A 57671-nucleotide genomic window follows, 5' to 3' on the forward strand; every position below is an offset into this window, starting at 1 on the left:
TTCACCATTATGGCAAACAGACACATACCCGTTCCATCGGTGTTTCCTACAATGGCAATGGTCTGGCCTGCCTTCACACGATTGCCTACCGCCACCATATTCTGCGCGTTACGCGCATAAACAGTCTCAAGACCATTGTCATGGCGCAAGACAATCACATTGCCGTATGTGGGATGATGGCGTGACATACGCACCACTCCACCGAACATCGCCTTCACGGCATCGCCTTTCGACGTGCTTATCTCCACAAAGTTGTCCTTAACAAGCTTGGCCTTTCCGACAGGAAGGGGAAAGCAGTAGTCACCGTCACGCAAACCGGCAAAGTCAACGGTAAACGCATCCGAATACGAAAACAGCCCCGGTGTCTCGATATTTATCTGTTGCTGTTCATTGAGAGTGAAATCATCCTTTGCATCTGATACCACGGAAACGAACAATGCCGCTCCCGCAAAAACAATCTGTATGAGTTTACTTCTTATAAACATGGATTTTTAATTAAAGCATTTCTTAATATTATTCCTGTGAATATCCTGCCTGAGGCAATACCGAGCCTGCGTGCGGAGAAATAATCATCACAGTTGGAATACGTGCATATTCCTGATACGTGTATGTTAGCCGAGACGACACCGGCGCTTTCAAGCTGCAGCGAATTGCACTTCCATAAATCTATGTGCCACTTGTCATGTCTGTCGCTTATCCGGCTCATGTCAAAGCCTGCACCGGCAAACTCCTCATAAACCTCATCACCGACCTCAAAGTTATCTTTCGAGATGCCCGGTCCTATGCAGCATTTAAGTTCATCCGGGCACGAACCGTAAGACTCCGTCATGGCACGGACAGCACTTACAGCTATCTTCCTCACCGTCCCCCGCCAACCAGCATGAACGACACAGGATGCCCTGTTGCGACTGTCATATATAATAATAGGTATACAGTCGGCCGTGGAAACACCTATACATATCTCCGGCACATCTGTCATCAGGGCATCGACCCCTTCAAGAAAAGACCGGCGTCCGGCAGGCGGTAGAGCGAAGAAGCCGTCTGTTATCCGCCGTATCACCGTACCGTGTGTCTGATGCGGCATCACAAGCCGGCTGTCATCTATGCCGAGCAACGAACAGAGGGCTGTCCTGTTATATGCCACCGCCGAGGCATCGTCACCGCAATACCTGTTGATATTGAACTCTCCGTAAGAGCCGCAGCTCCGACCGCCATGACGGGTGGAACTGAAAGCCGTCGCATCCGGAGCCAAGTCATAATATGTGAGCAGGGGACTATTCATCCTCTGTCTCCTCATATTCAAAGTCGTCAAGCTCGTCTATATCTTCAACCTCTATGTATTCGATATCGTCATCCTCTCCCTCTTCTTCCATCTCTACGGCAAAACGGCTCATGTCCTTGTCGCGGTGAACAAGCGTATCCTCCGAGGTTATGTTCTGAAGTTTGTTGCTCTCGCTGTTCAACTCACTCCACAACACGTCTTTAAGCTCATCAAGCCCCATATTGGCGACAGACGAAATAAACACCACCGGTATATCGTCAGGCAACGTCTCACGGAGCATCTCTATAAGTTCCTCGTCAAGAAGATCAGACTTTGTAACGGCCAGCACCCTGTGCTTGTCAAGCAGTTCGGGATTAAAGTTCCTAAGCTCGTTAAGAAGAATCTCATACTCGCGTTTTATGTCATCCGTATCTCCCGGCACCATGAAAAGCAGCAGAGAATTGCGTTCTATATGACGCAGGAAACGCAAACCAAGCCCCCTGCCCTCGCTTGCCCCCTCTATGATTCCTGGAATATCGGCCATAACGAACGACTGACGGTCACGGTATCCGACAATGCCTAATGACGGCTCAAGGGTGGTAAACGGATAATTGGCTATCTTCGGGCGCGCACTCGAAAGAGCAGAAAGCAATGTTGACTTTCCGGCATTCGGAAAGCCCACGAGACCGACATCGGCCAACAGCTTAAGTTCAAGAATGACAGTCATCTCCTGCATGGGCTCACCGGGCTGGGCATAGCGCGGCGCCTGATTGGTGGCCGAACGGAATTGGAAATTACCAAGTCCGCCACGGCCTCCCTTCAACAGTAATACCGTCTGGCCGTCATAAGACACGTCACATACATATTTTCCTGTCTCGGCATTATAAACAACAGTACCGCAAGGCACATCAATATACACGTCTTTGCCATCGGTGCCATGACACTTGTCACGGCCACCGTTGCCGCCATGCCCTGCAAACACGTGACGCTCATATTTCAAATGGAGCAAAGTCCAGTAATTGTGATTGCCACGAAGGTAAACGCTGCCGCCCTTGCCGCCGTCACCGCCGTCAGGACCTCCGTTAGGGTTATACTTCACATGGCGCAGATGCATAGAGCCGCGCCCGCCCTTACCTGAGCGGCAATAAATCTTCACATAGTCTACAAAGTTGGATTCGGCCATACAATTATATTAAATGTTATGTGTGTTTATCCGGCAATATTGTCTATCACACGACATATATCGGCAAATATCCTGTCGAGTCCTCCATATCCGTCGATATGGTTGTGCACGCCTTCCTTATCATACCAGTCAATAAGTGGGGATGTCTGGTTGCGATATACGTCAAGACGCTTCCTTATTGTTTCGGCATTATCGTCAGAGCGACCGCTCTCCTTACCGCGATTTATAAGACGCGTCATCAATTCGTCTTCAGGAACATCAAGCTCTATCATCGCCGCAATCTTATGTCCGCGCTTGTCAAGCATGGCCTTAAGAGCCTCGGCCTGAAGTATTGTGCGGGGAAAACCGTCGAAGATAACACCTTTATGGTCTTTACCGAAACTGTCGTAGACAGCGGCAAGAATATCCACCATCAATTCGTCAGGAATCAACTGGCCGTTGTCAATAAATCCCTTTGCAATATTTCCCAACTCCGTTCCTTTCCTGATTTCGCTGCGAAGCACATCACCGGTAGAGATGTGCCCAAGTCCGTATTTTCCGATTATCAAATCACTCTGTGTACCCTTTCCTGAACCGGGAGCACCGAAAATAACGATATTCTTCATTTCTTTAATATTTGTTATTTAATCCTGAAACAATTCCATCCGAAATATATTATCAATTACCCGCTTACAGCACCATCCGGTGTCATAAGTCACAAGTAATTTAAGACATCTCACAGCACTGTCAGTCTTCTTTCAAAGTATATATATCTTTCAACTGACGGCCCTGCTGGTCATAGTCAAGACCATATCCTAAAATAAAATCATTGGGGATTCTGAACGCCACATAATCAATATCAAGGTCAACTTTCAGTTTCTCCGGCTTAAGAAGCAACGTGCATATCCTCACATCCGCCGGATTACGTGTTCCGATAGTCTCTATCATGCGTTTCATAGTCAGGCCGCTTTCCACAATATCCTCAACAATTATAACGGAACGGCCGGAAAGGTCTTCATTTATTCCTATAACCTCCTTAATGACTCCCGTAGACTGGGTTCCCTGATAAGAAGCAAGCTTGACAAAGGAAATCTCACACGGTATTGTAATCTCTCTCATAAGGTCGGCGGCAAATATGAAAGAACCGTTAAGCACCGCAAGAAGCAATGGATTCTTGCCGGCCATATCCTTGTTTATCATCCCGGCCACTTCCTTCACACGCTGTTTGATCTCCGCCTCAGGAATTGAGGTTTCAAACCGCTTATCCTTTACTTTGATTATACTCATTTAGACTTATTTTTGTATTTTTGCTACAAAATTACTAAAAATCCGCCAAAGTTTTATATATGTAAGCATTAATTTTGTATTTTTGCATGTATGAAGATTTTCACAAGCGCTCAGATTCGCGAGCTTGACAAATATACTATCGACAATGAACCAGTCAAGTCCATCGACTTGATGGAAAGAGCATCACGCGCCATAACACGCGCCATAACCGAAGAATGGAGCAACGAGACACCTGTCGTGGTATTCGCCGGACCGGGAAACAACGGCGGTGACGCACTTGCCGTGTCAAGAATGCTGGCAGAGGCAGGATATAAAACCACCGTTTATCTTTTCAACATAAGCAGCCACCTCTCGGAAGACTGCGCCACAAACAAGGCACGTCTGATCGAATCCAAGAAAGTAAGGGATTTTACGGAAGTGACTCTTGAGTTCGACCCTCCGAAACTTGAAGCCGGAACATTGGTAGTCGACGGACTTTTCGGAGCCGGTCTTAACAAACCGCTCGCAGGAGGATTCGCGTCGTTAGTGAAATACATCAACGCATCTCCGGCAAAGGTGGTAAGCATCGACATGCCGTCAGGACTTATTCCCGAAGACAACACATATAATGTAAGGGCAAATATCATACGGGCAGACCTCACACTCACACTGCAGAACAAGAAACTGGCTTTCATGTTTCCGGAAAACCAACCGTTCATAGGACGTCTGAAAGTGCTTGACATACGCATCAGCCAAGAAGCCATGGATGCCACGGAGGCACAGTATACGATATTGGAAGAAAACATGATAAGGCCCCTGATAAAAAAGCGGAATCCGTTCGCCCATAAAGGCAACATGGGGCACGCACTGCTTATAGCGGGAAACTACGGTATGGGAGGAGCAGCTATACTTGCAACGAAAGCCTGCTTCAGGGCCGGTGCAGGCAAAGTGACGGTACACACACCGAGATACAACAATGTGATGATGCAGATTTCCGTGCCGGAAGCTGTAGTACAATTAGACAAGGAGGAAACCGCATTCACAGAGCCTGTCGACACGGAAGATTTCGACGCATTGGGAATAGGGCCGGGATTAGGCCAAAGCGAACCGACGAGCATAGCACTCATTGCACAACTGAGACGCGCCAACTGTCCCATTGTCGCAGATGCAGACGCACTGAATATCCTCGGCAACCGGCGAGCATGGATCCAACAGCTGCCCAAGGGTATAATCATGACCCCTCATCCAAAAGAGTTTGACAGGATGAACGGAAACTCGGCCGACAGCTACGAAAGACTTTCAAAAGCAGTATCTACAGCCAAACATCTTCAGGCATACATATTACTGAAAGGACATTATTCCGCACTATGCCTGCCTGACGGACATGTGATATTCAACCCGACAGGAAATGCAGGCATGGCAACTGCAGGAAGCGGTGACGTACTTACAGGAATAATAACCGCACTGCTCGCAAGAGGATACAAACAGGCCGAAGCATGTATACTCGGAATGTATCTGCACGGGCTCGCAGGAGACCTCGCGGCAAAGAAACTGGGCATGGAAAGCCTCATGGCCGGAGATATCATAGAACACATTCCGGCCGCATTCAATTATCTAAGCGAATAATAAACTCATAATATATATCCGACACAGCAATATGAAAAATCTATTATTGGCATGCCTGCTTTTAACAAGCGGAACGGCCGCAGCACAGTCAGAGATAAGCAAATATGAACCCGGAGTCACTCCGGAAGGAGCCATATACTATCTGCCTAAAACAGCATTGCGTATCGCTGTGCAGGTGGAGAAAACGACCTACACGCCCGGAGACTTCGCAAAGTATGCGGAGCGCTACCTCAGGGTCTACGATGTAAGCGAAGAAAAGCAATTCAAATACAAGATAACAAACATCGGATTCAGCACATTCGGAGTGGCTGACACATCAAAATGCTTTGCAGTAAGATTTGATCCGAAAAGCTCAGCAACAAACGTAACACTTGCCGATGACGGCACCTTACTTGCAATAAACTCGGATCCAATAGTGATTCCCGAACCAAAGAACTTCACAGCCGCACCGAAACCGGCAAGTGAAAACCCGCGGAAATACCTCAATGAAGAAATAATCTCTGCAGGAAATACCGCAAAGATGGCTGAACTTACCGCACAGGAGATATACGAAATACGCGAAAGCAAAAACATGCTGAACCGCGGAGAAGCCGACTTCATGCCTAAAGACGGAGAACAGCTCAGAATAATGCTTGCAAACCTCAACCATCAGGACAACATGCTGACAAGTCTCTTTTGCGGAACAATCACCAAGGACACGACAGAACATGTATTCGTGGTATGCCCCGACAAGAATTTCAGCAAAGGCATCCTTTTCCGTTTATCTGAAAAGCTGGGAATTGTGGACCCTGACGACCTATCCGGGACACCTTATTATCTAACCATCGAAGATCTGAAAACCGTCCATGCACAAGAAGCCGATCCAAAAGCCAAAAAGAAAGATAAAATCAGCGGCATCTACGTTAACATACCGGGGAAAATAAAGGCGACAATATATAATGGTGCAAAAGCGACAAACAGCTATGAACTGCATGCAGGACAATTCGGAAATACCGAACTGCTCAGCTCCGAGTTGTTCAACAAACGCTTTACCACAAAACTGACACTTAACCCGACCACAGGCTCTGTGGCAAAACTTGATGCAAGCCAGCTCAAATAATACGGTAAAAAAGAATATAATAAAAACATCCTTTTCGTGTAAAAGGATGTTTTATTTTTTCTCAAAGATATACTTCATCCTATAATATCCGCCTTTAAATGAATTATGGAAACAATCATTTCCATTATATATACAGAAGCTGTATTCAGGTATTTTTCATAGATTTGGTTATCAACAAGATACACATGCAAAAGCTTTTTTTCATCCCCCGTCCTTATTTTTTGCCATAAACATTTGTTATTATAATTATTTTAAGTATCTTTGCAGAGGTTTAACTTATTTAGATTAAAAAGAAATGAAAAAGAATTTGTTACTTTTGCTTTTAGCTGTTATATGCACACTAAAGGTTTCCGCCCAGGAAAACGGGAAAGACTATGAGCCATACCCATACACATTTATCGGGCTTCAAGGCGGTGGTCAGGTTACATTCACCAACAATTCCTTCTCCAATCTTGTAACACCTATAGGCGCTGTGTCCGTAGGTAGATTCTTCACACCTGAAATCGGTGCGCGTATCAATGTACAGGGCTACAAGAATAAGGCCGGATATAAAGTAGGAGGAGAAGACCTTACTTTCGATTTCAAATACATTTCAACAGATATCGACTTCCTGTTTAATCTTTCAAACATATTCTCTCCTAAGAGAGTTCATGCTCTGAACGTAATGCTCGTAGGAGGATTCGGATTCAACTATGCCTGGGACGACAAAGGATACAACAACCTGGCAAACAGCATGCAGCTCACCGAACCTACGACATGGACAGACGAAAGAATCGTACACAACCTGCGCGTAGGCCTGCAGTTTGAAATGAATGTTTCAAAGCATGTAGGTATCAACCTTGAAGTGGCGGCAAACAACACAGACGACCGTTTCAACGTTAAACGAAACAACTCTGACGACTGGCAGGCTACAGCTCTTTTAGGCGTTACCTACAAGTTCGGTTTCCATAAGAAAAGACAAAGCGGAACAGGGAGCGCATTGGCAAACCTCGACTATGACAACGCACGCAACGCATCCTCTGCCGTAGCGACCGCTCCTGTTGTAGAAGGAGAGAAGAAAGCGAAGGAAGAGCCAAAACCTGTTGTAAAGGAAGAGGCTCCAAAAGCAAAAGAAAGCACACGCATCGATATTTTCTTCGAAATCAACAGCTCTGAAGTAAGTGCCAATGAAAAAGGCAAGGTTAAAAAGCTTGCCGAGTGGTTGAAACAGCACCCGACAGCAAAAGTAAACCTCACGGCTTATGCCGACAAAGGAACCGGAACACCGGAAATCAACCGTGCCATATCACAGAAACGCGTTGTAAGTGTAGGTAAAATGCTCGTAAAGGAATACGGCATTGACCCGAAACGCCTCACAAGCGAATACAAAGGCGACACAGAACAACCATTTAAGGAAAATGACAACAACCGTGTAACAATCGGTATTGCCACAGAACAGTAAAAAATAAAAACAAACAACCCGGAACAAGATAATGAGCTGATTCATACAACGAACATCTTGTTCCGGATTTTATTTTCAATAAAGACCTGTGAAGGTCTTCCCGTAACATTACAAATAAACTGCAAGCCGGACGCAGAAGCAAAATTTATTTTGGTTTTGCTGAGGCAAAGTGTTTTATCCAAACATGAAGTTTAAAATAGTATTATATTATGATAAGAATAAAGACAACCTCATTTATAGATCATATTATTGTTACTATTATCACAATGATATTACTGGTTGTACTCGGCTGGCTTTCATTCAACATCAAATTCTTAAGTCCGGTCGCACGTGCAATACAGGGATTCTCCCTGTCTGACATGTATTATGAAATAGACTGGCAGGAAGAAGGTTCTCCGGAAATAAGCAAAGAGATCACTCTAATAGACATAACAGAGCTGACAAACCGTGCGGAAATAGCCGGTGTGATAGAAGATGTGAGAAAGTGTGAACCTTCCGTTATAGGCGTAGACATAATATTCGAGGACCAAAACTATGACATGCACGGTGACATGGTGCTGATGGATGTTGCAGAGAGCTCAAATGCCATCTTCGCAAAAAAACTTACAGATTACAATGTGAAGACAAACTCTTTCCAAAATCAGACCAGGTCATACTTTGCCACCGACCGCATAAAGGAAGGATACGTTAACGCCATAGGCGACATGTCTTCGACATGCCTGCGTAAGTTCAGCATAGAACGCAGTTTACGCGGAGAGCCGCAACGCTCCTTCACATCCTTGATTGCAGAAGCATACAGCGGTAGAAGCATTCCGACAAACAAAACCGATGACCGGTTTATAAACTACAGATTTATCGACTTCCCGGTTGTAAGCTACGACTCCGTACTTGCAAACCGCGATCTGATAAAAGGCAGGGCAGTGCTAATCGGCACCATCAATGAAGAAGCAGACATGCATTTCACACCTCTCGGAAAAATGGCGGGACTGAAAGTGCAGGCATATTCCGTACAAACAATAATAGACCTTAAGGATATAGAGACAATCCCCAAAGACCTCCTCATGGTGCTTTCAATATTAATATGCTATATAACGGTATTGTTACAGTTTCACTGGATCAGGTTCATCAAAGCCTCGGAAAAACCGTTTTGTGTGTTCCTTGCCAATTCAAATCTGTTTCTTCGTTTCATCACGTTCACATGGCTTGCAATACTTGCTTTGATGACATATATAGCATACGAGCGTCTCAGCTTATATATCCCTATGGCACTTATATTGACACCGGTGATACTCGTAGCCGAAGCACGCGGCATCTATAAAGCTATAATCAGTGGGCTGGTGAAAGCAAGGCCCGACAGTATATTCAACAAATCACCCTATTTAAAATTATAAAAATCATTATGCAAAGATTAACACTGACTGTAATTTTTTCTTTTTGCGTTTTATTCTGCAACAACATACTGGCACAGAACTACCATGTATGTGAAGTAAGCAAGGATGTATATATAATTAATAAAAACAAACGCACTAAAACCCCTGTAGAGAGAAAGCAGGTGATAAATAAAAAAGACCGGTTGGAAATACCGGTTCACGGATATATCGTGTTGCTTGACAGTGCAAGCAGAAAGTCATACAGGATTGACAAGCCATGCAACGAAATGCTTGGCGACATTATATTCAAAGGCAAAGCCACTGTGGAACAGCTTACCGTGAAATACTTCACATATATATGGAAGAAAATGTGCGGAGGGCAGGAGCTGGCTATAAATTCAACGAAAGAACAAAGAATAACAGCTGCATACAGAGATATAGATTCCCTTTGTACAGACACTACGGCAAATGATACAATAAAAGCATGTTATTCTTCATGTAAAATGATATCCGGCAAAGAAGACGAATGCCTCAAAGCCCAATGCAAGGATACAGACTGCAAGAAGACACAATGTAAAACAATACAATGCAGAAATGCACAATGCGCACAAACCACTTGCAAGAAAGCGAACGACTGTCCTGAAAACAGTTCCACGGATAAAGAATGCAAGAAGACAGAGTGCGATAAAACCGGGTGCAAGACGACACAATGCACTAATGTAAAGTGCGGAAAAAGCAAATAATATTATCACGGGGAAAATGAAAAAGACTATCATCCTGTTGCTGTGGACATGCCATATTGGCATTTCCACAGCAACTGCGCAAGACATACGGATGTTTGCAAGCATCTGCGAGGCGGCGGACAAGGCGGCAAAGAAACAGGAATGGCAAGAACTCGACAGCCTGACAAAGAAATATTGTGCATTGTGTGATACATCTGAGAATTCATTTTATTATTCCAAAATCCTGTCATACAGAGCATCCTTAGCCTCACGCCGAGGCCAGGAGACACAGGCCATAGAGATCGGGCAACGTGTAATAGACATGAGGAAAAAGCTCCCGGACTGTGAACCGCGGCACATAGCCAATGCCATGAACGATGAAGCCGTATATTATGCTAAAACAGGCAATTACGACAAAGCCGTGGAACTGTGCGGCACAGCCATGGAGATATTCAAGAAATCGGCTTATAAGAAAGACCCTCAGTATGCCGTGGTAATGGCAAACATGGGTGTATTTCTGTCTCAGCGCGGAAACGACGGTGATGACCAACTTGCAGCAAAAGCTTGCGAGGATGCGTTAAACATGATGAAGAAAGGCACACGCGAATATCTCAACGCCCAGAACAACCTTGCCGTATGCTACGCCAAAAACAACAATCTTGCCAAAGCCGATGCCGTAAGTAAGGCCGCGCTAAAATCGGGGAAAAAGATTTATGCCGCAGACCAATATGCATACGCGGTGATGCTCGCCAACCATGCCTCGAGACTGGCCAACATGCGTGCATATTCCCAGGCTATGCAATATGCGGATGAGGCCCTTTCCATTTTCCGCGAAAGACAGCAGACAAACACACTTGCTTTTGCCAAGCTGCTTGTAAACCGTGCCGTGGTGTCAACATCTATGGAACAGTATGACAAAAGCATCGAAATGCTCTTAGAAGCTCTTCCATTGCTCACAAGCATTGTAGGAAAAGAACATGCCGACTATATCAGATGTATAAGCGAACTGTCGCTTGCATACAACAAGAAAGGCGATTCGGAAAAAGCAGAGGAATACAGCACGATGCTCGGCCACAACACAGGAGGCAACCGGACAAACAATATAAAATATGCACGTGTACTGAACAAACAGGCTGACATACAGGCTTCCGCCGGAAACTACAGCCAGGCTCTTCAAACCGTACATACTGCACTCGAGATTTTCCGAAAGGCAGACAATAAAAAGGAATCGGCCACAGCACTGAATAAAATTGCCAACCTCAACATTCATGCCGGCAACTATACCGCAGCGGCCGACAGCGGCATGAGTGCCATAAAGCTGCTGGACGGAGAAAATCAGGGTATATTACTTGCCGACATCAACAACACCGTTGCAATGGCACACTACTATATGGGCGCACCAGACACTGCACGGCAATACGGCATACAGGCAATAAACATATACAAGGAACAAGGAGACACACTAAGCTCAATATACGCCAAGGCCCTGTCGAATCTCGCACTTTACAACTATACATGCGGGAACACAGACGAGGCAATATTGTTGGCGGAGAAGGCGAAGGATATACAGATGGACATACTCGGGAATGACCATCCCGACAATGCGTCCATACTATATAACATGGCAAGATACTACAACGAGACCGACAGCATAAAGACACAGGAAAACTATCACAAGGCCCTTCAACTGCAGATGCGCGTGGTGCGCGACAACTTCTCACACCAGACATCCGCAGAGCGTGAAGTATTCTGGAATATGAAAAGTTATCTTTTCAAGGCTGCTCCCACACTCGCATACATGCACCACAACAATGACTCCATTCTTTCCGATGTATACAATGCACAGCTGTTCACCAAAGGACTGCTGCTGAATTCCGAAATAAACTTCCATAACTTCCTAATGCAGACAGGCGATTCAATACTACTAAAAAAGTATGATCGGCTTGAACTCCTCAGACGAGACATCGACGCGGCATACAGTCTGCCTCCTGCCGACAGGGCAAAACAACTCGAGGAAGCAATAAAAGAGGCTACACAACTGGAAAAACAGCTCGTGCGCGACTGTAAGAAATTCGGAGACTTCATGGCAAACCTGAACAGTACCCATACAGAAGTGGCCGATGCTCTCAAAGATAATGAGATAGCAATAGAACTGATGAACCTCGATGTGAAAGGACTCGGTGACACCTATCTGGCACTTTATCTGAAAAAAGGCTGGAAGACACCACGGTGCAAGATTCTTTTCAGTATGGCCGACCTTGAGGAAATAGATATAAAAACACTAAACTTTTCCGGTGCACCGAGCACACACGGCTATATAAACAAACTATACCGCGACAGCAGGTTCGGACAGCTTGTATGGGGCAAGTTGCTTCCGGAACTTGACAACGTAAAGACAATATACTTCGCTCCGGCGGGAATGTTCTATCAGCTTGGAGCCGAATATCTCGCAATAGATTCGGCCACAACCATGAGCGACAGATTTGTCTGTCACCGTCTTTCCTCCACAAGGCTTATAGCCGGCCGTACGGAAGCAAAGCACAAATACCGCTCAGCAGCGGTGTTCGGTGGCCTTGTATACGATATGGACGAACTCGCTCTCCGCAGGGAACACGACAATTTCAAAAACTACGTGTTCGAACAAGCTACCGACGACTATAGCGACCTGGCTCTGAACACAGACAACACAATGCTTGACTCACTCGCCTTACGCGGAGATGTGGCTTATCTGCCGGGAACATTGATTGAAGTCCAGGCCATAGGAAAACAACTGATGCAACACGACATACCAACCAACATGTTCGAGCAAGAACAAGGAACAGAGGAAGCTTTCAAAAGTCTCGATGGAAAAGGATTAAGCCTGATTCACATAGCAACACACGGATTTGCACTTACAGACGATACGCCACGCAACGAATCGGCCTTTAAGTTCATCCTTCAGGAAGATGCCGGAGGCAGTCCCCTTAGCCGTTCCGGCCTGCTTTTGGCCGGTGCGAACTACGCCCTAAAAGGAGGGAAGTTGCCCGTTGGAATAGAAAACGGCATACTTACCGCCCGCGAAATATCCCTACTCGACCTCAGCGGCACAGATCTTGTCGTTCTCTCGGCATGTCGTACCGGTGCCGGTGAGATAAAGGACGACGGAGTATTCGGGCTTCAACGCGGATTCAAAAAGGCCGGAGCCACGACACTCATCATGAGTCTGTGGAGCGTAAGCGATGCTGCCACAATGCAAATGATGACCGCATTCTATTCTGGACTGATGCGGGGTCTTTCAAAACATGAGGCATTCCATGAGGCACAGATTTCCGTACGTTCAGCCGGCTTTGAAGATCCCTGCTATTGGGCCGCTTTCGTGATGCTTGACGGAGCAAATTAAACTAACGTTTGCGATAAGACGGATGACAAATTGATGTCTCGGACCTGCCAAATATAAGTACTTCTCTAAAGATTCCCTCCGACAAGAGTGCTTTCCGCCTGACACGTGCCAAAGGTACGTCCCTACATGTCGGGTGAAGAGCCATTCCGGATAACCTGGAAAGGAGGAAGGAGCCCCTCCTAACCTCCCCAAAGGGGAGGGAAAGGGATGGAATGTGGAAGCATCGGGTATATATGCCGAACCATGCACCATGTAGGGACATCGCTTCGCGATGTGTCTGATGTAATGCATACTACAACCGAGCTTATTTATTAAGGGATATTTACGTCTGACACATGCCGAAAGCACGTCCATACATTGAGGAAGAAAGGCAAAAAACGGATATTTGCGATAAGACGGATGAGCTATATTAAATTCGCTTGAATCTTGTCAGAACATTGTCATGTCGAGAAAATACGGATGAAATAAAACTGCCAGGAAAGCATCACGAAGACAAATGGGCAGTTCTTTGCTGGCAAACAAGCCATTCTTTTCCAATGAACAGGCCATTCATCGCTGATGAATGGCCTGTTCATTGGAAAAGATACTTACATCTATAGGAAAGTGTAAATGGATTTCGGGAAAGCTTATATTAAAGCCCCATAACCTTTTTTGTACGTATGCTGCCGTCGGAAAGCGTTTCCCTCACGATGCTCACACCTTTTGAAGATGACGCGGAAACGGTTCCGCCAATAGTATATTCTGCACGGGATTCTACACTGTCGGTTCTGACCGCATCCACTGCCGTTGCATCTTCCGTCTCATATTTCGCCTTGTCTATCGTTCCGTCAGCCACACCGTTGAGATAAATTTCGAGATTGGTGTATCCTCCTGCCGTTACAGACACACCGTCTGTTGGATTCTCAGGATTCAGTCCCATTTCGGTTTCATAGGCATCAGGCATGCCGTCACCGTCAGTGTCCTTCATATATTTCTCTCCCTTGCGTAAACCGAGATACGGCCATGCCTTTGCTATTACCTCTGTCTTTGAACCGTCCGCACCTTCATATATGGCAGTGAACGTGTCATGTTCGGACAGCATGACATCCTCTGGAGAGTTTATGATGCCAAGTCCACGGCTATAACTGCCGTTTTGCTCAATACCGGCGAATATTGGGTCTTGCAGACCTGCCGCCTCATCGAGAAGGCGACGGTCCACCTCATCATATCTCGGCAGTGATGCTCCGGCCGTTGTCGTCACCTTTATGTATGCCTCATCTGCTGTTTCGGCCACTATACCACTGGCAGCAGTCTGATTGGAAACAATGTTCTTCTTAATGAAATCAGCAGGTGTGCCAGTAGTGAAGTTTATAGTCCGTCCGGCATTTTTTGTGTCTATGCCATAATAATTGTTTGCAGCCACGAGTTTCAATATATTGTCTGCCCATACGTTTCCTGAAGGCGCGAAGGCCGATGATTCCTCAAACTTGTTGCCTTCGAGAAGCCACTGTCCCATACCCTTGTTTTTGTTTGAAGCCTCCACAAAATAACGGTTTGACTTCACGTAGTTCTGTGTAGTTGGTCCTGGACGGAAATAATTGCCTTTCATATATACACGGTTATAGCTGTCGCCTCCGTTTATCGTCGGGTCGCATTCTCCTCCGTAAACAGAGTTCGGCTTTCCCCAGTTGAATATCACGTTGTTGAAAAATTCCGAATCCACATGCTGGTCGTGATCACCCGGATTGTTGCTGTTGTCACGCACTCCGTTAAAACGCGGTGTACGGTTGTTGCAGTTAGTTATAAGACAGTGGTGCATGGTACTGTGCTCGCCTCCCCACTGAGTGGCGTATGCACGGGCTCCCTTGGTGTTTTTTGAGTTGTAAAGTCCTTCGCCTATTATACAGTACTGCACGGTTGTGGAATCGCAGTCATACATTGTGAGACATTCTTCCATCGACCACGTTAATGAGCAATGGTCTATAATCACGTGGTCTGTGTTTTCCACATCGAGCGACGGCATGCTCTTTGCCGGATAGTCACCGGCACGGAATCTCAGATAGCGCAGTATTACGTTCGGCTTGCATACATATATCTTATATCCAGCTATGCATATACCGCCTCCCTGAGCCGTCTGTCCGGCTATGGTCACATTCGGATGAGAGAACTTCAGCTGACTCGTAAGATATATAGTTCCGCTTGTCTTGAACAGAATGGTACGCGGTGTGTCATCACCGGTGCGCAGTGCCCACCGGAGAGTCCCCTCTACAAGATTATTGTCCGTACAATCATCGTTACGCGTGACATAATATATGTTTCCTCCGCGTCCGCCTGAGGTGTACTTCCCAAAACCTTCCGCCCCGGGAAAGGCAAGTTGCTGCGCAACGGATGCCATGGACGACAGGGCGCAGAAAGTAAGTGTGATAAGTTTCTTCATCTTTTTTAGTTTGTAATATGTTTTCGGTTATAATATATCGTATGTCTTCTGCAATCGACCGAATGTGTCACGACTCATCCATCGTCACTACCCCTTCCTGTCTCATTCCGTCCATCATTATCCTCAACGGATGCCCGAAACGCACATGACGCACATGTTCTGTTTCCTCCACAGCCGGCATTGCATCAAGAACATCCTTGCGGAAAAGTCCGTCGCCATTGAAAGTGTTGATTGTAAAATAGCCCACACCGAATGATGTGAGATTCTGGAAGAAATGTGTTCCCTGACTCGGATCAACACGATAGTTCTTCAATCCCGACTCTACGATGAGGCGGGCCGCACTGATATGCGGCCATTTCACCGGTATGCCGAGCCAATAGTCACTTGAGCCCCACCGTCCCGGCCCCACAAGCACATAGTTGCGTCCGTCGGCAAGGAATTTTCTGTTTATCCGTTCTATCTCACAGGCTATGGCCGGATTGTCTGCGGCGGTAAAGTCGTCACCGGTCTTTACATACAGTACGTCTGTAACGTCTTCCGATATTCCATGGCCGAGGGAGTTATGCGAACGCAGCAGACATTTGTCGTCGGGTATTGCCATAATGTCTTCGTCGAGCATCTGTTTGCTGTCGACAATAGGACGTATCTGAAGAAGATAAAGCGCACCTGTCTTATCTGAATCTATGTTACAGGCAAACTCTATCTCGACGGGACGGCGCATCTCATCTGCTCCGAGACGCTGTATATCCTGCAACAGTTCCGGAAGAGGGAACACCCCGTGACGCAATACGCCACTGAAAGATATCACCTTGCGTCCCCCATCATATATGCCGTCGCGTATCACCTGGTCATAAGGGTCGTATGTCGATGCTATATACTGAAGGGAGCCGTCCTTGTCGGCTTCCTTCACACGCAGGTTGAGGATATTGAATCCGTCGTCCACTTCGAAATTCTCGCCCACGTGTTTCATGTCGAGTGCATAGAATCGTGTCTGTGTATCACGCAGGGCTGTCTCCATCTCGCTTGTCTGAAGCACCTGTGTCGGATGATACGGACTTACGCGCAACGTCTGTCCGCCGTCTACAATATACTTGCCCAGCCCGAGAGCGAGGTTTGCTATGCCCTCACCGGCTTTCTCGTCGCCTATGGGATAATAGTTTATAGAACGCAACACTCCGCTGAAATTGGGGTAAAAGCGCCCGTCGTATTCCTTGCCGACAACTTCCTGAAGTATCACGGCCATCTTCTCCTGATCTATCACGTTGCTCGTGGCTGTCATATATGCCTTCGAGTCTCTGTAATACACCGAGGCATATACTCCCTTTATCGCACATGCCAGCATGCGCAACATCTCATACCTATCCTCAAGATACGGTATCATATATGTGGAATATATCCCTGCAAAAGGCTGGTAATGGCTGTCTTCGAGAAGCGATGACGAACGCACGGCAATCGGAGCTTTCACGGCATCGAAGAATGTAAAGAAGTCTGCAATGAGCGAATCCGGAAGCTGTGCTCTCATGAAATGGTTTAGAATGTCTTGGTCAGACGCATCGCTGAGGGCTATCTGATAAAGATTGTTCTTCTCCATGAACTCATCGAACAGGTCGGTACACAGCACGAGTGTCTTGGGTATTGTCACAACGGCATTGTCGAACCTGTTCAGTTCCGGATGACGCTTTATGATATTGTCGAGAAATGCAAGGCCGCGCCCTTTTCCTCCTAAGGAGCCGTCGCCAATACGCGCAAAATGGCCGTAGGCATCGAACTTTCCGCGGTCAAACACCGCTACGATACCGATGTTCTTCATCCTGCGGTATTGCACGATTGCATCAAAGATTATTTTCCTATGGGCGTCCACATCCTGAAGTTTATGCCAGGTAACGTTTTTCAGAAATGCCGATACGGGAAATATGGCCCTGGCACACAGCCAACGGCTCATGTGGTTGCGCGACACATGATAAAGCATGGAATCGTTCGGTATCTTGAAAATATTGTCCTGCAGCTCCTTAAGAGTGTGTATACGCATTATCTCGTTGTGAGTGGCCGGATCGCGGAAGATAAAGTCACCGAACCCCATGTGCTCTTCCATAAGCTTGCGCAGGTCGATATTCATTTTCTTGGAGTTCTTGTCGACGAAGCGGAAACCTTCAGCCTCAGCCTTATCCCGGTTAAGAGACTCCGAACTCTCCATAATCAGGGGCACATACTCATCTCTGCGGCGTATCTCGCGCAACAGCTTCAGTCCCGCCTCAGCATCTTTCACACCGTCTTTCGGAAAACGTGCGTCGCTTATCACACCGAGAGTGTTGTCGGCATATCTTTCATAAAGTTCCATGGCCTCTTCGTATGTACGGGCAAGCACTACCTTCGGGCGGCCTCGCTTGCGTTGTGCCGCAGCATGTGGATTCAGTGCTTCTGTCGAGAAACTTTTGCTCTGAAGAAGAATATAATTATAAAGGTTCGGAAGGATGGAAGAATAGAACCGTATACTGTCTTCCACAAGCATTATCATCTGAACACCGGCCTCGCTGATATCGTGGTCGATGTTCATCTTGTCTTCAATAAGCTTTATTATCGACAGTATCAGGTTGGTGTTGCCGAGCCAGCAGAATACGTAGTCGAACATCGACAAGTCTTCATCCTGTATCCTTCGGGTAATTCCGTGAGAGAACGGGGTGAGAACAACACAGGGTATGTCGGGGAAATCGGCTTTCACGGCACGGGCTACATCAAAGGCATCGTTGTCCGCATTTCCCGGCATACAGATTACAAGGTCTATGTCCGTTGTCTTGAGTACCTCGTTTGCCTCTTCCGTCGTGCTCACCTGAGTGAACGTTGGAGGATAGCGCAGCCCCAAATCCATATACTCATCGAATATTTTCTCGTCTACACGCCCGTCATCCTCCAACATAAACGCGTCATAAGGATTGGCAACAATAAGGACATTGAATATGCGGCGTGTCATAAGGTTTACGAAAGACACGTCTTTCAGATAGAACTGATTCCATTCCTGCGGAATTTTAGCACTCATCGGTATAAAAAATGAATTAAACTATATCTGATGCAAAATTAATGAAAATAGCATTAACAAAAGAACAAATGCCATGAAAACGCAAGTATGCGGAATAAAAACCATGACAGTGAATGCAATCAAATACCATAATCCAATTAAAACGGCAAAAGGGTTAAACAACATTAAAATCCACATACAAGATTTTGTATACTGGTAATAAGTAATTATCTTTGTGATATCAAAACAATATCATTATTTCTAATCTTTAAAGCTATCACAATTATGGAAAGTAAAGAGTTTAAATTCAACGGTGCTACAGTAAACGGATTTGCAATGCTGTTTCTGAACATTGCGATGAACATTGCCGGTATCGCATCTATTGTCTACGGTGCAATGCTCGAAGGCACAGTCGGTGGAATAGTTCTTATGTGTCTTGGCATAGCAATGCTGATCACCACATTGTTTATATGGGGAGGATTCATAAAGCTCGAACCTGGCGAGGCCCGCGTGATGGTGTTTTTCGGCAAATATCGCGGCACTTTCACCGACACAGGCTACTTTTGGGTAAACCCGTTCATCACTACAAAAAAACTTTCACTCCGGGCACGCAACCTCGATGCCGATCCGATAAAGGTGAACGACAAGACAGGCAATCCGGTGATGATAGGTATGGTGCTCGTATGGAAATTGCACGACACCTACAAGGCCATGTTTGAGATAGACTCCCAGACCATGGCACAGTCATCAGGCTCAACGAATAAAAACGAAGTGTCGATAGGCACATCTGTGACAAGCATGATGAGTGCGTTTGAGAACTTCGTAAGGGTGCAGAGCGATGCGGCATTACGTCAGGTGGCAGGACAATATGCATACGATGACACAGACAGTGACGGAAAGGAGCTTACCCTCCGCAGCGGTGGTGAAGAGATAAACCAGCAGCTTGAGCAGAAGCTTGACGAACGCCTGGCAATGGCCGGCATCGAAATCGTAGAGGCACGTATAAACTACCTGGCATACGCTCCCGAGATTGCTGCGGTAATGTTGCGACGCCAACAGGCCACCGCTATAATATCCGCACGCGAGAAGATTGTGGAAGGTGCGGTGTCGATGGTTAAGATGGCACTCAACAAGCTCTCCGACGAAAACATTGTAGAACTCGACGACGACAAGAAGGCGGCCATGGTAAGTAATCTGCTTGTGGTCCTCTGTGGCGACGAGTCGGCACAACCGGTTGTAAACACAGGTACCCTTAACCACTAACCCATGGCAAAGAAAGAAAACAGTACGAAAAGCTTCATACTGCGCATCGACAGCGAGACAATGGGAGCAATCGAGGCTTGGGCGGCAGACGAGTTCCGCTCGACCAACGGACAGCTCCAAAGGATTATCGCCGAGGCCCTGCGCAAGGCCGGACGGCTGCCGAAGAAGAAAAAAAAGACTGGGGAGGAATGACATGACAACGATAAATCCAAACAACGACAGACGCGACATAAAGGTATACCGGACAACCGAAGGTACGGTTTTCGAACTGATGGGAGCTGTGATTGTCATAATATTATGGGCACTCACACTATGGTTTTACCAAACCTCTCCCGACAAGATTCCGACACATTTCGACATTACAGGCACTCCGGATGCCTATGGTGACAAGTCTTCGCTGATACTTCTGGCTCTGACGGGGACAGCGATTGTTACCGTCACTCTCTGCACCGCCTACTTTCCACGACTGTTCAATACGCCTGTGAAAATAAGCAACGCAGTCCAATATGCCATTGCAATAAGGATGGTGAGGATAATATCGATCCTGTGCGGAGTCATGTTTCTTATGATTACCGTAATGTCGGGATGTGGAAATGAAAGAATGACAGGTTTATGTTCAAAACTGCTGATTGCCGTACTTGTCTTAATCCTTCTTGTCACTATTTATTACACAGAAAAGATGCGCAGAGCAGGAAAGAAACATGATTGACTTGCACGGACGGTGATTTTTTAATACCTTTACAGCCGATTTATAAAACCCTACACAAAATTAAAAGCAATAAAGAAATGAGTAAGAAACTGAAAACGGCATCGCTATGCGTCCATGCCGGCTACAAGCCAAAGAACGGTGAGCCAATAGAACTTCCAATTATTCAGAGTACCACATTCAAATATGACAACAGCGAGGAAATGGCCATGCTGTTCGACCTGAAAAAAGAGGGATACTTCTATACCCGTCTTCAAAACCCGACAAATGATGCCGTGGCAGCAAAGATTGCCGCCCTTGAAGGCGGCATCGGTGCCGTACTCACATCGTCAGGACAGGCGGCCAACTTCTACGCCGTGTTCAATATATGCGAGGCCGGCGACCATATCGTGACGTCAAACGAGATATACGGGGGAACGTTCAACCTGTTTGGAGTGACTCTCAAAAAGCTCGGTATAGAATGCACTTTCATTAATCCTGATGCAAGTGAGGAGGAAATACAACAGGCTTTCAGACCCAACACAAAAGCCATGTTCGGAGAGACGGTTTCCAATCCGGGATGCAGGGTCCTCGACATAGAGAAGTTTGCAAGGATTGCCCATAGGAACGGTGTGCCGCTCATCATAGACAACACGTTTGCCACACCGGTGAACTGCCGCCCCTTTGAATGGGGATGCGACATCATCACACACTCGACGACAAAATACATGGACGGCCACGCCACACAGGTAGGCGGATGTGTGGTGGACAGCGGAAACTTCGACTGGAACGCATACGCAGATAAATTTCCCGGACTGTGCTCTCCTGACGAGTCATATCATGGGCTGACATACACGAAGGCTTTCGGCAAAATGGGATATATTACAAAACTTGTGGCGCAGCTGATGAGAGACCTCGGCTCCATTCCCTCGCCTCATAACTCATTCCTTCTCAACCTCGGACTGGAAACCTTGCATCTGCGCATGCGCCAGCATTGCGGCAATGCACAGAAAGTGGCGGAATTTCTGAGCGGTGACAGTCGTGTGGCATGGGTGAACTATCCTGGCCTGAAAGAATCGCCAAGTCATGCATTGGCAGAAAAGTATCTTCCTGGAGGAAGCTGCGGAGTAATGGCGTTCGGTCTGAAAGGCAACCGCGATACGGCAATAAAGTTTATGGACGCCCTTAAGATGATAAACATCGTGACCCACGTGGCCGACATACGCACATGCGTGCTGCATCCGGCCAGCCATACCCATCGCCAACTCAGCGAGGAACAGCTCCGAGCTGCCGGCATAGCTCCGGACCTAATACGCCTTTCCGTTGGTATAGAGGATGCCGATGATATTATCGATGACATCCGCCAGGCACTCGACAATCTGTAAGACAAACCATAAAATATAAAAGAGTAACGGGTAGTGTTCCAAAATGGAAAGGACATTACCCGTTAACCATATAAAGTTTTTGATGTTAATACTTATCCGAATATGCCAACGTGGGCCGGATAAATATTCTCTGAAATATCCATAGCATGTCTGCAGTTTTACTATGCAATTTTATTCCATAATCCCGATTAAGGCTTAAGAAGCCGGAAAAACGCCAGTCTCCTGGCTCAACAATCATAGGCACGAAGAACGAACAACAAATGTTAAAAGTGTATTTGGGCTAAATACACTCTGTATGCAGGCTGAATACACAGTGTATGTAGGCTAAATACACTGTGTATATAGCCCAAATACACTTTATGAACTGCCGTATGGTCTGTGCCCTTCTGTAGCGCCTTGTTTATCCGATGAACCGACATCTACATCCAACAGGCCGATTGACATAAAATAAGATTAAAGTATTAGGATTCCTCAACAGATAATAATGTAGAATCCCTGCGTACGGTACTGGAGACTATACATCAAATGTCATTACCCGTGGAATCGGCCTCTGCTTTTGGCTGCGTATTTTCCTTTTGCCTGTTGCTGAATGCGGAATCGGCAGATGGCACATGATGTTCCTGAGCGTCAGCATGACGTACATTTCCCGGATGCAAACCGGCCGAGTCGGCTGCCACAGGCGACGGAGTATGTATTCCTGAACCGTCGGCCTGGGTAAGAAACCTGGCATAGCGGCTGCAGAAACGCGGATTATAGGCATTGAATATATTATTTGCAAAGAGAATGTCTGTTATGCCGTTGCCAACGACATATTCTTTCATATTCTTTGTAAAATACCGCGTATCCACCACATGCACTTCCTCGAACGAGAAGAACAGATATCCGGGTATGGCATTGCCGAAACTGTCTTTAAGTATGAGCACACGGCGGCCGTTGTTTGTCGACGTGACAACCTTCGTTATCTTGGCGTCGCTGCCCATGAAGGTGCAGTAGGCTCCGCCGCTGCCGTCCTTAAACTTATAAAAGAACGGGCCTTTATACGGTTTGCCCATTCCTGTCACATGATAACTCTTGTCTATCCGGTAGTCGATATATGTTGTGTTGAATGTCACTCCCGAAGGCACGTAATACACAAAATCCTCCGGAGCGTTCTTTATGGATATATCCTTTGAATAGCCGTACATGCTGCCTACATATCCGTGAACGACCTTGCGGGTATAGCTGTCCAGCTCTCTGAACGGCACTCCGGCCACACGTGCGAATTCCTTTGCCGCATAGAATGCTCCGAGCGGTGACCAGTGGTGATCCGTACGCAGATAGATATCCTCATCGGCATGCTTGCCCAACGATGTATATACATCCACTGCCTTCACATTGCCGTTCAGCCGGGAATGCACGTTGTTTATGGTAGGCCACTGTCTGTTTGTCGCCTTTCTGGCCTGTTCGGGACAATAATACTCTATGGCCGTGGGAATGACCATACAGTATACATTCACTTTGCTTCCGAATGTTTCCTTGTACTTATTTGCCACATCGGCGTATGCGCCTCCTCCGCGAGGGCCTCCTCCGTAAGCCATGAGCGCACGCACCTTGTCGCCCCTGCCTACAATCACTATTCCTGCATTGGCAATCTTTGCGCTTCCGTCGTCCGGGGTGTCGTTGACGTAGCCGTCCACAAGTCCGTCACCTCCGGAATCCGACACCGCCCCTGTATCTTCATCATCTTCTGTCACAACGGCATCCGTTTTCTCCGCGGCATGAAAGGTTATCTGGTCTTCTGAGGCGGACAGACGCATAAAATCCTTGAGATGCAGGCTGACGGCCATCAGTTCGTCACGAAAAGGCTCGCTGTCGCTGAACCACGAAGACACCTCCTTTGTAAAAGCACCGCTTATAAGCCTCTCAACGGTAAAGTCGGGGAACACGGCCAGGTCGCGTTTTTCCAAATGGGAATACGTGCTGCGCGGAAGCGTATCGAACACCGTGACAAAGGCGGCAAACACCAGGCCTATAATGAATATATACAGTTTGTTCATCTCAATGATATTTTTCTGTCTTTCCTATATATTATATCTTTGTAAAAATCACATGCAGTAATATGCGGTCACTGCTGTTCCATCATCATCCTGTAACGCCTGCCTGTAGACGCCATGTTTGCATGTATAAGATTGTTGGCAAACAACACGTCTGTAATTCCGTTGTCCTTGCCGTATGATATCACGTTTCCCGTGAAATATCTGAAATCCACCACATGTATCTCCTCAAAGGAGCCGAACAGATATCCCGGCAGGGCATTGCCGTAGCTGTCTTTGAGTATCATAAGCTTCCGGCCGTTCTTAGCGGATGTCGACACTTTCACCATACGTGTGTCACCGCCCATAAAAGTGCAGTATGCCCCACCGTGGCCGTCGCTGTATGGAATGAAGAAACGTCCGTCCTCAGGTTCGCTCACTCCTATGACATTCTTACGGCTGTCGAATTTGTAATACCTGTATGTAGTGGTATACGATGAATCCTGAGGGACATAATACACAAAATCTTCCGGAGCTTTCTTAACCGCGATATTTCCTGAAAAACGGTACATGCTGCCTACATAGTCTCTTACAGTCCGCACATCATACTCTGTTATATCCCTGAACGGCACACCTGCCTTTCCGGCAAAGGCCTCTGCGGCATAATATGCGCCGAGCGGCGCCCAATGATGGTCTGTGCGGGAATAGATAGGCTCTCCGGCACGGCTCTGCAACACCGGAAAAATATCGACCGGTGCAACCGAATCGGACAACAGGGAATACATATCGCATATCGCCTGATACTCATCGCGTGTTTTCCCGCGCATGCTGTCCGGACAATAAAACGCAACGGCTGTGGGGATGACCATACAATATACATTCACACTGTCGCCCAAAGCCCGCTTATAGCTGTTTACCGCCGCCACGTATTCTTCCGCATACTGTCTGGAACCGTGAAATATCTCAAGCGCACGGGTGTTCATTCCGGTGTCTACGACGAGTATTCCCTCTGACCGGCGCGGCACCGCACGACGCACAGGTCTGCGGGCGGTCTTTCTGCGCACCGTCTTCTTCCTTACCGCAGTTTTTCCTGCCGCAGGTCTCACTGCCATATAGGCAACCGCATATACGCCTGTTCCACCGGCAAAAATCATGGACAGCATTATCAGTGATATTATTATCTTGTTCATAAACAGTATTTTATATGTTACATCATCAGAATCTCGTATATATGAAGGCATTGTTTGTGGCTCCAACGAGAAGTGCCGCACTAATGCCAAGCATTGCCACCGATATGACTACGCGCACTGTGAATATCACAGCCGAATGCACGCATCCGCTCTCTCCTGTAATGCGGCTCACAAGCCTGTAACCATAGCTGCGCAAGGGCATACAGAACGCCACGGCCACTATCCATAGCCAGAAATTATCCATAAGCGAGGCTTCGGCAACAAAGTCGGTAAACTGTTCCGCATTGCCTGTGAAGGCATTGAAAAACAACTGAAGCGAATTGAAGTCATCGAAATAGAATATCCCCCATCCCGCTATCACAAGCAGCATGCTGTATATATGCAGCAACGGTGACGGGATACGGTCTTTTATTCTCAGCAACGTATACTTCTCCAGCATCACTATCACACCGAAATACACGCCCCAGATTATAAAGTTCCAGCTTGCACCGTGCCACATTCCTGTCAAAAACCATACCACCATGATATTGAATGCCTGGTGACTGCGGTTACCTCCCATTGGAATATATACATAGTCGCGGAAAAAGCTTCCGAGAGAAATATGCCATCTGCGCCAGAAATCCGTTATAGTGTCGCAGCAATACGGATGGTTGAAGTTCTCCCTGAAATGGAATCCAAGACACCGGCCTATTCCTATTGCCATGTCGGAATAGCCGGAAAAGTCGAAGTATATCTGAAGCGTATATGCCGAAATGCCAATCCAGGCACCAAGGGTGGTCAGTTCTCCAAGTCCCGTGCCCGAGGAAAGGAAAGCATCCGATATCTCCGACAACTGATTGGCCAGTATCACCTTTTTTCCAAGCCCTATGAGAAAACGGTATGTCCCGGCCGCCACATCACCGGAAGTCACCTTACGACAGGCTATCTCAGCCGCCACCGTACCATAACGCACAATAGGACCGGCGATAAGCTGTGGAAACATGGATATGTAAAGCAGCAGATCCATAAACCGGCGCTGCACGGGCGACTCACGACGGTAGACATCCACCAGATATGATATGGACTGAAATACATAGAAGCTTATACCTATCGGAAGGGCAATTTTCGGCACTCCTACGTTCACGCCCCAATCATTGATCGTCTGGGCAAAGAAGCCTGCATATTTGAAAGTTCCCAATATGCTGAGATTGCATATCACGCCAAAGGCAAGTGCCAGCTTCCTCCTGATGTTTCCACCGCTGATACACAGACCGGTCAGATAGTTAAGCAACACACAAAGAAGCATCAGAAATACATATACCGGTTCGCCCCAGGCATAGAATACAAGCGAGAAAAAGACTAATACAAGATTCTTGGCCTTATTCATATTGACACAGCCGGCCTCATCACGGCTTACAGGAAGACAGCGGTCGACCCATGCACCCATGAGATAGCAGAGCATGAAAGCCGGAAGAAACACAAAAAGAAAAAAAAGATCAGAAAATACCATTTCGTATCTGTTGATGAATCCGTTTATTAAGTAATAACCTCTATTATAGTATGTATATGATAGTTCCGAACATCTTCAAATCAGGAATCAATACACCTCGCGAATCAGAAATGAAGCATCGGAGCTATCATATTGGCGATATAGTATCCGTTACGCCGTGCCCCGTACTCACTGGTATGCACCCCGTCACCGGTGGTTCTCCGGACATTTGTGCCCCGGACACCATATACGGCACCGCCATAATCCTGACGTATGACATTTATACCCATCATCCGACCGCACTCCTCTATCACATCACCCGCCTTTCTTATCATATCGGCCGGCACCTTTGCCGACTGTATCGGAGTAAGCATAACTATCTGTGCATCAGGAAAGGCTTCAATAAGCAATTCGCAGCCATAGCGCACAGATTCGGCAAGAGACAGCACCGACGACACCTTGCGTCCGGTGATGTATCCCGTGGAAACGGCAAACACATCCGCAACAGACTTTCCGAAAACTCCCGGACGTTTGCCATGAAACCACGCGTCGTTGGTGCCGGCCGATATGACAATCAGTTGCGGAACCGGCTGAACACCTTTGCGGCAGGCTTCCACAAGACGGTTTATCTGATTATATATGACATTATTGTCGCCAAGCACACTTATATTCTCTGCCGTGGCATACACCGTGCGGGAAGTATTGCTCCACGTGGCACCACTGCGTGCATAGCTTATACATGAGGCCGGGGCAAACCGCTCCTTAAACCATTTGCTCCACCCCGTGGCGACATTACAGCTGTCACCTCCTATAGATGTATTGGAATCACCAAGAAGCACAACGTTAATACTCCCGTGTGCATCGGCTGCCGGATGTCCGGCAACATTTGCCGGTAAAAATACCGAAAACAATAACCGGACAAAAACGGCAAAAACTTTGTTTCTCATTAAAAACTTAAAGACCTTTTTCCTTAAACTGTTCTGTGAATGAACAATACCTTTATTTTCAAGGATGCAAAAATACAAAAAAACAAGCAAACAAACCCGAAATACAGAGATTTTTCGTAAATTTGCCTGTGATAACAAACTGCGGCAACCGTTTGCCGCCTACAATCCAAGTAACTTAAAAACAAACATCAATAAAAAATGAAGAAAGTATTTTCATTTCTTACCATGCTCATGGTAACCTTTGTCGCCATGGCCCAGACAAAAGAAAAGTACGACTTTGTCGTTGCACAAGACGGCAGCGGAGACTTCAAGACCGTTCAGGAAGCGATCAATGCTGTTCCGGATTACCGCAAGGCCGGTGAGACAAGAATCCTGATACGTAAAGGGGTATACAAAGAGAAAGTCATTGTACCGGAAAGCAAGCAAAACGTGACGCTGATTGGCGAAGACGAATATGAAACTGTACTCACATACGACGACTACGCCTCGAAACCTAACATATTCGGAGAAAATAAAGGCACATCCGGCTCATCGTCATTTTATGTCTACGGTCCGGACTTCCATGCCGAGAACATCACTTTCAGCAATACTGCCGGTCCGGTAGGACAGGCAGTGGCGATGTTTGTAAGCGGCAATAGGGCCATATTCGTAAACTGCCGCTTCAAAGGCTTCCAGGACACACTTTATACCTATGGCAAACGCTCTAAGCAATACTATAAGAACTGCTATATAGAAGGAACGGTTGACTTTATATTCGGTGCGTCCACATGTTTCTTCGACAACTGCGAAATACGAAGTCTCGGGCGAGGGTATCTCACCGCCGCATCCACACTCCAGGACGTAGAATACGGGTATGTGATGTATCAATGCCGTCTCACCGCTGCTGACAAAGTGGAAAAAGTGATGCTCGGACGTCCGTGGCGTCCTTATGCAAAGACTGTATTCATTGACTGTCTCATGGACACCCACATCGCACCCGAGGGATGGCACAATTGGGGCGTTGAAAAAGAAAAAACGGCATTCTACGGCGAGACAGGTTCACACAATTATGCCAACGATCCGATAGACGTAAGCAAACGTGTGACATGGACGCGAAAGATAAATCCGCTTGACTACACTATAGACAAGGTGTTGTCAGACCCGGACAAACCGGACTGGTACTTAAACATATAAATGATTTCCGATACATTCCGCCCATGCGCATACTAATGACAATATCACTGCTTCTGGCTGTCACGGCATCCAAGGCCGACACCTTTGTGAGCGACACGGTGATGAAACATGCAGATAACGTGGCTTCCTATTTCATGACCCGATATCCTGATGTCGGAGCTGACAGCTACGTAGACGGGAAAAAACGTAACAGCCGTATATGGACCCGCAGTGTCTTTTACGAAGGACTGCTCAACATATATAGAGAACAGCCAAAAGAAGAATGGCTGAAGTATGCCGAAGACTGGGGAAGGTTCCACAAATGGATAAGCAGCTCCGACAGCGAGGCACGCAACGCCAACGCCGACTATCAGTGTTGCGGACAGGCATATCTGCAAATGTATATGATGAAGCCGTCTGAGACCGTAAGGATGGAACACATCAAGATGCGCATAGACCAGATGACTGCCACAGGAAAGACTGACTACTGGTCGTGGATAGATGCCATACAGATGAGCATGCCTGTGTTCGCGCTTCTTGGAGACATAACACATGACGGCATCTACTGGCAACGGATGTACGAACTGTACCAATTCACACGCAATCGTCACGGAGGCAGCAAAAAAGGAGGCGGCAAACCGCTGTTCAACACCGCCACCGGCCTCTGGTACCGCGATTATCAGTACGATCCGCCATACCGCGACCTTACCGAACCTGACAAAGACTGCTACTGGAGCCGCGGCAACGGTTGGGTGTACATGGCACTGGTACGCGTGATGCAGTTCACTCCCGAAACGGAACCACACCGTACGGAATATATCAACGACTTCCTGCTAATGAGTAGCGGGTTGCTCGGATGCCAGCGTGCCGACGGCTCATGGAACGTAAGCCTGGCCGCACCGACAAACTATGGACAGCCCGGAAGCGAAGGACCGGAGATGACAGGCACGTCATTGTTTGTAGGAGGAATGGCCTACGGTGTGCGGACAGGATTGCTCGACAGCGCGACATACATGCCTGCAATAAGAAAGGGATGGGAAGCGATGCGCCGTGCAGTGCACGACGACACCGGATTCGTGGGCTATCTACAGGGAACGGGAGCAAAGCCCGAAGACGGAGGTGTCATCACATACAATTCCATTCCAAATTTCGAGGATTTCGGATACGGATGCTGGCTGTGGGGAGCCGCGGAAGTGCATGCCCTGGCCAAAAAACTCGAATCCTCAGCGAGCGGAATAAAGGAAACAAAAGATTCCGGAAACACATACGACGGATATTACTACGACCTCACAGGACGCCGCGTATCATCACCGGTAAAAGGAAACATATACATACACCGCAAGCATGCGGTGATATTCTAAGTAGCGAAAATATAATCCCGGATAATCCGATAACATTTTCTTACGGATTATCCGGGATTCATAAAACTTTTTATGTTTATAATAACTTATATCAGGTGTATACCCTAAAAAAGTATTATCGCAGACTGTCATGGATTCTTATCTGCGGGCCTTGCCACGAAGAATCTCCCTATGCTTCCGATCCTTTTTCTCAGAGACATCACACCCCATCCGGCTTATCAAAAAGATTATGTTATGACTATTGCCCATTAAGACGGCTGAAAAACTCAAGAATATCCTCCCATGTTTTGAATGTTTCCGAGCCCAGTTCTATACGCGTACTCATAAAGTCGGCCGAACCACCGTTACTGCAGGCGTCTATAAGATAGTCACCGTATAAAAGGTCCTTACGGTTGGTAAGTATAAGCTTTCTATATGCAGGCACACCGAGATTGTCGAACGTCCATTCCTGCATTCTTACGGGGTACGAGGAATCATTGTCTGGCAGTGCGGCCACTATATACACGTCATACTTCTCTATCAGATATCTGTAGGTCTTCATCATACTCGGCATCGGTATGCCGTTGCGTTCCATCGTGTCTTCTAGAGAGATGTATATGATGTTACGGCATATTCCATTTTGCCGGTCGTCAACAAGGCGTATAACCGGCATTACGGAATGCATCAGAACGGTGTCGTTCATCCTGTGCTCCCCATGAAAGCGAAGCGCGTTCTTATAGTTTTGGGAAAATATTCCGTATGTGTCAACCACGGGGTCATCGGTACCGAAAAGTCCGAACACGCGGTCTTGCTCATCATCGGTGATACCGCTGAAGCATTGACCACACATTTCCAGATACTGCTCCTGCAGATGTTTGGTCATGATAAAATCCTTTGCCCCGTCCTTTCTCGGGTTGAAGAACGTTATCTTACCGAGCATATTTCTCTTGAGAATGGTTTCCCCTATGCGAAACGCCGGATTGATAAGTATGCGGTCGAAGCCACGGAGCATCTCCGTATACATCCCGCCCATAGATGTGCCTATGATAAGGTCAGGACATTGTTCGTCACACGTGTCACGGAGCAGGGCCATGGCTTCCCGGGGAATTATGGGCAAGTCGGGGGCTATCACCTCAGTTCCTGGCAGCAACTCGCGTATCCTCGTGACCGTTCCGGACTGTCCCGATGAGCCGAAACCGTGTACATACAATATTTTCTTGCCTTTCATCACATCGGGATATTGCTTTATATAAGAATTCGTTGCCATGCTTACAGTAGAAATCTATTAATAATTCTTGCTATCATTTAAAAGTCTTGCAAAGTTAATAAAATAATTGTTCTGCATTGTGACAACAGGGGAAAAAGCCCTAACTTTGCACGCAATTTTAAATATTACATAAGTAATGTCGGAAAATTTATCTGAAAAGTATTCGGTACAGGCGGATATCCTGACCGGCAAAGTGCACAGATGCAGACAGAAAGGACGTATGTTCGTTGCCATGGAACTTGGGGCCTTTACCGGTGCGGTGGCGATGACAGTACTATACACCGTCTATGGATCAACACCATATATAATAACAGCGGTATTGCTGTTAGGCGCATATATTACCATGAGGCAGTTTGATGCTTCAAACAGCAAGAAAGCAGAGCGTCTTGAGGCACTGCACAAAGTATATATAAACGAACTTCGTTATCTTTCCGGTGATTATTCGTGTTTTGACGACGGAACAGTATATATAGATCCATCTCACGCTTACTCATACGATATGGACCTGTTCGGAAAACTGTCGCTTTTCAACAGGATAAACCGTACTGTCACCATCGGAGGCCGCGACCGGTTAGCACATTGTCTCACATCATTATATATGAATAAGGAAGAGATAGACCGGCGTGCGCTTGCCGTGAACAGGATTGCAGAAATGGAACGGGAAAGGGCAGCATTCATGGCCGTCGCTTCAAGAGGACCTATAGACACCCAACTTGTTCTCAACATTATTTCCCGTGTGGAAAAAATGAATTTGCCATTATGGCCGGCCTCAACAGTCGCTTTTGTTGCGGCATCGGTCTCAGTGGCTGTGTTTGCCAGTCTCGTGGCTCTTTCAATCTTTACTGACCTCACCCCGGGAGTTCCGTTCCTGTGGGCTACGCTTCAGTTTGCCACAGTGCTTGTTTTATGTTCTCGGGCATGCCGTAAGATAGGCAGTGCGGCAGACTGTCTGTCGAAACATCTCAAAGGTTATACGGAGCTGATGCGCATCATTGATGAGACCGGCCTTGACAACATGGCTGCTTCAGAACTTAAGTCCGGTGGGATGGCAGGTGCCTTGTCGGCATTCTGCGAACTTGACAAGCTGCTTCGCGGTTTCGACCGCCGTAGCGGAATGCTTGGTCCGTTGGTGTTCGACACACTGGAACTTAAGGGGTACTTCCTCATAAGAGGCTTTCTCGTGTGGCGCAGAAACTACATCAACCGTATGAGCGGATGGATAAACGATGTAAGCATTCTCGATGCACTTGTGTCGATGGCTACTTTCAGATACAATGAGCCGTCAGCCGGACAAGCAGTCATTTCCGATGAAGATAAGGTGGTTTACAACGTGAAAGGCCTGCGCCATCCGTTTTTGGGACAAAAAGCCGTAGGCAACGATTTTACGGCAGCAGACGGGAACTACTATATTATAACAGGAGCCAACATGGCAGGCAAGAGCACGTTTTTGCGGGCACTTGGAATAAACTATATACTGGCAGTAAACGGCATGCCCGTATTTGCCGACAGCATGAATGTGTCTCTGTTCAATCTATTCAGCAGTATGCGCACCAACGATGACCTCGGTCATGGCATAAGCTACTTTAATGCCGAACTGCTGAGACTAAGACAGCTTACGGAAAGTTGCAAGACCGCCCCGCACACATTAATTATATTGGATGAAATTTTAAAGGGCACCAATTCTCTCGACAAACTCAACGGTTCACGCATGTTTCTTGAGGCGGTGTCACGCCTGCCTGTCACGGGAATCATAGCAACACATGACCTGGAACTGTCAAGGATGGCGGATGAGCGTCCGGAGAGGTTTCATAACTGCTGTTTCGAGATTGAGCTGTCCGACAAGATTACATATACATACAGGCTCACAGACGGAGTAGCCAGAAATCAAAATGCCACATACCTTCTTCGAGACATTATATCCGGTATCTGACATAGCATATAACCGGCCATACCGAGTCCGGGCTATGCCATACATATTATCACCAGTCTGTCATAAAACACTACAGCTATGATTTTGTAATCTGTGTTTTACAATTAATGTGAATTTGATGGAAAGAATCAGAATATATAATGATAATCATAGTTTGCAGGCTATAAAAATGTTGATAATTCTTGTATTTGCGGAATTTAAATATTAACTTTGCGCCCGGAAAATCGGAATTTTCTAATTAACAACAAAATATATAAGAATATGGCAAGTTACAAAGATTTAGGCCTCGTGAACACCCGCGAGATGTTTAAGAGAGCTATCAACGGCGGTTATGCCGTACCTGCGTTCAACTTCAACAACATGGAGCAATTGCAGGCAATTATCAAAGCTTCTTCAGAACTTAAGTCTCCGGTTATATTGCAGGTGTCAAAGGGTGCCCGCAACTATGCCAACCAGACTTTGCTGCAGTATATGGCACAGGGTGCCGTAGAATATGCCAAGGAACTCGGTTGCGCACATCCTGAGATTGTACTCCATCTTGATCATGGCGACAGTTTTGAGCTTTGCAAGAGTTGTGTTGACATGGGCTTCTCTTCAGTAATGATTGACGGTTCTTCTCTTCCTTACGATGAGAACGTTGCCCTGACAAAGAAAGTTGTTGAATATGCTCACGCACACGATGTTACAGTAGAGGGTGAGCTCGGTGTTCTTGCCGGTGTAGAGGACGAGGTTGCCTCAGAGGAATCTCATTATACAAAGCCCGAAGAAGTTATAGACTTTGTGACAAAGACAGGAGTTGACTCTCTGGCCATATCAATAGGCACTTCTCACGGTGCTTACAAGTTCAAGCCCGAGCAGTGTACTCTTGATCCAGAGACAGGTCGTCTTGTTCCTCCTCCATTGGCATTCGATATTCTTGATGAGATCATGCAGAAACTTCCTGGTTTCCCGATTGTTCTCCACGGTTCATCTTCTGTACCTCAGGAATATGTAGATATAATCAACCAATATGGCGGCAAGTTGCCTAATGCGGTAGGCATCCCGGAAGAACAGCTTCGCAAAGCCTCAGAGAGTGCTGTTTGCAAGATAAACATAGACTCTGACTCGCGTCTTGCTTTTACGGCTGCCGTTCGCAAGACACTTGCGGAAAAACCTGCAGAGTTTGACCCGCGCAAGTATTGCGGTCCAGCACGTGACCTCATGGAGGAAATGTACAGACATAAGATTACAGAAGTTCTCGGCTCAGACAATAAACTGGCAGAGTAATTCTGAATAGACATATTTCAATTTTCATTCATTTTTCGGGCGATAAGGCAATGTCTTACCGCCCGAATATTTTTATTCAACCATTTCACCTTATATCATATCTCAGGCCTACACTAAGACTGAAACTGAGCGGTTTGTCATTATAGAAAGTGGGAACACTGCTGTGATTGTTTAGATAATAATTAACCCCTGGCTCCACAAAAAGACCTATACGGCGGTAAAGACTAAGCCCTGCTCCCAACGACCCGCCTACAGACAGTTGCAGAGGAGATATCGAAACATTCTCTGTGGAATATGTATCAGGCCGGCCAAATACACTTACACGTGTATGCGTCTTCCCGCTAACCATCTTCTCAACCATTCCGCCTCCGGAAACATACAGGTTAATATACTTGCTGCGCCATATACTGTAGCTAATCTCTAAAGGAATACCTATATAATGAAGTTTCTGATTGGAATATGACGAATGATTGATTCCTTCCATACCTATATCGGAACGGAGAATACTATACACTATACCGCTTTCCAAACTCCAACGGCCAGTAAGACGATAACCAACGCCTATTCCTATACGCACAGGCTGATGATGACGTACTTCTGTAACAGGCTGTCCTACCGGACTGCCATTTGAGTCATGTATACCATTGGAACCCATTCCCCCATAATAATCATTCTCAACAATGTCATTACCTTTCATTTCCGACATCGTCCCACCGGCAACAGAGTTGCCCATATACAACCCAGCCATAAGACGACTATCCTTATATGAATAATCCTTATTCCGAACGACCTTATGCCGGTCTGAACGATAACGGTCATCTTTGGAAAATACGTTATATGAATAAGCATACTCCGTATCTTTATCCTGCACATCCTCCACACCGACAGTATCTACATCTACCGGTTTTACAGCCAATACTTCATGCTCCGATTTGATTTGCTCGGAAGTCTCTACCTTATGCCGAGCATCCCGACCATCAACATCATCAGGCAATGATTCCAACGTTCCGTCCACAGACCTTATCTCATCTCCGACTGCCCTTATATGGGAAAGCAATCCACCGGTTTCATCCGTATTCTTCTCCACGCCAGCCCTTTTCACAACGACAACCTCCCGGCTAATCTCATCATTCATAACCACACCGATACCGATAAGAATCAACAACACAGCAGCCACGGCTGCAATATGCCGGCTCCACACAACGGGCCTGTTTTCAACATCAGGCTTCCGGCTACGCCCGTCAATGTCATGCAATGCGCGTTCCACCTCATGCCATGACACATCAGGCAAGGGTGCCGCATGACTTTCCATCATCCGCCTAATATCATCTTTCCATCGTCCGTTCATGCTCATCGGTGTTTTTTTCTATATTCATTTAACTTTCCGGCAAGTATTATTCTTGCCCTGTGATACTGCGAAGCCGAAGTAGTCTCTTTTATGCCAAGTAATTCTGATATTTCCTTATGACTCCTATTCTCGATGACAAACAGGTTTAGCACCGTGCGATATCCCAACGGCAATTCCCTTATCATCGCATGGACCACATCAGGAGGAATACCGTCCACATCAGGATCATCCCATTCCGGATCTGACACTCCGGAAACACCATAAACAGAGAAACTGGCATCATCGTCCATGGAAACTATCGAACGGTAATCATTCTTCTTTATAAAATCAAGGGACATATTCACGGTAATCCTTACAGACCAGTTTTTCAACGAGCCTTTACCACGGTATTCAAACTTTTCTATACTGCCGAATATTTTTATCAGACAATCCTGAACTATGTCTTTCACATCTTCATCATTACCAATATAACGTGAACAGACAGAAGAAAGGAAGCCTCCATAACGTTTATAGAACTCCCGCATAGCCAAAGGTTCTCCTTTACGAAGACGCCTCACAAGCTCCCTTTCCTCATCATGTCCGACAAAAAGCATCAGTCTGCCGTGTCCTTACGCTGGAAATATGTAAATTCTCTTGTTCTTTCGCCTGTATACGACTTCCACATAAGAATAATCTTAAAGGGTTCCCCTCCTTCGTTGAAATAGTCTGGAAGTCGGAATGCAACAACGCCGTCACCGGCTACTCCCGTATATGTATCACCGTCTGCCTTATGGCTGAACTGTAATATAGGACCATCATGATTTATATCATCACGAAGCACAAGGTTCACAGCATGTTTACTGCCTGGATTCCAACGCGTACGAAAACGTATTGTCAGATAACCGTCTTCCGTTCCCATCTCCCAGGAATCCAATATTTCCACGGGATCCGTAGCAAAATCCGGATTATCCCTGAAATCCCTTATGGAATAAGTCGGCTTGGTAAGGATGCTGTCTATCCAGTTTATCCTTACATTCATGTCTGACATGCCGGTAGAAAGCCTTGTATAGTTTACAAATGCCCTCACCTCCTTATTACCGAAAGGCGATGACTTCATATTCTGGGGAACAAGAATCTTATTGTCCGTCAGCTGCAGTACAAACGATGTATTATCGCTATTAGGCTTAACCGTGACTATGGCATTAGGAACAGATGATATATACACCATATCATCATCGTTGTCACACGAAGACAAAACAAACGACAACACCGGAATAAGCATAACTAATAAAAAGAATCTGAATCTGTTCATAACATTTTATGGTTTAATTGTTAATAACTGCCTGTTGCATGATTACTACACAATACAGGCTTATACGTAAAAAATAATGAGCCGACTGTTGCAACCGCTCATATATAAAACAGAATTAAACATAAACCTCGCACCGCAAAACGTTAAACAGAGTTAAAGAAGTCCTTCTTCCCTATATGAATAATATTTCCCATCGGTAATTATAATATGATCAAGAAAATATATTCTCATCGCAGCACATGCAGCCTTAACCATTTCTGTCAGCCGTGTGTCCTCTGCGCTCGGCCTTGCATTATTGCTGGGATGATTATGACACAGTGCCACCACCGTTGCATTACACAGCAATGCATCGCGCATTATCACACGCACGTCGACAGCAGTCTCACTGAGCCCGCCATGCGACAGTCTCTCTTTCTTTATAAGCTTCAGACTCCGATTCATAAACAACACCCAAGCCTCCTCAACATCAAGATCCTGCATGACCGGATGCATGATATTGTATATGGCTGTGGCAGAACTCAAGTCAGGCCTATCCTCCGCCTGCTCCAACTGTCTGCGCTTACCGAGCTCACATGCGGCAAGTATGGATATAGCCTTTGCCGGGCCTACCCCTTTATATTTTGTCAGATCGCTTATAGACTTCTTGCCGAGTGTGTTCAGATTGTTATTGCAATCACTCATAACACGCTTCATAAGTTCCACCGCACTTTCCTTAGGCGAGCCGGAACCAATGAGTATGGCCAAAAGCTCTGCGTTCGACAACGCAGGTGCTCCCATTCTTTCCAATTTCTCACGCGGACGGTCTTCCTCCGCCCACATGTTGATGCTCAGTTTGCCCATATATTGCTATTTAATTAACGGCAAAGAATGTTTCCCCGGATATTATTAGCTGTAAAAGTTCTTCTCAAACGCCTGAAACTCATTCCTTCCCATTACACAACGCTTCCACCACGACTCTATGAACCCGAAGCCGTATCCCATAAGTTGCACAAAGGCTGCCGCAATGGATATTAAGCCTATTTTCAGACTATGGTTCTTAAACGACGAGTCAACAAATACTATGAGACTATATAGAAGCAATGGAATCCACGGAGCCGCACACAGCCAATACCATTTGTCTATATCATCGTAGTGCATCATCACACGACCTACGGCAGACACTATCACCAACGCAATCACTCCCAACGTGAACACCATGGGAAGAAGATGCACAAGCTTCAGCGACTCAGGATATTTTTTATAAAGATTTATACGGGCAATACCGCTATTATAAACCTGACGGAAAAACTTACGCAAGTCTGTACGACGCTTATGCCACACCCATGCCTTTGGAAACAGCCTGCAACGACATCCCGCCTTAAATATGCGTATACTGAAATCGATATCTTCTCCGAAACGCATCTTAGAGAAACCTCCAAGACGCATATATACCTCACGGCGTATTCCCATGTTGAAAGAGCGCGGATAAAACTTATCCAGTTTCCTCTTTCCACCGCGTATGCCTCCCGTGGTGAAAAAACTGGTCATGGAGTAGCTGATAGCCTTCTGCGTATCGGTGAACGAACTGTGCGCCCTGTCCGGACCTCCGAAAGCATCAGCCGGTTCTGCCTGGAGCTCATCCTCCACAGCCTGAAGATATCCCTTTGGTAACACCACATCGGAATCCAACACTATTAGATATTCACCGCAGGCGCGTTCCGCACCGTAATTACGGCTCTGTCCAGGACCTGAATTCTGTTTCATATAATAATGTATGTCGAGCCGATCAGAATATCTGTCAGCCTCGGCACGGCAGTTGAGCTGAGAACCGTCTTCAACGATTATCACTTCAAAATCGGTAAACGTCTGGCATGTCAGACTGCCAAGAAGCTCTTCAACCTCATCCGGACGATTGAAAACAGGAACTATTATCGAGTATTTCATTTTCTATTATTTATTAACTGTCACTGTCAGTGGAAAGAAAATAACAACTTAAAAACATGCCTCCTCTAAATTACCGGCAACTTTAGTAAAAATGAGCATGAAACATACCATATTTAATGATAATATCTGCAAATATACAAAATGTTCTACATAAAATCGGTCTATTTACTTATTTATGCATACTTTGCTGTAAAATTTACGGTATAATGTAGGTATAGACACAAAGCATAACTAAAAAATGGGGTATTGAGCATTATCGTCACCATGACGACAAAACTCAATACCCCAACTATATTTAAGGGTTTTAAAATCTTACTCTTTCACACGGTTAAGATAACTTCCGTCACGTGTGTCAACCTGCACGAGGTCACCTTCGTTTACAAACAGAGGAACACGAATCTCAACACCTGTCTCCAAGGTTGCAGGTTTTGTGGCATTAGTGGCAGTATCCCCTTTTACACCCGGCTCACTGTGAGTAACGCGCAAATTTGTCTTAACCGGCATTTCAGCAAAAAGAATTGTCTCGGTATCCGCATCGCTCACAACTTCAACTATATCCTCCGGTTTCATGAAGTCCACACCTGTTATAAGGTCTTTCATTATTATAACATCCTCCCAAGTCTCCTGGTTGAGGAAGTGATAGTCACCACCATCAGCATAGGAATACTGATACGGACGGCGCTCCACGCGAACATCCTCAAGTGCCTCACCAATATTAAAACGCTTCTCCAACACACGACCACTTACAACATCCTTCAATGTTGTACGCATTATAGTGTTACCCTTACCCGGCTTTACGTGCAGGAAGTCAATACAGAAGTACAACTTGCCGTCCATACGGATGCAAGTACCTTTCTTAATGTCTTGTGACTTAATCATATTCTATCTGAAATATTTATTTTAGTTATCTCCAATATTTTGCTGCAAAGGTACTGTAATTAGACTGAATTACAAAATAAATCAGTTGTTTTTTATACTTCACAAGGCTTAAAAGATAACGTAAGTGCCTATCTTACACGAAAAAAGCATAAAAAAGGCGCTATTTTCGCTCAATTTCTTTGTTGTTTAAAAAATTATGAGTACTTTTGCACCCCAAAGCGAAGCATGTCCTGAAACATCACGCGATACAGCATAATAAGTGAGACAGGATATACAAAACAGAACACCAAGAAAATAATAACAATAAAATAACAAAAGCAATGAAAAGAACATTTCAGCCGCACAACAGAAGAAGGGTAAACAAGCACGGCTTCCGTGAAAGAATGTCTACCAAGAACGGCCGCCGCGTATTGGCTTCACGCCGTGGCAAAGGACGCAAGAAGCTAACAGTTTCTGACGAGCATCACGGAAAATAATTTCTGTTTCTAAAGAAAATCATTTACGACAGGCTGCACGATAAGCAACATTATCATGCTGCCTGTTTGTTTTTTGGGAATATTATTAAATCTATCTTTATGATCAAACATATTGAACTATGCCGAGATTATGATGTTCTGACAAATATATGGACAGCATCTGTAATGGCCACACATGATTTCATATCGGAAAACGACATTGAGTTTTACCGTCAGAAAATCCCTCATGACTATATGCCTAATATTGAATTATATGCCGTCAGAAATAGCAATGGGGAATTATGCGCCTTTATAGGATTAAACAAGGATATTATTGAAATGCTGTTTGTTCATCCTGATGACATGGGAAAAGGCTATGGCTCCTTATTGCTGCAATTTGCAAAAGAGAGCAAAGGAATACGGAAAGTAGACGTAAACGAGCAAAACCATCCTGCTGTAAGATTCTACATGAGACATGGGTTCTCCATCATCGGACGTGATGCATTTGACGGGGAGGGAAAACCTTATCCTATATTACATTTAGGATTATAATCCATACATCAAATCAACGTTGCAGGCGGAAGACCATACAATATTGGAAATTCCATGTTCAACGATCAAAACAAGAATACACTCATATAATAACATTTTAAACCTTCTATCACTTGGATGTTTCGTATATAACTGTTATCTTTGCATAAATGGGGAATTACATACGATTTGAATGGGCAATGAAACGCCTCTTACAACAAAGTTAACTTTGGAGTGCTCGAAGGGTTGTTGACAACCCTGCTCAATGAAAAGATTACAATCTGCAAGCTTCTTGAAAGCGAAAGTAATCAGGAGGAAGAGTACGACAAATACAACCGTGTGGACATGCTTGCCGAAAATGACAGCGGTGAACTGTTTCTCATAGAGGTACAGAATAACAATGAATATGCTTATTTCCAAAGCATGCTCTTCGGGACATCAAAACTGGTCACCGAATATATAAATCGCGGTGAAGGATATCGAAAGATATACAGTATAAACATTGTATATTTCTCTCTCGGTTCCGGTACAGACACAGTATACCTCGGAAAAACCGAATTTCGCGGTATACACAACGGTGAGACACTTGAACTTTCACCATTCCAGAAACAAACTTTCAAAGCCGAAACCATAAGCCAACTTTACCCTGAGTACTATATCCTTAAGGTGAACGACTTCAATAAGGTGGCTTAAACACCTTTGGAAGAGTGGATATAATATTTAAATACAGGTGATGTATCTTCTGATGCGACAGCTCCCGGTCTCGACAAAGTCCGCGAACGTCTGAAATTAGACCGCATGACAAAAGACGAACTCTCGGCATACTACCGTCATCTTGACAACATTGTAATCCTTCGAGACAACATATTTACAGAAAGAGCAGAAGGAAGAGCAGAGGGTAAAGCTGAAAGTAGAACAGAGGGTGCAATAAATAAAAGTATAGAAATTGCACGCGATATGAAAAACGATGGATTACCTGTTGAAATGATAACAAAGTATACCGGACTACCTGTTTCTGATATTGAAAAGTTATAAACGATTCTGCATGAATTTTCCAAGTTTTATAGTTTGAAGGTTATTGTTATAATTGACAAATACAGGATAATATACAACCTCCTATAAGATAAATATCCATATTCGAGCTCATATAACAAAAATCCTAACACCAGTATTGAGTATATCATTCATAAAACATTTACAGGCGGGCCAAATGGCCCGCCTGTAAATGTTTTATGAATATAATCCTTATTTCACAAGAACAACAAGATATTTGCTTGTACTCCAAAATAGCTGCGGATTATTTATACGCAATACATATTGCTTGTTTGCATCCCTCTGAAGTGTATAACTGCCCATTGGATGCGACGTAAGCATCTTTGCCGAACGAGAATAAAGCTTTATCTCCTTATCTATACGTATATCGACTTTTGTGAAATAATCCTTGTTAAAGTTTGACTGCAGAACCTTGCCGTCTACATATATATTTTGCGCCTTAAGTTCACTCTTTGTTCCAAAAACAAACCATGCAGTATTCAGTTGTTTATCCTGTGAACTTATTTGCTGCGATTTCTGATTACTTTCCTCTGTTAGATTTGTAACATTAGAGTTCAAATTCGCAATATCCTCATTAAGTTCTGTAATATGAATGTCTTTAGCATCAAGCTCCGCACGCAATGCCTGAAGCTGCCTGTCTTTCTCCTCAAGTTGCTTTGTCAGATTTTCTACAGATTTACGGAACTGGTCGCCACGTACAGAACTCTCCCTAAGCTGTTGCTTCAGTTTATTTATAAGTTCACGGTTCTGCTTCATGGTCTGCTGGATGAATTGGATATTCTCCTTTATCCTCTGAGTTTTGTCAGCCCCTTCACCTTGCTTTGCTATACTTACACGATTCTGAGCCTCATTGATTTCGCGGAATCCCTCCTCTATCTCATTCATCGTGGTCATCATGTCATTAATCTCATTCTCTTTCTGCTCAATCACTTTATTAAGAGAATCACGTTGCTGAACCACCGCAGGGTCAGCCTGAGGCTTTTCCTGCTTGCATCCGGCAAATATAGCCAGACAAAATACTGCAAATAATAACTTCTTCATAGTCTTGTACTTTTCGTTATTTTATTCTTTGTTTACGTCTCCCTCTTCATTTCGGGAATACCGTTCCTTATTACTTATCTTTTTTCTTTTCTGAACAGCTACATCACATCCTGAAACCACAATCACGATTTCTCCACGCGGAGGTATCTCTGTAAAATGTCCTACAAGCTCATCAAATGTACCCCGTACACATTCCTCATGAATCTTCGATATCTCACGGCATACACACGCCTGACGCTCAGAACCGAATACCGCAGAAAACAGCATCAGGGTTTTCAACAGTCTGTGCGGTGACTCGTAGAAAACCATCGTACGTACTTCCTCAGAAAGAGACTCCAGCTTGGTCGCACGTCCTTTCTTTTGCGGAAGAAACCCTTCGAAAGCGAAACGGTCACACGGAAGTCCGCTTGACACCAAAGCCGGAACAAACGCCGTAGCTCCTGGAAGACACTGCACTTCTATCCCCGCTTTTACAGCCTCCCGCACGAGATAAAATCCCGGATCGCTTATGCCTGGAGTACCAGCATCGGAAATAAGGGCTATCACCTGTCCGGCCAACAACCGTCCTACCACTGCAGAAGCCGTACCATGCTCATTAAACTTATGATGAGACATCAGATGGTTATTGATGTCAAAATGCTTTAACAGCATACCCGATGTACGGGTATCTTCAGCCAACACAAGATCAGCCTCCTTGAGAATCCTGACTGCACGATATGTCATGTCCTCCATATTTCCTACCGGAGTAGGTACTATATATAATGTGCCCATATTTAGTACAAATGTATACAAATAATGGGTATCGTCAAAAAAAGCATTGAAATCTTTGCAATTTTTAAAACGTATTTGTACTTTTGCACGCAGATGACAGAGAACCATACAGGGGAGACACACCGCCCCGGCAGAATAGAAGTGGTGTGCGGCTCTATGTTTTCAGGAAAGACGGAGGAGCTGATACGCAGACTTCGCCGTGCCGAGTTTGCAAGACAAAAAGTGGAAATATTCAAACCTGCCATAGATACAAGATACTCAGAAGAGGAAGTTGTGAGCCATGACAGGCATTCAATACCTTCAACACCGATAGACTCATCAGCACAGATTTTGCTACTGTCATCGGAAACAGATGTCATAGGAATTGACGAAGCCCAATTCTTTGATGACGGACTGATAAAAGTATGCAACGAACTTGCCAATCGTGGCGTAAGGGTAATCGTGGCTGGACTCGACATGGACTTTAAGGGAATTCCATTCGGACCAATACCCTCATTATGTGCCATTGCCGATGAAGTAACAAAAGTACATGCAATTTGCGTAAAATGCGGGGCTTTGGCATATGTAAGCCACAGAACTGTAGCTAACGAACGTAGGGTTCTACTCGGTGAAACAACAGAATACGAACCACTATGTAGGGATTGTTACAGGAGAGCCATGGAGAAAGAAACAGGAGGTAAATAATAAAAGGATCTCCACCACTATTCCGTTCCGTATATTGCTGACTACACACAATTATCACTTCAAAAATACTCAATCCAAACAAAACGATGTTAGAAAAAACAATTACATTCGACAAATTTGTCAGACTAATGCTCGGAGGATTACTCACAATATTCATACTATATATACTGAATTATCTGAGCAACGTATTATTGCCGTTCTTCATAGGATGGTTATTGGCATATCTCATTTATCCTGTCGTCCGTTTCATACAATACAGAATGCACGTGAAGGGAAGAGTTCCAAGCATCATCATAGCCATGATTCTCATTACCGGAATAATCGGTATTCTGACATACCTTATCATTCCACCTATGTTTGAACAATTTGAAAGACTCAGCTATCTTATTGCACAGTATCTGCACAGTACCACACATATAGGCAACTTCCAAACCGCCATACATGAATGGCTAAGCAGGAATTATGATAACATACAACAGTTTTTTCAAGATGAAGAAATAAATGAAACCATAAGGAATGCCATGCCTAAAGTTTTCAGCGTGATAGGACGCACTGCAAGTATGGCACTGAGCATAGTCGCATCACTTATCACCTTATTATATACGTTTTTTATTCTTCTTGACTATGAGGTGCTTGCGGAAGGCTTCATCAAGATTTTTCCAAAGAAAAACCGTCCTTTCTGGAGGTCACTTATAAGTGATGCAGAACGTGAGCTGAACAGCTATGTACGCGGACAGAGCCTTGTAGCATTGTGCATCGCAGTTCTTTCATGCATTGGATATACAATAATCGGATTTCCAATGGCTATCGGATTGGGAATTATGATTGGTATAATGAGTCTTATACCGTATGTGCATTCACTGGCATTAATACCTATCGTTTTTCTTTCATTGCTCAAAGCTGCAGACACAAACAGCAATTTCTGGATGATATTATTAGGAGCACTCGCTGTATTTGGAATTGTACAAGTGATAACGGACATGATACTCACACCTAAAATAATGGGAAAGGCTATGGGACTTAATCCTGCAATTCTACTCCTGTCACTATCTGTATGGGGGGCATTATTAGGTTTTATAGGACTTATAATAGCCTTACCGCTTACCACCCTTCTCATTGCTTACTACCAAAGATACATAACAAAAGAGCATAAATTGGAGGATAATCAAGAAAAACTTGCAAAATAATTTGGAGATATCGGGAAAACTCCGTACCTTTGCACTCGCTTTTAAGGGTTATCCCTTATTAAAAACAAAAACATTCAGGTAGATCCGCTAGCTCAGCTGGTAGAGCACAACACTTTTAATGTTGGGGTCTTGGGTTCGAGCCCCAAGCGGATCACTAATCAAACAAGCCAAATTGCTGAATATTAGCAATTTGGCTTATTTCTTTTCTCGGAATTGTCTGCAAAATCAAGGAGCAGACAAAAGTTTGGGGTCATTTTTTGTCGTTGAGACGCTTGCGTTCGGCTTCGAAAACTTCGAGGAAGTGGATCTCTACAAGCGAAAGTTGGCTTTGGGTGCGTTCGCGAAATTTGTCGTACTCTTTGTCGGCTTTCAGTTTAGCGACCTCGGCTGACACGCTTCCGGCATGGGTCAGCAATTCCTTTCCTGACAGTTTGAGAAAATCATCGAGCTTCTGAATCCAGTCTTTCATATACATCGGTACATGGCTCTTGGCTTGTAGCTCGGCGAAATCAAGATAAAGACTGACGATGCGGTTGAGCATATCCACCTCCTCTTCCGATAGGTAGTTCTTTGTAATCTCTGCTTCTTGCTTTGTCGGCATCGCGCTGCGCCATGATGTAAGACCCATAAAATCATTTTCGGCATTGGCACGATTATAGATTACCTCGGCTGCCGTATGTCCGTGTACGGCAAAGTGCATTTTGTTTTGCACCGTCTTGAAGAACCGTTGAGTGGTTTCCGTGCGTGGATCGTAGTCGATACTCAGGGCATAAATCTCCAGCACTTTGCGATAAAACACCTTCTCTGAGCTACGGATATCACGGATTCTCGCAAGCAATTCATCGAAGTAGTTGCCTTGACCAGCATTCTTCAACAGATCATCATTCAGCGCGAATCCCTTTATCATATACTCCTTCAAAACACGGGTAGCCCACTGTCTGAACTGCACACCACGATGTGAATTGACACGATACCCCATACTGATAATCATATCGAGGTTATAGATTGGGATTTTGCGCTCGACCTGTCGCTTGCCTTCAGTTTGAACTTGTGCAAAAAATGCACAAGTTGAATCAGTTGTCAATTCGCCCTCGTCGTAAATCCGCTTGATATGCCGTTGTATAGTTGAGCGGTCGCGTTGAAACAGCTCCGCCATTTGGTCTGCGGTAAGCCACACTGTCTCGTTGGCAAGTCGAACCTCAATCTTCGTCTCGCCACCCTGCGTCTGGAATAATATTATCTGCCCGTTATCCATAACTATTACCTATCAGGCTTACTCATTTTTGTTCCATCAAGGAATTTAAACGTCCAGTCATTATATTGATTCCAAAACTCATCGCTTATTTTACTAATCATTGTCTTACGATCAACCTTACCTGGACAAATAATAATATTGTCAATATCCATGTTGGTCACGAGCAAAGTCCACCCGTTTTTTACGCCTTCATAATATATGGGTTCTAAGTCCTTAATTGGCTCTAATAACTCATTATCACGAGGGGTTAGGATGGAAGGAGAAATATATGCAAGATAAGGAGTACAAGATTTTCCATAAGGGAAGCTTTCCTCAAAGTCCATACATTGAAATTTGCTCTTCTTATTATCAAATGCATGAATATACGAATCTCTTGACTTTCCGAAATTACTATCGACAGTATAAATACCTATTCCAGGATTCACAAGCCGAGCATCTTGAAAAAATAGTTCATTGTAACAATTGCTATATGCATGCACAGATACAGCGTTACTGTTTGGAACAGCATCCGGATATCTTAAACTATCAATCAGTCTTTTTGGAACAAGAGGGTATAAGTTAGAAATGATATCATACTCTTTGAAGGTGTCATTCTCAACTGCTGGGACAAGATATCTTGAATATTCCCAAAAATCCTCTGTTTCGGGAATAGGATTCTCTGAATTTCTAGTTATTTTTATAGTAGTATTATTGATGGCCTCTATGTTTTCTGCGCTTATGAATAGAGCACATACAAGCATTTTGCTCAAATAGTCTAACTGAGCGTGATTATATTGGTATAGCAATATCTCATTTAGTGATAGTAATTCCCGTATTGTCATATCCTTACCAGTAAGACTCTTGACTGAAGGCCACAATATATTACCCAACTCAGATTTTGCTAAATTATTAACAAAAATCGACTGAGCATTTCCCATCCTATTAAAAATATACCTCCAAATTAGATTTACAGCATCTATATTATCGGATAAATTATATAGTTTAATATGTCTATGAGCAACCTCTATAATCTTAATTATATACTTTTCGATGACTTCTCGGTATTTTTCGGAATAGTCACTTGATAAGGATATAATTTCTCTTCTATCAACACTTAGCTGGGGCTTTATGGAACCAATATAGTTTATACTCCCGTTTAATCTTAAGCGACTATAATATTCATTTCTATCAGAAAGTCTATCTTCAACACTGATTCCATCAACAGAAATAGAAGATCCTTGCACCTCTAATAATTTGAACAAAAGTGTTTCCTTATCAAAAGTCTGCATGCCTGGCAATGGGAGTGCCATTATAGAATTATACTCTATAGATTCTGTTTTGATATGAATAGGGTATAATTTTAGATGCTTTTGAAGTTCTACGAGTGATCCATTAAATTCATAGAATGAGCCTCTTTGAAGAACTCTATCAATGAAATTTTGGTCTTCTGGTTCAATGCCCAAATCACCTATATTCAATGTGAACGGTTTATCCATAATAATCTGAGTGGAATTATCAGAGAATCGGACTTGGAGTGTTATTTCAGAAGGCACGTTATTGATATAATCATTTAGATAATGGTATATACTCGTTTCCCATATTTCATAAATAGGATTGTAGTTAACAAAATCGTCTGTCAACACTCCATTTGGCTTGTACTGAAGCACTAACCCCAATTTTTTAATAGGTGTATTGTTTATCTTTTTTACATACTTAGAATGCAAAAATACTTTTACTATGGTACCACTTTCAGAAATTTGTTCCTCATCTTCTCTTGATGGTACTTTATAGTAAAAATTCTCTTTAGCTCCATCAATGCAGCACACAATGCATTGATGTGTTTCTATTGATTTTGTTATGATCTCAATTCGGGAACCAATAATAAAACATGACAATATGCCTATACCGAACTGAGAAACAGGAGTATATGTCGAACCCCACTGAGATTGTTTCCTATAAAACTCTCTTGAATTATAGAAGGAATTTCCAATCTTTAAAAGGAAATTCTCAATTATATATTCGTCCATTCCAATCCCATTATCTTTGCAATAAAGAAATTGACCTTCATTTCCTTGTTCAAGGCCAAACTCAATTTCTCCAGTCAATGTCTGTCCACTCATTTCAGCTATTGCTAAACGACAACGGCAAGCATCAAGAGAGTTTTGATACAATTCCCGTATTGAAGAGAACGGGTCTTTATATAGTTTTACACCCATTAACAGTTCGATAATTTTATTTTGACTGAGGGTGAATTTTTTGTCTTTTACCGGTATAAACTTTGACTTGTCGTAGTCTACATTACTACGATCAACTTCATTAATATTGATTTGATATTTGGGTTCCCATCCTCTTTTCAAAAGATCGAAATTATTAATTTCTTCATCTATCCAATTTAAATAATCTTGCAGATGATAATAGTCTTTTGGTGTTTGGCAGCTAGCCATAAATGTAATTACACCATCTTTTATAGTGTAATTAAGACCTATTTTATTTAACCATTCATTTTTACTATATTCTGATTGGAAGGACATTGCGTTTCTAAGAATAGACGGAGCTCTATCTGAACTATAATGTATTATATCTCCAAGGCGTAGCATCATAGATATGAATTGCAAATTTGCCATATCTAAACCTATGTATTTAACATCCTTCTTTAGTTTACGCATGAATTCAATATCCTCTCCATGAGACATACAAATATCTGCTAAATCTGAAAAGAGGCGGTGAATCCATACCTCACCTAAAATATCAATGGCTACTTTTTGTAAGTTCTTTACATATTTAGCTGATTTTCTATGATGAGAAGTCCGTATAAAATCTACTCTAATAGAATGATTTAATGCTTCAAAAGTGTCATTTTTTACCGCTTCATTAATTATATTAATATAGCCATTCCTAAATGCCTGATATTCAATAAGCATTTCTGAAAGAGAGTCCTTGAGATCATTCTCGTTATCAGGTGCGAAGTACCAATTTTTTATATCATCAAAGCTATTATATAAATCCTGTTTATTATTGTCAATGAATTCTTTTGCTTCTCTGAAAGTAAAAGGTCTCCTTCCATCATTGGAAATTGACTTTATAGAGCTTGCATGAGAATCATATCCCTCAGTCATTTCCATTAATGATAATTCCCAATCTGCGGGAGCCATCCCACAATCGTGAAGAAAAGATGCCGCTAATAATAGAAATAACTCTACAGAAGACAGCTCTGTTAATAGTGCATCCCCTAATAACAACGCAATATTTTCTTCGACTTTTTCCAAATGGGTAGAGTCATGAAGATCAAATTCAGGCATAATTTTTATAACTCTTTTCTGATGTTCAGTTGATAACTCAATAACCCTTTGAGCTAGCAAATAAAGCCTATTATCAAGACTGTCAGGATTTATTGAAGCACGTTGTTTAAGAACGGAAATAATATGACTCATAGCCATAATTGTTAGAATGCGAAGAACTTGTCTTGCATTTTGTTTTTGAGGTTGAACTTCTTGGTGGAGTCAAGGGCGCGCTCAATGCAGATGAACTTTGTGTCGGTATGCTGCATGAAATATTCGACTGTTGAATCTTTCAATTCACTATCAACACAGATATAGGCGGTTTTTATGCTGTCTGTTGCGAGATAGACGGTATTATCCGTGAATGTCGGCTGCTGTTCGAGCTTGTATGTGAGCATAAATCCTCTGGAAATGAGGATTTCGGTGATGAGTTCGTCATTGATAAATGGCATTGTTGTTTGTAGCTCTTTTTGACGAATATATTCACGGAACAGTTCAAGATTCTCTTTTTCTGACTTATCCGGGTCAGGGGCAAAGTCCGTGCGAGGAAATGATGACCTGGAGAGTGTGAAGACCTTAAAGCCGAGTTGTTCTAATTGCTGCTGATCTTCAAACGTAGTAATTTTTCCAACAAAGGATTCTTCCACCTTTTTAGCAACAGCTTTGTTTCGAGCGATTGTTATGTCGCTAATTTTCTTGAATCCGGATCGTCGGGCATTACTGTTTTCAGAAGTTATCTCAGGAACTTGCACGAGTATGTATTTCCTGTTCCCATTATCTTCGGTGTTGAGTTCAGTTACAGCTTGCCCGGTGGTTCCAGAACCTCCAAAGAAATCTAATACGATTGAATTTGCCGATGTCCCAGCTCTTAGAATATGTTTGAGAAAGAATACAGGTTTTGGGAAAGGGAATATACCGCCCAAACCTAATTCTTCCATGTCATTCTGACTTGATTTAAATTCATTGTCATTCAAGAGAGTGCGCAGTTTCTTGCCTTCAGCCATACGTTGCTTAAACTGAACAGACCATTGCCCATCATCTTTATGAACAAATCGTACTTCTCCATCTGCTTTATCTTGGAGAAAGCGTTCTTCGCTCCGAAACCAATTACCTTCCAGCATTGTCCCATCTGGAGCTTCAATTAGGTAAGGAATCGTTGCAGTGCAGGAACGTTCCATTGTATCCCAAAAATATTTCCCTTTTTCATCTTCATAAGCATATCTCTTTAGATATGCTTGGTCAAATGGGATGAACATGTTTGGAAGAGAATTTTTATCTTTAGCATACACTACCACAAAATCATTTTCGATTGCGAAAAATTTGGAAGCACTTCCTCCTCCAGCTTTGGTGCGGCGAGATAGTATAGCTAAGAAGTTTTCTATTCCAAATACTTCATCGCACACTTTCCTAAGATGGTGTAATTCGTGTTCCGCAATAGATATAAAAATCACTCCATCTGAATGAAGAAGATTCCTTGCCACAAGCAAACGGCTATACATCATATCCAACCAATTACTGTGAAAACGACCGCTCGCATCTGAGTTAGAGTCAAGCGTGATGCCATCCTCAGATTGTTCTGTTCGCTCCCAATAGGCTTGACGATTTTCCGCAAAATTGTCATTGTATAGGAAATCTTCACCTGTATTATATGGAGGGTCGATATAGATTACCTTCACCTTATTTCGATATCCCGCCAATAGAATTTTCAAAACTTCAAGATTCTCACCTTCAATTATAACATTTTCCGTCTTTTCAGGATTGACGCTTCGCGATTCATCATAATGCAAAGTGGCGCGAGTCGGCATAAATGCATTTCGCTTCGCTTTTGATTTGCCGAACCAACGGAACTCATATCTTTCAGTTTCCTCAATACCTTCCGGGTTGACGGCTTTCTTAATCTCGTTGATATCAAGTTGCCCCTCTTGGGTGAACCAATCAGGGAAAAGGTTACGAAGCGTTTCAAGACGTTCAGCGTTCATATCCGGGGATTGTATTATATGGTCTTTATATGTTTCCATTATTGTTGATTGTTTGATTAGCTTGCGCTTTAAAGGTTTCGTATTCCTTTATGGGAGCTTTATAAAAGGCTTCGATGCCCAGAGATTTGAAATGTTTGACAGCACATTTTATTCTGCCAATTTCATGTGGGGTTAAAGCTCTCGTATCATTTATATCATTGGTGCCTTTTATCTCCACAACGAAATAATACTCCTTGTCTTCTGCATGATTATTGAGGGCTCTCTTGTGCAGAACAATTCCAAAATCAGGCTCATAGTTGCCGATAGGAGTGAGGATCTTATACCATCTGGGGAATTTAAGGAAGCATAAAACTTCGGTATTGGTGATTTTGTCTGCTTCTATTGCAAAATCCTTTTCATGGAGACTGTCATAAAGCGTTTTATCCCATACTCCATGATTTGGGGTGGCGACCCAATCATCGCAGCCATCTTTGGAAAAATCACTAAAGTCAAAGCCATAAGTTTCTCCAGTAGGCTTGTATTCAACACAGCGTACAAGCTCATCGAGCTGAACTTGTCGAATCTTGAAGACTGCCTGTTCCATGAACACAGGAGGATTCTTGATATATTGGTCTTTATTGCTGATTCCTTCAATAATCTTTAGTACAGAGGTGTAGCACAGACCTGTCTTCTCGCTAATTTCTTCAACAAGATCATGGGGATTATACTTAGCTTTTCCCACATACGATTCAGAGCCAAAATATTCAGCAGTCTCCAAATTACTGATGTCCGTGACTCTCATACTTTGAACATCGAGGGTATAGTCATTGATACGTATTTCGTCTAATGACTCTATACTCTTTCTGATCAAAGTTTCCTCGTCCATGTGTACACGATAGGATGTTTTTCTGGAAACGACATTCCAGAAACGATGGAATACGCCCATGACTGTTTCATCCTTTTTTAACTTGAACGTCACACGATTTAAGCGTTTACCTTTATGTGTTCGTTTCGGCTTAGGAATATGAACTCCGTTACCATATTGTTCCTCATATTCCTGTTGATAACAACGGGCAAATGTTTCGTATGTCTCGTTTGGGACAATGGTAAGCTGATTAAGCAATTCATCTTCCGGAGTCTCGTCATCATCATAAATCCGTTCTCCATTTTGATTGACACATATACGCAAACCACGTCCTATCTCCTGGCGTTTCTTGTTTTCCGAATAGCTTTCGTTAAGGGTGGCGATACCAAAAACATTCGGGTTGTCCCAGCCCACACCCAAAGCCGAGTGGGAAAAGATAAACTCTATAGGGCTGTCAAAAGAAAGAAGGTGTTGCTTATTATGGAGTATTTCATCAAAAATCTCTTTATTTCTTCTGCAAGCATCCTCCTTATCAGTATATTCGCCTTGTGTTGTTTTGGCAAAGTAGAATCCTTGAACTGATTGAATTTCTATGTCTGTTGGCTGTTTACCCTCGTTGTATTCCGGATAAACCTCACGATACTTCTGCTCAAAAATTTGTTTGATTATGGGCCGTTCAACGCTCATATAGTTGGCGACCCTATCAATAAAAATCAGAGACAGATTCTTAATACCTTTGGGCTTTAACCTATTCTTATTCTCAAAGTGCCTCCGAATCAGCCATTCAAGCTGTAATGCCCAAACTTGTTCTTTATTAGCGGAAGATGCACCTTCAACAATTTCCGTGCCATTAGTAAATGCCACATGCCATTTACGGTCTGACATAGACTTATAGATTCGGCTAATAGTGAAATCCAGATATGATTCATTGCCGGATTTATCGGCGAGATTGTCATCTTTTTTCAACCACCCGGAATCTTTGAATTCAAATCGTCCTTTTGTTTTATTGAGTTTCCAAAATTTCAATTTTACCTTGACCTGTGAAGCGGACGGTTGAACATCTCTTATCTCCAATTTCATGGTAGCCTCATCATTACTTTCAGATACGGTAAGCACCTCAAGCCTCTTCACAAGCCCAAGTCGATAACTTTCAGCAGGGGTGAGCTGATAAAGAACATTCTTCTTAACCGCGTGAGTCGCAGAATATCGAAACTTAAACAACGGATTAAGCTTTGCTATCCATTGTTTTGAGTTTTCGGTATCCATGCCCTCTTGTGGCTCGTCCATAAAGACAATAGGATGGGTCTGTGCCAATGCATCCCGATAGGAAAGCTCATTAAAAAGAATCTCTCGTTCTACTTGATTCAGAATTTTATCTTCTGAATTGAACGCAGCCAATGTCAGAACCATAATCTGCAATTGATCTGATGTAATAAAATCATTCAATGCAGATATTTTTGAACTATCATAGACAAAAGCATTTGGAGTTATATCGTACTTATCTACAAGCTGTTCTTTGAAATTGTCAATTGTATCTATAACTCCTTGACGTATAGGAACAGATGGAACAATAATAATGAATTTGCTTAAGCCGTACTCCTTATATAGCTCGTATGCAGTTTGTATGTAAGTCAGTGTCTTGCCTGTACCTGTTTCCATCTCAATACATGCTTCGTTCTCATCGCATATAAAAAATTGGGAATCAGGTATGCTATTATCTTGTATTACTCGTTGAATATTTTCGTGAAGCTGTTGATTTGACAGAGAACAGACATTTGTATGAATGTCCTCGATATGAGCATTGTCATAGGTATTGCGCTCCATACCACGAAAAACCTCAACCACACTCTGTATGGCTGATATCTGATGTTGCGGATTTTCGAGCTTAAATTGCATAATCAATACTTATATAGACTCAACAAACTTCTTATTGACCAACTCATTAATGTCAACTTCTAAAACCGTTGCAATTCTAACGAGAGTGGGTAAATCTGGTTGCGAACTATTTGTACACCATTTTGAGACGGTGGACGGATTGACATTTAATTGTTCACATAGCCATTTATTTGTCTTCTTTTTCTCTGCTAAAACTACTTTTAGACGGTTTACATCTGTTTCCATATCAATAAAACTTGTTGTCTAAGCGCAAAATTAATGAAAATTCTTCAATCGGCAATAATGACAGCTGAAAAAGTATGATGAGATACAGAAATATAAGTATTTTTTAGTGTCTGCCACTTATACCGCGTTTTTGCTGAGGAGGTTTCATCATTCGATGACCTGCATCATGCAGCGGTAGGCGAAGCGGCGGTCATCTTAATCGTCCTTGCGACCCCAGGGGAGTGAGTTGGCTCACCCGACAATTCAGTGGAGGAATAAAATTGTGAATATCCGTAAAAATTACTTTCTTTGCATTATGGAACAAAAATACGGAAATACAATGACCCAGATCTGTGCCTCATCCATATACAACGTGAATACAATGACGACAAATCCCTGAGACCGCCTTATCTGCTCATCCATAAGAGGTTTGCCGAAATAAAGGTTTTCTAAACTTTCTGTCACGGCATATATCTATACATCCTGTTCTGTCTGTCGCCCGGCACCGCCACCAACGTCACCTCTTTCATGCTCATTTCAAAAGAGATGAGACGCAAGGCCACCATAGAAGGCGACTATAAAACCGATGACGTGCTGACAGCTATGCGCAATGCCGGATTCGACATCACGATATGAAACAAGTATATGGTCGGCCGATTTTATCAGCCATTCACATTTGTTTTATTACAATTCATAAAACCTTATAAACATTCTTATAGAACAGCATGATGGTGCTTGGAATCCAATGAGGATTGATTATATTTGTGGCGTTTAACACCCATAAAGACGTATGATTATGAAGAGAAACTTTCAAGAAGCATTGGAAAACCGCAGAAGCTATTACAGACTGTGGGACAAGTCGCCGGTGAGCGACAATAAGATAGTGGAAATGCTGCGGACGGTCATCAGGCATGTGCCATCTGCATTCAACTCGCAATCCACACGTATGGTTCTGTTGCTCGGGGATCATCATCGCCGGCTATGGGACATCGTGAAGACAGAACTGAGAAAGATTGTGTCTCCGGAAGCCATAAAAGGTACGGAAAGAAAAATCGACAACGGCTTCCGTTCGGGATACGGTACGGTTCTTTTTTATGAAGACCGTACGACCGTGGCCAGACTACAACATGAAAACCCTCTGTACAGCAACCGATTTCCCAATTGGGCACAACAAACTTCCGGCATGCACCAACTTGCAGTATGGACCATGCTGGAGGATATGGGATTCGGAGCATCCCTGCAACACTATAATCCGATTATAGACAGTGCCGTACGCAAAGAGTGGAATATCAGCGGAGCATGGGAACTTATAGCCCAGATGCCTTTCGGCTCACCCGCAGAGGACATGCTGAACAAGACATTCATTCCTGAGAATGAAAGAGTGGTCACTTTCGGATGTCTATGACGTTTTTCAAGAAACAACCTTAATTTCCTATACTGAAATAACATCGAATGGGAGACAAGCAAGAATCACAGGTGCCTTGTCTCCCGTTTCCTTTTCATACGGATATGGGATACACGACTGGAAAAAGACAATACTCATTGCCACCAACCACGACAATATCGGAATAAAGACAACACAAGAGGACCATATAAAACACTCTTCATAATTTTGCACTTACTCCTATCCATAATACAGGTTATCAATGCAAAAAAAGCAGAAAAAGCCTTATAAGAAACTATCAGAAATGATATATTTACCGATTTTTCCATATATTTGCCGAATATAAATATACTCTGTATTTGAAAAGGATTTCATTAAACAGGGTCTATACTAAATTTACAGTATCATTAAAGCGGATTATTCCGATTGTGATACAAAATGTCTAACTAACAAAGAAAGGGATAACTTATGAACTATTCAGAAAAAGAAATGAAGACAATGCCGTCAGGCATGAATCCTGGACTACCGATCCAGCAAGTAATTATTGAAGGAACAAATCCTACAGAAAAAGAAGTAAAGGATGCAACCGATGAAATGAGCAGGGATCCCGAAACAAGAGAGCGCGGATAAGATACATTTGTATGCCCCTGTGCAAACTTCGGACGAGCATACTCCTTTTCACATAAAACAACAGTGTCATAAAGAACAACAATCTTTATGACACTGTGTTTAGTTTATATACTTATTACTTCGAAAGAGCCTGCATAGCCTGCTTTGCCTGCTCATTTTCAGGGTCTACTTCAAGAAGTTTTGTCCAATAGCTTACGGACGTTGCCTTGTCATTCTTTACAAGATAATAATAACCAAGATAGCGGTATGACTCAATGAGCCTTGCCTTGTCGGCAGCGGTCTTCTCCGCACGCGCTTCAATCATCCCGGCCAACTTCTCATAGAAAGGCTTGGCAAGACCTTCGCTTGTCTCAGGATCCTTGTATGAATTAATACGTGCTTTCTGGAATATTGCATATT

Annotated in this window: 45 protein-coding genes, 1 tRNA gene and 2 pseudogenes (2 of these 48 running past the window's edge); 22 read left to right on the forward strand and 26 right to left on the reverse strand. The window is 44.2% G+C overall.

Annotation, left to right across the window (positions count from 1 at the left end; translation table 11 throughout):
* The 5 genes from HPS56_RS06060 to hpt form a co-directional block, all read right to left on the reverse strand.
* Positions 1-485, reverse strand: partial view of a M23 family metallopeptidase gene (locus tag HPS56_RS06060; RefSeq protein ID WP_172275263.1) — the 5' portion only. It extends 679 nt beyond the left edge of the window; 485 of the gene's 1164 nt are visible here — the first part of the coding sequence; its start codon is at positions 483-485; its stop codon lies off the left edge, out of view.
* Positions 476-1282, reverse strand: coding sequence for a peptidoglycan editing factor PgeF (gene pgeF, locus HPS56_RS06065; protein ID WP_172275264.1), 807 nt, complete (start codon positions 1280-1282; stop codon positions 476-478). Before pgeF ends, HPS56_RS06060 begins: the two co-directional genes overlap by 10 nt.
* Positions 1275-2444 (reverse strand): GTPase ObgE, encoded by a 1170-nt coding sequence (obgE, locus tag HPS56_RS06070; RefSeq protein ID WP_172275265.1) that lies wholly within the window; start codon positions 2442-2444, stop codon positions 1275-1277. Before obgE ends, pgeF begins: the two co-directional genes overlap by 8 nt.
* Before the next feature lie 26 nt (positions 2445-2470).
* Positions 2471-3049, reverse strand: coding sequence for an adenylate kinase (locus HPS56_RS06075; protein ID WP_172275266.1), 579 nt, complete (start codon positions 3047-3049; stop codon positions 2471-2473).
* 121 nt (positions 3050-3170) lie between these two features.
* Positions 3171-3710, reverse strand: a complete 540-nt coding sequence (hpt, locus tag HPS56_RS06080) for a hypoxanthine phosphoribosyltransferase (RefSeq protein ID WP_172275267.1) — start codon at positions 3708-3710, stop codon at positions 3171-3173.
* Between the two features lie 90 nt (positions 3711-3800).
* Between hpt and HPS56_RS06085 the strand changes: the two genes are divergently transcribed.
* The 6 genes from HPS56_RS06085 to HPS56_RS06110 all read left to right on the forward strand — a co-directional run bounded on the left by HPS56_RS06085 (position 3801) and on the right by HPS56_RS06110 (position 13326).
* On the forward strand, positions 3801-5315 hold the full coding sequence (locus tag HPS56_RS06085) for an NAD(P)H-hydrate dehydratase (protein ID WP_172275268.1): 1515 nt from the start codon (positions 3801-3803) through the stop codon (positions 5313-5315).
* A gap of 31 nt (positions 5316-5346) precedes the next feature.
* Positions 5347-6414 (forward strand): DUF4831 family protein, encoded by a 1068-nt coding sequence (locus HPS56_RS06090; protein ID WP_172275269.1) that lies wholly within the window; start codon positions 5347-5349, stop codon positions 6412-6414.
* A gap of 295 nt (positions 6415-6709) precedes the next feature.
* The gene (locus tag HPS56_RS06095) at positions 6710-7855 is read left to right on the forward strand and encodes an OmpA family protein (RefSeq protein WP_172275270.1); all 1146 of its coding nucleotides are present in this window, start codon (positions 6710-6712) and stop codon (positions 7853-7855) included.
* Positions 7856-8064: 209 nt separating this feature from the next.
* The gene (locus HPS56_RS06100) at positions 8065-9246 is read left to right on the forward strand and encodes a CHASE2 domain-containing protein (protein ID WP_172275271.1); all 1182 of its coding nucleotides are present in this window, start codon (positions 8065-8067) and stop codon (positions 9244-9246) included.
* Between the two features lie 8 nt (positions 9247-9254).
* Positions 9255-9968 (forward strand): hypothetical protein, encoded by a 714-nt coding sequence (locus tag HPS56_RS06105; RefSeq protein ID WP_172275272.1) that lies wholly within the window; start codon positions 9255-9257, stop codon positions 9966-9968.
* Positions 9969-9984: 16 nt separating this feature from the next.
* On the forward strand, positions 9985-13326 hold the full coding sequence (locus tag HPS56_RS06110; protein ID WP_172275273.1) for a CHAT domain-containing tetratricopeptide repeat protein: 3342 nt from the start codon (positions 9985-9987) through the stop codon (positions 13324-13326).
* A 631-nt stretch (positions 13327-13957) separates the two neighbouring features.
* Here the strand turns inward: HPS56_RS06110 and HPS56_RS06115 are convergent.
* Both HPS56_RS06115 and HPS56_RS06120 read right to left on the reverse strand, forming a co-directional pair.
* Positions 13958-15742: a pectate lyase family protein gene (locus tag HPS56_RS06115; protein ID WP_172275274.1), complete on the reverse strand. Its 1785-nt coding sequence runs from the start codon at positions 15740-15742 to the stop codon at positions 13958-13960.
* 67 nt (positions 15743-15809) lie between these two features.
* Positions 15810-18776, reverse strand: a complete 2967-nt coding sequence (locus HPS56_RS06120; RefSeq protein ID WP_172275275.1) for a PEP/pyruvate-binding domain-containing protein — start codon at positions 18774-18776, stop codon at positions 15810-15812.
* 264 nt (positions 18777-19040) lie between these two features.
* Here HPS56_RS06120 and HPS56_RS06125 point away from each other — a divergent pair, with 264 nt between their 5' ends.
* The 4 genes from HPS56_RS06125 (at position 19041) to HPS56_RS06140 (ending at position 22088) form a co-directional block, all read left to right on the forward strand.
* Positions 19041-20018, forward strand: coding sequence for an SPFH domain-containing protein (locus tag HPS56_RS06125; protein WP_172275276.1), 978 nt, complete (start codon positions 19041-19043; stop codon positions 20016-20018).
* Positions 20019-20021: 3 nt separating this feature from the next.
* Positions 20022-20210: a type II toxin-antitoxin system antitoxin gene (locus HPS56_RS06130; RefSeq protein ID WP_172275277.1), complete on the forward strand. Its 189-nt coding sequence runs from the start codon at positions 20022-20024 to the stop codon at positions 20208-20210.
* A 1-nt stretch (position 20211) separates the two neighbouring features.
* On the forward strand, positions 20212-20727 hold the full coding sequence (locus HPS56_RS06135) for a DUF1648 domain-containing protein (RefSeq protein WP_172275278.1): 516 nt from the start codon (positions 20212-20214) through the stop codon (positions 20725-20727).
* A gap of 77 nt (positions 20728-20804) precedes the next feature.
* On the forward strand, positions 20805-22088 hold the full coding sequence (locus HPS56_RS06140; protein ID WP_172275279.1) for an O-acetylhomoserine aminocarboxypropyltransferase/cysteine synthase family protein: 1284 nt from the start codon (positions 20805-20807) through the stop codon (positions 22086-22088).
* 521 nt (positions 22089-22609) lie between these two features.
* Here the strand turns inward: HPS56_RS06140 and HPS56_RS06145 are convergent.
* The 4 genes from HPS56_RS06145 to HPS56_RS06160 form a co-directional block, all read right to left on the reverse strand.
* The gene (locus HPS56_RS06145) at positions 22610-24124 is read right to left on the reverse strand and encodes a DHHW family protein (RefSeq protein ID WP_216655764.1); all 1515 of its coding nucleotides are present in this window, start codon (positions 24122-24124) and stop codon (positions 22610-22612) included.
* A 68-nt stretch (positions 24125-24192) separates the two neighbouring features.
* Complete coding sequence (locus tag HPS56_RS06150) at positions 24193-25290, reverse strand: DHHW family protein (protein WP_172275280.1); 1098 nt, start codon at positions 25288-25290, stop codon at positions 24193-24195.
* Positions 25291-25315: 25 nt separating this feature from the next.
* Positions 25316-26779, reverse strand: coding sequence for an MBOAT family O-acyltransferase (locus tag HPS56_RS06155; protein ID WP_172275281.1), 1464 nt, complete (start codon positions 26777-26779; stop codon positions 25316-25318).
* Between the two features lie 104 nt (positions 26780-26883).
* A complete protein-coding gene (locus tag HPS56_RS06160) occupies positions 26884-27705 on the reverse strand; it encodes an SGNH/GDSL hydrolase family protein (protein WP_172275282.1) in 822 nt (273 codons plus the stop codon).
* Positions 27706-27975: 270 nt separating this feature from the next.
* Between HPS56_RS06160 and HPS56_RS06165 the strand changes: the two are divergent.
* Both HPS56_RS06165 and HPS56_RS06170 read left to right on the forward strand, forming a co-directional pair.
* Positions 27976-28878 (forward strand): annotated as a pseudogene (locus tag HPS56_RS06165) (pectinesterase family protein); the annotation flags it as partial.
* Positions 28879-28901: 23 nt separating this feature from the next.
* The gene (locus HPS56_RS06170) at positions 28902-30218 is read left to right on the forward strand and encodes a glycoside hydrolase family 88 protein (protein ID WP_253952400.1); all 1317 of its coding nucleotides are present in this window, start codon (positions 28902-28904) and stop codon (positions 30216-30218) included.
* A 238-nt stretch (positions 30219-30456) separates the two neighbouring features.
* Here the strand turns inward: HPS56_RS06170 and HPS56_RS06175 are convergent, their stop codons facing one another.
* Positions 30457-31464, reverse strand: a complete 1008-nt coding sequence (locus HPS56_RS06175; protein WP_253952401.1) for a YqiA/YcfP family alpha/beta fold hydrolase — start codon at positions 31462-31464, stop codon at positions 30457-30459.
* Between the two features lie 136 nt (positions 31465-31600).
* On the opposite strand from HPS56_RS06175, the gene HPS56_RS06180 reads away from it, so the two are divergent.
* Together HPS56_RS06180 and HPS56_RS06185 are read left to right on the forward strand one after the other, a co-directional pair.
* On the forward strand, positions 31601-33394 hold the full coding sequence (locus HPS56_RS06180) for a MutS-related protein (protein ID WP_172275284.1): 1794 nt from the start codon (positions 31601-31603) through the stop codon (positions 33392-33394).
* Between the two features lie 261 nt (positions 33395-33655).
* The gene (locus HPS56_RS06185) at positions 33656-34660 is read left to right on the forward strand and encodes a class II fructose-bisphosphate aldolase (protein ID WP_172275285.1); all 1005 of its coding nucleotides are present in this window, start codon (positions 33656-33658) and stop codon (positions 34658-34660) included.
* A gap of 85 nt (positions 34661-34745) precedes the next feature.
* On the opposite strand, the gene HPS56_RS06190 is transcribed toward HPS56_RS06185, so the two are convergent.
* The 6 genes from HPS56_RS06190 to efp form a co-directional block, all read right to left on the reverse strand.
* Entirely contained in the window at positions 34746-36014 is a 1269-nt protein-coding gene (locus HPS56_RS06190) for a porin family protein (RefSeq protein ID WP_172275286.1), read from the reverse strand.
* Positions 36011-36601: an RNA polymerase sigma factor gene (locus HPS56_RS06195; protein WP_253952402.1), complete on the reverse strand. Its 591-nt coding sequence runs from the start codon at positions 36599-36601 to the stop codon at positions 36011-36013. The genes HPS56_RS06190 and HPS56_RS06195 overlap by 4 nt, the downstream gene beginning before the upstream one ends.
* Positions 36601-37299: a NigD1/NigD2 family lipoprotein gene (locus tag HPS56_RS06200; RefSeq protein ID WP_172275287.1), complete on the reverse strand. Its 699-nt coding sequence runs from the start codon at positions 37297-37299 to the stop codon at positions 36601-36603. The genes HPS56_RS06195 and HPS56_RS06200 overlap by 1 nt, the downstream gene beginning before the upstream one ends.
* A gap of 153 nt (positions 37300-37452) precedes the next feature.
* The gene (gene radC, locus HPS56_RS06205; protein WP_172275288.1) at positions 37453-38139 is read right to left on the reverse strand and encodes a RadC family protein; all 687 of its coding nucleotides are present in this window, start codon (positions 38137-38139) and stop codon (positions 37453-37455) included.
* Positions 38140-38184: 45 nt separating this feature from the next.
* A complete protein-coding gene (locus HPS56_RS06210; RefSeq protein ID WP_172275289.1) occupies positions 38185-39222 on the reverse strand; it encodes a glycosyltransferase in 1038 nt (345 codons plus the stop codon).
* A 312-nt stretch (positions 39223-39534) separates the two neighbouring features.
* Entirely contained in the window at positions 39535-40101 is a 567-nt protein-coding gene (gene efp / locus HPS56_RS06215) for an elongation factor P (protein WP_172275290.1), read from the reverse strand.
* Between the two features lie 320 nt (positions 40102-40421).
* Between efp and rpmH the strand changes: the two genes are divergently transcribed.
* From rpmH to HPS56_RS06230, 3 genes and pseudogenes are all read left to right on the forward strand, one after another.
* On the forward strand, positions 40422-40577 hold the full coding sequence (gene rpmH, locus HPS56_RS06220) for a 50S ribosomal protein L34 (RefSeq protein ID WP_172275291.1): 156 nt from the start codon (positions 40422-40424) through the stop codon (positions 40575-40577).
* 99 nt (positions 40578-40676) lie between these two features.
* Entirely contained in the window at positions 40677-41108 is a 432-nt protein-coding gene (locus HPS56_RS06225) for a GNAT family N-acetyltransferase (RefSeq protein ID WP_172275292.1), read from the forward strand.
* 149 nt (positions 41109-41257) lie between these two features.
* A pseudogene (locus HPS56_RS06230) lies at positions 41258-42122 on the forward strand (Rpn family recombination-promoting nuclease/putative transposase).
* 210 nt (positions 42123-42332) lie between these two features.
* Here the strand turns inward: HPS56_RS06230 and HPS56_RS06235 are convergent.
* Both HPS56_RS06235 and rsmI read right to left on the reverse strand, forming a co-directional pair.
* A complete protein-coding gene (locus HPS56_RS06235) occupies positions 42333-43181 on the reverse strand; it encodes a Cbp1 family collagen-binding glycoprotein adhesin (protein WP_172275293.1) in 849 nt (282 codons plus the stop codon).
* A 21-nt stretch (positions 43182-43202) separates the two neighbouring features.
* Positions 43203-43952 (reverse strand): 16S rRNA (cytidine(1402)-2'-O)-methyltransferase, encoded by a 750-nt coding sequence (gene rsmI / locus HPS56_RS06240; RefSeq protein ID WP_172275294.1) that lies wholly within the window; start codon positions 43950-43952, stop codon positions 43203-43205.
* A 93-nt stretch (positions 43953-44045) separates the two neighbouring features.
* On the opposite strand from rsmI, the gene HPS56_RS06245 reads away from it, so the two are divergent.
* The 3 genes from HPS56_RS06245 to HPS56_RS06255 all read left to right on the forward strand — a co-directional run bounded on the left by HPS56_RS06245 (position 44046) and on the right by HPS56_RS06255 (position 45977).
* Positions 44046-44636, forward strand: coding sequence for a thymidine kinase (locus HPS56_RS06245; protein WP_172275295.1), 591 nt, complete (start codon positions 44046-44048; stop codon positions 44634-44636).
* Positions 44637-44722: 86 nt separating this feature from the next.
* Positions 44723-45823 carry an AI-2E family transporter gene (locus tag HPS56_RS06250; protein ID WP_172275296.1) on the forward strand — a complete coding sequence of 367 codons (1101 nt, stop codon included), beginning with the start codon at positions 44723-44725 and terminating at the stop codon, positions 45821-45823.
* An 81-nt stretch (positions 45824-45904) separates the two neighbouring features.
* Positions 45905-45977 (forward strand) — tRNA-Lys (locus HPS56_RS06255).
* Positions 45978-46073: 96 nt separating this feature from the next.
* On the opposite strand, the gene HPS56_RS06260 is transcribed toward HPS56_RS06255, so the two are convergent.
* Genes HPS56_RS06260 through HPS56_RS06280 form a run of 5 tightly spaced genes read right to left on the reverse strand, consistent with a single transcriptional unit; the run spans position 46074 to position 55279 of the window.
* The gene (locus HPS56_RS06260) at positions 46074-47078 is read right to left on the reverse strand and encodes a virulence RhuM family protein (RefSeq protein WP_172275297.1); all 1005 of its coding nucleotides are present in this window, start codon (positions 47076-47078) and stop codon (positions 46074-46076) included.
* Between the two features lie 5 nt (positions 47079-47083).
* Positions 47084-50494: an HD domain-containing protein gene (locus HPS56_RS06265; RefSeq protein WP_172275298.1), complete on the reverse strand. Its 3411-nt coding sequence runs from the start codon at positions 50492-50494 to the stop codon at positions 47084-47086.
* Positions 50495-50499: 5 nt separating this feature from the next.
* Positions 50500-52353 carry a site-specific DNA-methyltransferase gene (locus HPS56_RS06270; protein ID WP_172275299.1) on the reverse strand — a complete coding sequence of 618 codons (1854 nt, stop codon included), beginning with the start codon at positions 52351-52353 and terminating at the stop codon, positions 50500-50502.
* Complete coding sequence (locus tag HPS56_RS06275; protein WP_172275300.1) at positions 52340-55054, reverse strand: restriction endonuclease; 2715 nt, start codon at positions 55052-55054, stop codon at positions 52340-52342. The genes HPS56_RS06270 and HPS56_RS06275 overlap by 14 nt, the downstream gene beginning before the upstream one ends.
* 9 nt (positions 55055-55063) lie before the next feature.
* Complete coding sequence (locus HPS56_RS06280) at positions 55064-55279, reverse strand: helix-turn-helix transcriptional regulator (protein ID WP_172275301.1); 216 nt, start codon at positions 55277-55279, stop codon at positions 55064-55066.
* Between the two features lie 775 nt (positions 55280-56054).
* Here HPS56_RS06280 and HPS56_RS06285 point away from each other — a divergent pair.
* Together HPS56_RS06285 and HPS56_RS06290 are read left to right on the forward strand one after the other, a co-directional pair.
* On the forward strand, positions 56055-56663 hold the full coding sequence (locus HPS56_RS06285; RefSeq protein WP_172275302.1) for a nitroreductase family protein: 609 nt from the start codon (positions 56055-56057) through the stop codon (positions 56661-56663).
* Positions 56664-57110: 447 nt separating this feature from the next.
* Positions 57111-57272 carry a hypothetical protein gene (locus HPS56_RS06290; RefSeq protein WP_172275303.1) on the forward strand — a complete coding sequence of 54 codons (162 nt, stop codon included), beginning with the start codon at positions 57111-57113 and terminating at the stop codon, positions 57270-57272.
* Positions 57273-57387: 115 nt separating this feature from the next.
* Here the strand turns inward: HPS56_RS06290 and HPS56_RS06295 are convergent, their stop codons facing one another.
* Positions 57388-57671: the 3' portion of a tetratricopeptide repeat protein gene (locus tag HPS56_RS06295; RefSeq protein ID WP_172275304.1), read on the reverse strand. Its footprint extends 1138 nt past the window's final position; 284 of the gene's 1422 nt are visible here — the last part of the coding sequence; its start codon lies beyond the right edge, outside the window; the stop codon is at positions 57388-57390.

This window comes from Xylanibacter muris (genome assembly GCF_013166605.1).
GTDB classification, from domain to species: Bacteria; Bacteroidota; Bacteroidia; order Bacteroidales; family Bacteroidaceae; genus Prevotella; species Prevotella muris.

What these genes read in the sequence shown, in the direction of transcription:
- pgeF (WP_172275264.1), bottom strand. Translation starts at nt 1,282, where the DNA reads ATGAATAGTCCCCTGCTCACATATTATGACTTGGCTCCGGATGCGACG.
- obgE (WP_172275265.1), bottom strand. Translation starts at nt 2,444, where the DNA reads ATGGCCGAATCCAACTTTGTAGACTATGTGAAGATTTATTGCCGCTCA.
- HPS56_RS06075 (WP_172275266.1), bottom strand. Translation starts at nt 3,049, where the DNA reads ATGAAGAATATCGTTATTTTCGGTGCTCCCGGTTCAGGAAAGGGTACA.
- hpt (WP_172275267.1), bottom strand. Translation starts at nt 3,710, where the DNA reads ATGAGTATAATCAAAGTAAAGGATAAGCGGTTTGAAACCTCAATTCCT.
- HPS56_RS06085 (WP_172275268.1), top strand. Translation starts at nt 3,801, where the DNA reads ATGAAGATTTTCACAAGCGCTCAGATTCGCGAGCTTGACAAATATACT.
- HPS56_RS06090 (WP_172275269.1), top strand. Translation starts at nt 5,347, where the DNA reads ATGAAAAATCTATTATTGGCATGCCTGCTTTTAACAAGCGGAACGGCC.
- HPS56_RS06095 (WP_172275270.1), top strand. Translation starts at nt 6,710, where the DNA reads ATGAAAAAGAATTTGTTACTTTTGCTTTTAGCTGTTATATGCACACTA.
- HPS56_RS06100 (WP_172275271.1), top strand. Translation starts at nt 8,065, where the DNA reads ATGATAAGAATAAAGACAACCTCATTTATAGATCATATTATTGTTACT.
- HPS56_RS06105 (WP_172275272.1), top strand. Translation starts at nt 9,255, where the DNA reads ATGCAAAGATTAACACTGACTGTAATTTTTTCTTTTTGCGTTTTATTC.
- HPS56_RS06110 (WP_172275273.1), top strand. Translation starts at nt 9,985, where the DNA reads ATGAAAAAGACTATCATCCTGTTGCTGTGGACATGCCATATTGGCATT.
- HPS56_RS06115 (WP_172275274.1), bottom strand. Translation starts at nt 15,742, where the DNA reads ATGAAGAAACTTATCACACTTACTTTCTGCGCCCTGTCGTCCATGGCA.
- HPS56_RS06120 (WP_172275275.1), bottom strand. Translation starts at nt 18,776, where the DNA reads ATGAGTGCTAAAATTCCGCAGGAATGGAATCAGTTCTATCTGAAAGAC.
- HPS56_RS06125 (WP_172275276.1), top strand. Translation starts at nt 19,041, where the DNA reads ATGGAAAGTAAAGAGTTTAAATTCAACGGTGCTACAGTAAACGGATTT.
- HPS56_RS06130 (WP_172275277.1), top strand. Translation starts at nt 20,022, where the DNA reads ATGGCAAAGAAAGAAAACAGTACGAAAAGCTTCATACTGCGCATCGAC.
- HPS56_RS06135 (WP_172275278.1), top strand. Translation starts at nt 20,212, where the DNA reads ATGACAACGATAAATCCAAACAACGACAGACGCGACATAAAGGTATAC.
- HPS56_RS06140 (WP_172275279.1), top strand. Translation starts at nt 20,805, where the DNA reads ATGAGTAAGAAACTGAAAACGGCATCGCTATGCGTCCATGCCGGCTAC.
- HPS56_RS06145 (WP_216655764.1), bottom strand. Translation starts at nt 24,124, where the DNA reads ATGAACAAACTGTATATATTCATTATAGGCCTGGTGTTTGCCGCCTTT.
- HPS56_RS06150 (WP_172275280.1), bottom strand. Translation starts at nt 25,290, where the DNA reads ATGAACAAGATAATAATATCACTGATAATGCTGTCCATGATTTTTGCC.
- HPS56_RS06155 (WP_172275281.1), bottom strand. Translation starts at nt 26,779, where the DNA reads ATGGTATTTTCTGATCTTTTTTTTCTTTTTGTGTTTCTTCCGGCTTTC.
- HPS56_RS06160 (WP_172275282.1), bottom strand. Translation starts at nt 27,705, where the DNA reads ATGAGAAACAAAGTTTTTGCCGTTTTTGTCCGGTTATTGTTTTCGGTA.
- HPS56_RS06170 (WP_253952400.1), top strand. Translation starts at nt 28,902, where the DNA reads ATGCGCATACTAATGACAATATCACTGCTTCTGGCTGTCACGGCATCC.
- HPS56_RS06175 (WP_253952401.1), bottom strand. Translation starts at nt 31,464, where the DNA reads ATGGCAACGAATTCTTATATAAAGCAATATCCCGATGTGATGAAAGGC.
- HPS56_RS06180 (WP_172275284.1), top strand. Translation starts at nt 31,601, where the DNA reads ATGTCGGAAAATTTATCTGAAAAGTATTCGGTACAGGCGGATATCCTG.
- HPS56_RS06185 (WP_172275285.1), top strand. Translation starts at nt 33,656, where the DNA reads ATGGCAAGTTACAAAGATTTAGGCCTCGTGAACACCCGCGAGATGTTT.
- HPS56_RS06190 (WP_172275286.1), bottom strand. Translation starts at nt 36,014, where the DNA reads ATGAGCATGAACGGACGATGGAAAGATGATATTAGGCGGATGATGGAA.
- HPS56_RS06195 (WP_253952402.1), bottom strand. Translation starts at nt 36,601, where the DNA reads ATGCTTTTTGTCGGACATGATGAGGAAAGGGAGCTTGTGAGGCGTCTT.
- HPS56_RS06200 (WP_172275287.1), bottom strand. Translation starts at nt 37,299, where the DNA reads ATGAACAGATTCAGATTCTTTTTATTAGTTATGCTTATTCCGGTGTTG.
- radC (WP_172275288.1), bottom strand. Translation starts at nt 38,139, where the DNA reads ATGGGCAAACTGAGCATCAACATGTGGGCGGAGGAAGACCGTCCGCGT.
- HPS56_RS06210 (WP_172275289.1), bottom strand. Translation starts at nt 39,222, where the DNA reads ATGAAATACTCGATAATAGTTCCTGTTTTCAATCGTCCGGATGAGGTT.
- efp (WP_172275290.1), bottom strand. Translation starts at nt 40,101, where the DNA reads ATGATTAAGTCACAAGACATTAAGAAAGGTACTTGCATCCGTATGGAC.
- rpmH (WP_172275291.1), top strand. Translation starts at nt 40,422, where the DNA reads ATGAAAAGAACATTTCAGCCGCACAACAGAAGAAGGGTAAACAAGCAC.
- HPS56_RS06225 (WP_172275292.1), top strand. Translation starts at nt 40,677, where the DNA reads ATGATCAAACATATTGAACTATGCCGAGATTATGATGTTCTGACAAAT.
- HPS56_RS06235 (WP_172275293.1), bottom strand. Translation starts at nt 43,181, where the DNA reads ATGAAGAAGTTATTATTTGCAGTATTTTGTCTGGCTATATTTGCCGGA.
- rsmI (WP_172275294.1), bottom strand. Translation starts at nt 43,952, where the DNA reads ATGGGCACATTATATATAGTACCTACTCCGGTAGGAAATATGGAGGAC.
- HPS56_RS06245 (WP_172275295.1), top strand. Translation starts at nt 44,046, where the DNA reads ATGACAGAGAACCATACAGGGGAGACACACCGCCCCGGCAGAATAGAA.
- HPS56_RS06250 (WP_172275296.1), top strand. Translation starts at nt 44,723, where the DNA reads ATGTTAGAAAAAACAATTACATTCGACAAATTTGTCAGACTAATGCTC.
- HPS56_RS06260 (WP_172275297.1), bottom strand. Translation starts at nt 47,078, where the DNA reads ATGGATAACGGGCAGATAATATTATTCCAGACGCAGGGTGGCGAGACG.
- HPS56_RS06265 (WP_172275298.1), bottom strand. Translation starts at nt 50,494, where the DNA reads ATGGCTATGAGTCATATTATTTCCGTTCTTAAACAACGTGCTTCAATA.
- HPS56_RS06270 (WP_172275299.1), bottom strand. Translation starts at nt 52,353, where the DNA reads ATGGAAACATATAAAGACCATATAATACAATCCCCGGATATGAACGCT.
- HPS56_RS06275 (WP_172275300.1), bottom strand. Translation starts at nt 55,054, where the DNA reads ATGCAATTTAAGCTCGAAAATCCGCAACATCAGATATCAGCCATACAG.
- HPS56_RS06280 (WP_172275301.1), bottom strand. Translation starts at nt 55,279, where the DNA reads ATGGAAACAGATGTAAACCGTCTAAAAGTAGTTTTAGCAGAGAAAAAG.
- HPS56_RS06285 (WP_172275302.1), top strand. Translation starts at nt 56,055, where the DNA reads ATGAAGAGAAACTTTCAAGAAGCATTGGAAAACCGCAGAAGCTATTAC.
- HPS56_RS06290 (WP_172275303.1), top strand. Translation starts at nt 57,111, where the DNA reads ATGAACTATTCAGAAAAAGAAATGAAGACAATGCCGTCAGGCATGAAT.